Annotated in this window: 53 protein-coding genes; 25 read left to right on the forward strand and 28 right to left on the reverse strand. The window is 59.5% G+C overall.

Annotated elements, in window-relative coordinates:
* Nucleotides 1-607: 607 nt before the first annotated feature.
* From ACN0VH_RS17270 to ACN0VH_RS17285, 4 genes are all read right to left on the reverse strand, one after another.
* Entirely contained in the window at nucleotides 608-1357 is a 750-nt protein-coding gene (locus ACN0VH_RS17270) for a DeoR/GlpR family DNA-binding transcription regulator (RefSeq protein ID WP_417701533.1), read from the reverse strand.
* Nucleotides 1357-3042: an ABC transporter permease subunit gene (locus ACN0VH_RS17275; protein ID WP_278923977.1), complete on the reverse strand. Its 1686-nt coding sequence runs from the start codon at nucleotides 3040-3042 to the stop codon at nucleotides 1357-1359. Before ACN0VH_RS17275 ends, ACN0VH_RS17270 begins: the two co-directional genes overlap by 1 nt.
* Nucleotides 3039-4073: an ABC transporter ATP-binding protein gene (locus ACN0VH_RS17280; RefSeq protein ID WP_417701536.1), complete on the reverse strand. Its 1035-nt coding sequence runs from the start codon at nucleotides 4071-4073 to the stop codon at nucleotides 3039-3041. The genes ACN0VH_RS17275 and ACN0VH_RS17280 overlap by 4 nt, the downstream gene beginning before the upstream one ends.
* An 85-nt stretch (nucleotides 4074-4158) precedes the next feature.
* Nucleotides 4159-5166 (reverse strand): ABC transporter substrate-binding protein, encoded by a 1008-nt coding sequence (locus tag ACN0VH_RS17285; RefSeq protein WP_417701538.1) that lies wholly within the window; start codon nucleotides 5164-5166, stop codon nucleotides 4159-4161.
* Between the two features lie 206 nt (nucleotides 5167-5372).
* Between ACN0VH_RS17285 and hisN the strand changes: the two genes are divergently transcribed.
* Entirely contained in the window at nucleotides 5373-6185 is an 813-nt protein-coding gene (gene hisN / locus ACN0VH_RS17290) for a histidinol-phosphatase (RefSeq protein ID WP_417701540.1), read from the forward strand.
* Nucleotides 6186-6412: 227 nt separating this feature from the next.
* Here the strand turns inward: hisN and ACN0VH_RS17295 are convergent, their stop codons facing one another.
* Together ACN0VH_RS17295 and ACN0VH_RS17300 are read right to left on the reverse strand one after the other, a co-directional pair.
* Nucleotides 6413-7048 (reverse strand): class I SAM-dependent methyltransferase, encoded by a 636-nt coding sequence (locus tag ACN0VH_RS17295; RefSeq protein WP_417701542.1) that lies wholly within the window; start codon nucleotides 7046-7048, stop codon nucleotides 6413-6415.
* 513 nt (nucleotides 7049-7561) lie between these two features.
* Nucleotides 7562-8599, reverse strand: coding sequence for a zinc-dependent alcohol dehydrogenase family protein (locus tag ACN0VH_RS17300; protein ID WP_278923982.1), 1038 nt, complete (start codon nucleotides 8597-8599; stop codon nucleotides 7562-7564).
* Between the two features lie 140 nt (nucleotides 8600-8739).
* Between ACN0VH_RS17300 and ACN0VH_RS17305 the strand changes: the two genes are divergently transcribed.
* Nucleotides 8740-9219 carry an Lrp/AsnC family transcriptional regulator gene (locus ACN0VH_RS17305; RefSeq protein WP_278923983.1) on the forward strand — a complete coding sequence of 160 codons (480 nt, stop codon included), beginning with the start codon at nucleotides 8740-8742 and terminating at the stop codon, nucleotides 9217-9219.
* A 10-nt stretch (nucleotides 9220-9229) separates the two neighbouring features.
* Here ACN0VH_RS17305 and ACN0VH_RS17310 read toward each other — a convergent pair whose 3' ends face one another.
* Both ACN0VH_RS17310 and ACN0VH_RS17315 read right to left on the reverse strand, forming a co-directional pair.
* On the reverse strand, nucleotides 9230-9409 hold the full coding sequence (locus ACN0VH_RS17310) for a hypothetical protein (RefSeq protein WP_417701544.1): 180 nt from the start codon (nucleotides 9407-9409) through the stop codon (nucleotides 9230-9232).
* A complete protein-coding gene (locus ACN0VH_RS17315) occupies nucleotides 9406-11010 on the reverse strand; it encodes an FAD-dependent monooxygenase (protein WP_417701546.1) in 1605 nt (534 codons plus the stop codon). Before ACN0VH_RS17315 ends, ACN0VH_RS17310 begins: the two co-directional genes overlap by 4 nt.
* A gap of 90 nt (nucleotides 11011-11100) precedes the next feature.
* On the opposite strand from ACN0VH_RS17315, the gene ACN0VH_RS17320 reads away from it, so the two are divergent.
* Entirely contained in the window at nucleotides 11101-11790 is a 690-nt protein-coding gene (locus ACN0VH_RS17320) for a helix-turn-helix transcriptional regulator (RefSeq protein ID WP_278923986.1), read from the forward strand.
* A 189-nt stretch (nucleotides 11791-11979) separates the two neighbouring features.
* Here the strand turns inward: ACN0VH_RS17320 and ACN0VH_RS17325 are convergent, their stop codons facing one another.
* From ACN0VH_RS17325 to ACN0VH_RS17335, 3 genes are read right to left on the reverse strand one after another with little or no spacing between them, the layout of a single operon-like run.
* A complete protein-coding gene (locus ACN0VH_RS17325) occupies nucleotides 11980-12741 on the reverse strand; it encodes an ABC transporter ATP-binding protein (protein ID WP_417701548.1) in 762 nt (253 codons plus the stop codon).
* Nucleotides 12735-13802: a FecCD family ABC transporter permease gene (locus ACN0VH_RS17330; protein ID WP_417701550.1), complete on the reverse strand. Its 1068-nt coding sequence runs from the start codon at nucleotides 13800-13802 to the stop codon at nucleotides 12735-12737. Before ACN0VH_RS17330 ends, ACN0VH_RS17325 begins: the two co-directional genes overlap by 7 nt.
* Nucleotides 13803-13862: 60 nt before the next feature.
* On the reverse strand, nucleotides 13863-14999 hold the full coding sequence (locus ACN0VH_RS17335; protein ID WP_417701552.1) for an ABC transporter substrate-binding protein: 1137 nt from the start codon (nucleotides 14997-14999) through the stop codon (nucleotides 13863-13865).
* A 123-nt stretch (nucleotides 15000-15122) separates the two neighbouring features.
* On the opposite strand from ACN0VH_RS17335, the gene ACN0VH_RS17340 reads away from it, so the two are divergent.
* Nucleotides 15123-15887 carry a class I SAM-dependent methyltransferase gene (locus ACN0VH_RS17340; RefSeq protein ID WP_417701554.1) on the forward strand — a complete coding sequence of 255 codons (765 nt, stop codon included), beginning with the start codon at nucleotides 15123-15125 and terminating at the stop codon, nucleotides 15885-15887.
* Nucleotides 15888-15977: 90 nt separating this feature from the next.
* Here the strand turns inward: ACN0VH_RS17340 and ACN0VH_RS17345 are convergent, their stop codons facing one another.
* The 3 genes from ACN0VH_RS17345 to ACN0VH_RS17355 are packed head-to-tail and all read right to left on the reverse strand — an operon-like array spanning nucleotide 15978 to nucleotide 18415.
* A complete protein-coding gene (locus tag ACN0VH_RS17345) occupies nucleotides 15978-17201 on the reverse strand; it encodes a CaiB/BaiF CoA transferase family protein (RefSeq protein ID WP_278923991.1) in 1224 nt (407 codons plus the stop codon).
* Nucleotides 17198-17626: a PaaI family thioesterase gene (locus ACN0VH_RS17350; protein ID WP_278923992.1), complete on the reverse strand. Its 429-nt coding sequence runs from the start codon at nucleotides 17624-17626 to the stop codon at nucleotides 17198-17200. Before ACN0VH_RS17350 ends, ACN0VH_RS17345 begins: the two co-directional genes overlap by 4 nt.
* Before the next feature lie 3 nt (nucleotides 17627-17629).
* Complete coding sequence (locus tag ACN0VH_RS17355) at nucleotides 17630-18415, reverse strand: IclR family transcriptional regulator (RefSeq protein ID WP_278923993.1); 786 nt, start codon at nucleotides 18413-18415, stop codon at nucleotides 17630-17632.
* A 145-nt stretch (nucleotides 18416-18560) separates the two neighbouring features.
* Here ACN0VH_RS17355 and ACN0VH_RS17360 point away from each other — a divergent pair, with 145 nt between their 5' ends.
* The 9 genes from ACN0VH_RS17360 to ACN0VH_RS17400 all read left to right on the forward strand — a co-directional run bounded on the left by ACN0VH_RS17360 (nucleotide 18561) and on the right by ACN0VH_RS17400 (nucleotide 29575).
* Nucleotides 18561-20120: an acetate--CoA ligase gene (locus ACN0VH_RS17360; protein WP_278923994.1), complete on the forward strand. Its 1560-nt coding sequence runs from the start codon at nucleotides 18561-18563 to the stop codon at nucleotides 20118-20120.
* Nucleotides 20121-20156: 36 nt separating this feature from the next.
* Nucleotides 20157-21293: an FAS1-like dehydratase domain-containing protein gene (locus ACN0VH_RS17365; RefSeq protein WP_278923995.1), complete on the forward strand. Its 1137-nt coding sequence runs from the start codon at nucleotides 20157-20159 to the stop codon at nucleotides 21291-21293.
* 34 nt (nucleotides 21294-21327) lie between these two features.
* Nucleotides 21328-21843 (forward strand): TRAP transporter small permease, encoded by a 516-nt coding sequence (locus ACN0VH_RS17370; RefSeq protein ID WP_278923996.1) that lies wholly within the window; start codon nucleotides 21328-21330, stop codon nucleotides 21841-21843.
* A gap of 1 nt (nucleotide 21844) precedes the next feature.
* Nucleotides 21845-22846 carry a TRAP transporter substrate-binding protein gene (locus ACN0VH_RS17375; RefSeq protein WP_417701558.1) on the forward strand — a complete coding sequence of 334 codons (1002 nt, stop codon included), beginning with the start codon at nucleotides 21845-21847 and terminating at the stop codon, nucleotides 22844-22846.
* A 75-nt stretch (nucleotides 22847-22921) separates the two neighbouring features.
* Complete coding sequence (locus tag ACN0VH_RS17380; RefSeq protein WP_278923998.1) at nucleotides 22922-24211, forward strand: TRAP transporter large permease; 1290 nt, start codon at nucleotides 22922-22924, stop codon at nucleotides 24209-24211.
* 76 nt (nucleotides 24212-24287) lie between these two features.
* Nucleotides 24288-25895 carry a carboxyl transferase domain-containing protein gene (locus ACN0VH_RS17385; protein WP_417701561.1) on the forward strand — a complete coding sequence of 536 codons (1608 nt, stop codon included), beginning with the start codon at nucleotides 24288-24290 and terminating at the stop codon, nucleotides 25893-25895.
* 2 nt (nucleotides 25896-25897) lie between these two features.
* A complete protein-coding gene (locus tag ACN0VH_RS17390; RefSeq protein ID WP_278924000.1) occupies nucleotides 25898-27892 on the forward strand; it encodes an acetyl-CoA carboxylase biotin carboxylase subunit in 1995 nt (664 codons plus the stop codon).
* A 10-nt stretch (nucleotides 27893-27902) separates the two neighbouring features.
* On the forward strand, nucleotides 27903-28778 hold the full coding sequence (locus ACN0VH_RS17395; RefSeq protein WP_278924001.1) for a hydroxymethylglutaryl-CoA lyase: 876 nt from the start codon (nucleotides 27903-27905) through the stop codon (nucleotides 28776-28778).
* On the forward strand, nucleotides 28775-29575 hold the full coding sequence (locus ACN0VH_RS17400) for a crotonase/enoyl-CoA hydratase family protein (protein WP_278924002.1): 801 nt from the start codon (nucleotides 28775-28777) through the stop codon (nucleotides 29573-29575). The genes ACN0VH_RS17395 and ACN0VH_RS17400 overlap by 4 nt, the downstream gene beginning before the upstream one ends.
* 85 nt (nucleotides 29576-29660) lie before the next feature.
* Here the strand turns inward: ACN0VH_RS17400 and zapE are convergent, their stop codons facing one another.
* Entirely contained in the window at nucleotides 29661-30749 is a 1089-nt protein-coding gene (gene zapE, locus ACN0VH_RS17405; RefSeq protein WP_278924003.1) for a cell division protein ZapE, read from the reverse strand.
* Between the two features lie 288 nt (nucleotides 30750-31037).
* On the opposite strand from zapE, the gene ACN0VH_RS17410 reads away from it, so the two are divergent.
* Nucleotides 31038-32279 carry an MFS transporter gene (locus tag ACN0VH_RS17410; protein WP_278924004.1) on the forward strand — a complete coding sequence of 414 codons (1242 nt, stop codon included), beginning with the start codon at nucleotides 31038-31040 and terminating at the stop codon, nucleotides 32277-32279.
* A gap of 76 nt (nucleotides 32280-32355) precedes the next feature.
* On the opposite strand, the gene ACN0VH_RS17415 is transcribed toward ACN0VH_RS17410, so the two are convergent.
* The 7 genes from ACN0VH_RS17415 to ACN0VH_RS17445 all read right to left on the reverse strand — a co-directional run bounded on the left by ACN0VH_RS17415 (nucleotide 32356) and on the right by ACN0VH_RS17445 (nucleotide 39073).
* Nucleotides 32356-33273, reverse strand: coding sequence for an ornithine cyclodeaminase family protein (locus ACN0VH_RS17415; protein WP_417701565.1), 918 nt, complete (start codon nucleotides 33271-33273; stop codon nucleotides 32356-32358).
* Complete coding sequence (locus tag ACN0VH_RS17420) at nucleotides 33270-33890, reverse strand: HAD family hydrolase (RefSeq protein ID WP_278924006.1); 621 nt, start codon at nucleotides 33888-33890, stop codon at nucleotides 33270-33272. Before ACN0VH_RS17420 ends, ACN0VH_RS17415 begins: the two co-directional genes overlap by 4 nt.
* A 13-nt stretch (nucleotides 33891-33903) precedes the next feature.
* The gene (locus ACN0VH_RS17425) at nucleotides 33904-34866 is read right to left on the reverse strand and encodes a DMT family transporter (protein ID WP_278924007.1); all 963 of its coding nucleotides are present in this window, start codon (nucleotides 34864-34866) and stop codon (nucleotides 33904-33906) included.
* 278 nt (nucleotides 34867-35144) lie between these two features.
* Nucleotides 35145-35603: a YaiI/YqxD family protein gene (locus tag ACN0VH_RS17430; protein WP_278924008.1), complete on the reverse strand. Its 459-nt coding sequence runs from the start codon at nucleotides 35601-35603 to the stop codon at nucleotides 35145-35147.
* A complete protein-coding gene (gene sthA, locus ACN0VH_RS17435; protein ID WP_278924009.1) occupies nucleotides 35600-37138 on the reverse strand; it encodes a Si-specific NAD(P)(+) transhydrogenase in 1539 nt (512 codons plus the stop codon). The genes ACN0VH_RS17430 and sthA overlap by 4 nt, the downstream gene beginning before the upstream one ends.
* A 3-nt stretch (nucleotides 37139-37141) precedes the next feature.
* Nucleotides 37142-37975: an S-formylglutathione hydrolase gene (fghA, locus tag ACN0VH_RS17440; RefSeq protein ID WP_278924010.1), complete on the reverse strand. Its 834-nt coding sequence runs from the start codon at nucleotides 37973-37975 to the stop codon at nucleotides 37142-37144.
* Nucleotides 37976-38107: 132 nt separating this feature from the next.
* Nucleotides 38108-39073, reverse strand: a complete 966-nt coding sequence (locus ACN0VH_RS17445; RefSeq protein ID WP_278924011.1) for an AEC family transporter — start codon at nucleotides 39071-39073, stop codon at nucleotides 38108-38110.
* A gap of 155 nt (nucleotides 39074-39228) precedes the next feature.
* Between ACN0VH_RS17445 and ACN0VH_RS17450 the strand changes: the two genes are divergently transcribed.
* Entirely contained in the window at nucleotides 39229-39855 is a 627-nt protein-coding gene (locus tag ACN0VH_RS17450) for a TetR/AcrR family transcriptional regulator (RefSeq protein WP_278924012.1), read from the forward strand.
* A 96-nt stretch (nucleotides 39856-39951) separates the two neighbouring features.
* Here ACN0VH_RS17450 and ACN0VH_RS17455 read toward each other — a convergent pair whose 3' ends face one another.
* On the reverse strand, nucleotides 39952-40467 hold the full coding sequence (locus tag ACN0VH_RS17455; RefSeq protein WP_417701570.1) for a c-type cytochrome: 516 nt from the start codon (nucleotides 40465-40467) through the stop codon (nucleotides 39952-39954).
* 224 nt (nucleotides 40468-40691) lie between these two features.
* Here ACN0VH_RS17455 and ACN0VH_RS17460 point away from each other — a divergent pair, with 224 nt between their 5' ends.
* Nucleotides 40692-41036, forward strand: coding sequence for a DUF2794 domain-containing protein (locus tag ACN0VH_RS17460; protein ID WP_278924014.1), 345 nt, complete (start codon nucleotides 40692-40694; stop codon nucleotides 41034-41036).
* Between the two features lie 38 nt (nucleotides 41037-41074).
* Here the strand turns inward: ACN0VH_RS17460 and ACN0VH_RS17465 are convergent, their stop codons facing one another.
* From ACN0VH_RS17465 to ACN0VH_RS17475, 3 genes are all read right to left on the reverse strand, one after another.
* On the reverse strand, nucleotides 41075-41830 hold the full coding sequence (locus ACN0VH_RS17465; protein ID WP_417701572.1) for a C40 family peptidase: 756 nt from the start codon (nucleotides 41828-41830) through the stop codon (nucleotides 41075-41077).
* A 5-nt stretch (nucleotides 41831-41835) separates the two neighbouring features.
* Nucleotides 41836-43260, reverse strand: coding sequence for a leucyl aminopeptidase family protein (locus tag ACN0VH_RS17470; protein ID WP_278924016.1), 1425 nt, complete (start codon nucleotides 43258-43260; stop codon nucleotides 41836-41838).
* Between the two features lie 199 nt (nucleotides 43261-43459).
* On the reverse strand, nucleotides 43460-43819 hold the full coding sequence (locus ACN0VH_RS17475; protein WP_278924087.1) for a hypothetical protein: 360 nt from the start codon (nucleotides 43817-43819) through the stop codon (nucleotides 43460-43462).
* Between the two features lie 177 nt (nucleotides 43820-43996).
* Between ACN0VH_RS17475 and ACN0VH_RS17480 the strand changes: the two genes are divergently transcribed.
* Nucleotides 43997-44647: a carbonic anhydrase gene (locus tag ACN0VH_RS17480; protein WP_278924017.1), complete on the forward strand. Its 651-nt coding sequence runs from the start codon at nucleotides 43997-43999 to the stop codon at nucleotides 44645-44647.
* Between the two features lie 48 nt (nucleotides 44648-44695).
* On the opposite strand, the gene ACN0VH_RS17485 is transcribed toward ACN0VH_RS17480, so the two are convergent.
* Nucleotides 44696-45847, reverse strand: coding sequence for a DUF3095 domain-containing protein (locus ACN0VH_RS17485; RefSeq protein WP_417701574.1), 1152 nt, complete (start codon nucleotides 45845-45847; stop codon nucleotides 44696-44698).
* Nucleotides 45848-46040: 193 nt separating this feature from the next.
* Between ACN0VH_RS17485 and ACN0VH_RS17490 the strand changes: the two genes are divergently transcribed.
* The 3 genes from ACN0VH_RS17490 to ACN0VH_RS17500 all read left to right on the forward strand — a co-directional run bounded on the left by ACN0VH_RS17490 (nucleotide 46041) and on the right by ACN0VH_RS17500 (nucleotide 48822).
* Nucleotides 46041-47216 carry an MFS transporter gene (locus ACN0VH_RS17490; RefSeq protein WP_417701576.1) on the forward strand — a complete coding sequence of 392 codons (1176 nt, stop codon included), beginning with the start codon at nucleotides 46041-46043 and terminating at the stop codon, nucleotides 47214-47216.
* A gap of 78 nt (nucleotides 47217-47294) precedes the next feature.
* Complete coding sequence (locus ACN0VH_RS17495; protein ID WP_278924020.1) at nucleotides 47295-48317, forward strand: aspartate-semialdehyde dehydrogenase; 1023 nt, start codon at nucleotides 47295-47297, stop codon at nucleotides 48315-48317.
* A gap of 127 nt (nucleotides 48318-48444) precedes the next feature.
* Nucleotides 48445-48822 carry an aspartate-semialdehyde dehydrogenase gene (locus ACN0VH_RS17500; protein ID WP_417701578.1) on the forward strand — a complete coding sequence of 126 codons (378 nt, stop codon included), beginning with the start codon at nucleotides 48445-48447 and terminating at the stop codon, nucleotides 48820-48822.
* Nucleotides 48823-49002: 180 nt separating this feature from the next.
* Here the strand turns inward: ACN0VH_RS17500 and ACN0VH_RS17505 are convergent, their stop codons facing one another.
* A complete protein-coding gene (locus tag ACN0VH_RS17505; protein WP_278924022.1) occupies nucleotides 49003-49887 on the reverse strand; it encodes a LysR family transcriptional regulator in 885 nt (294 codons plus the stop codon).
* Between the two features lie 132 nt (nucleotides 49888-50019).
* Between ACN0VH_RS17505 and ACN0VH_RS17510 the strand changes: the two genes are divergently transcribed.
* The 5 genes from ACN0VH_RS17510 (at nucleotide 50020) to ACN0VH_RS17530 (ending at nucleotide 55652) form a co-directional block, all read left to right on the forward strand.
* A complete protein-coding gene (locus ACN0VH_RS17510) occupies nucleotides 50020-50967 on the forward strand; it encodes a Bug family tripartite tricarboxylate transporter substrate binding protein (protein WP_417701580.1) in 948 nt (315 codons plus the stop codon).
* Nucleotides 50964-51479, forward strand: a complete 516-nt coding sequence (locus ACN0VH_RS17515) for a tripartite tricarboxylate transporter TctB family protein (RefSeq protein WP_417701582.1) — start codon at nucleotides 50964-50966, stop codon at nucleotides 51477-51479. Before ACN0VH_RS17510 ends, ACN0VH_RS17515 begins: the two co-directional genes overlap by 4 nt.
* Before the next feature lies 1 nt (nucleotide 51480).
* On the forward strand, nucleotides 51481-52998 hold the full coding sequence (locus ACN0VH_RS17520; protein ID WP_417701584.1) for a tripartite tricarboxylate transporter permease: 1518 nt from the start codon (nucleotides 51481-51483) through the stop codon (nucleotides 52996-52998).
* Nucleotides 52982-54571 carry a gamma-glutamyltransferase family protein gene (locus tag ACN0VH_RS17525; RefSeq protein ID WP_417701586.1) on the forward strand — a complete coding sequence of 530 codons (1590 nt, stop codon included), beginning with the start codon at nucleotides 52982-52984 and terminating at the stop codon, nucleotides 54569-54571. Before ACN0VH_RS17520 ends, ACN0VH_RS17525 begins: the two co-directional genes overlap by 17 nt.
* A gap of 112 nt (nucleotides 54572-54683) precedes the next feature.
* On the forward strand, nucleotides 54684-55652 hold the full coding sequence (locus ACN0VH_RS17530) for a bile acid:sodium symporter family protein (RefSeq protein WP_417701588.1): 969 nt from the start codon (nucleotides 54684-54686) through the stop codon (nucleotides 55650-55652).
* Nucleotides 55653-55680: the final 28 nt, after the last annotated feature.

Consider the following 55680-nt stretch of genomic DNA (forward strand, 5'->3'; position numbering starts at 1 on the left):
CACAAAATCAACCGAAAAATCCTCTTCGTCGAGAAATCAAGCGAGTTTCCACACGCCCTCGGCTGGCTGCAGCCATTGTTGCTAAGGGCTAATGAGGTCAGTTCACACTTCTCGTTTGCACGTGAACTAAACCGCAGCCGAAAGGGTGGGTAGGTTGCGACGGTTGTCTGCTCCCGCAACCAATAAATCATAACAAAATAAGACACTTAACGCCTCCCTTGGGAGGCTTTCTGCGTTGCTGCTATATGCGCAGTGCTACAACGGTGCTACGCGCCACAGCAAACAACAGCAGCAAAGGCGCACTATATTCCAAACCCGTGGAAGCACTCTGGAAGCAGTTCGCGCGCGAAACACAGCGACAAGCTCCCTTCCAATACAATCCCCAAATGTGAAAACTAACAGGACATACTGTCGGTGCTGTCGGTGCTGTCGGTGCCGTCAGCCGCATGGGACAGGTCCAGACGAAAAGCGCCCGACCGTCGCCTTGGTTTGAGAACAGGCTAACCTTGAATGCCGGACATTTCAGGAGCGCAGGGCATTTCGAATGAAAATGGGACTCGCGTCAATCAAAACAGGACTGGCAAAGCTGACAGCCAGACCCAAAGGGCTAGACGACTTCAATGTTGGTGTTTCGGAACTGATCCAGCAGGGCTTCGGGTGCGGCGCGGTTGGTGATCAGTGTTCCGATCTCTGCCACGTCCCAGGCACGAACACGATTGGTGGTACCCAGTTTCGTGTGATCAGCCAATGCGACGGTCCGCAGGGCTTGCGCGGCCATCGCGATGGAGATTTCGGCCTCTTGCAAGTCATAGAAAAAGGACCCTTTTTCCGGGTGCAGGGCAACGGGCGCAGAGAAGCAGAGTTCGACCTCAAAGCGACGGATCTCCGATAGGGTGAGTTCGCCCACTGTGGCAGGCACATCGGTAGCGATCCGGCCGCCCAGCAGCAGTACGTCCATTCGACCTGCCTGCAGTGTTGTGGCAATGTCCAGTGAATTGGTGATAACAGAAACGCCTGGGACTTTGATCAATTCGCGGGCGAAGACAGCGGTGGTTGATCCGGCATCCACCATGATTGTCTGGCCGGGCTGGATCAGGCCGACCGCTTTCCTGGCCATTTCGGATTTAGCCCGGATCTGCGTCGACATGCGTTGGTGGAAAGGATCCTCTGAACGGGCTTCGGGCAGGACGGCACCGCCGTGTACCCGCGTCACTTTGCCAATCTCCTCAAGGTCGAGCAGGTCCCGCCGCACGGTTTCGCGCGACACGCCCAGCATTCCGGCAAGGTCATTGGCGCTGACCTGCCGGTTCGCGGTGAGCATCGACAAAATCCGCTGGTGACGCTCCTTTGCCCACATCAAGCCATTCCCTTGTTCCGACTGCGACGTCCGATAAGCGCCAGAGTTATCCTCATGGACAGGATCGCTACACAGACCACGGCCATCACGCAAGTGGAGAAGGCCGCCGCCTGTGAGGTCAGCCCGGCATCGTCGAGGCGCATGATCGTCACGGCGGCGACACTCAGGTTTGGGGTGGTCAGGAAGACCACGGCTGAAAGCGTCACCATGGAGCGCATGAAGAGGAAGAAAAAGACGGAGACCAGCATTGGCGCGACAAAGGGCACAACGATATCCCGGGCGGTGCGGCCAAGTCCGGCGCCAAGACTACCTGATGCTTCCTCCAGTGCAGGCGGCAATTGGCGAAAGCCTGTTATCACGGTCAGGAACCCCTGTGTGTGGTAATGGTAGAAGTTGATGATGGCGATCAGCGCGGCGGTACCATAAAGCAGGTAAAGCGGTGTCGCAGTGGAGTTGAAGGTCAGGATATAGGCCAGACCGAGGACCATTCCAGGAACGGCGGCAGGCATCGCCGCGAGGATCTGTATCGGCTGGGCGAGCGCTTGCGGCAGGCGGCGCAGGCCAAGCCCCAACATGAACACAGCAATGGTTCCGCCGACCGATGCCCCCAAGGATACGACGATGGTCATCCAGAGGGACGAATACCCGCCTGCCAGGGTAATGTTGTAGTGTTTGAACGAAAACGACATGTTGTAGGGCCACAGTTTTACAAAACTGGCATAGATCACGATCCCGATGACGGCGACAATCCCCGCACAGATCAGCAGTGAAACCGTTGCGATGCTCAGGTCGCGCAGCGGTGAAAAGCTGGGTTGGTAGGCGACCTGTCCGGTGGTCTGCCCTGCCTGCTGCCGCTTCATGGCCTGCCGTTCGATGCTGTAGGAAATCACCGTTGGCAGCAGCAGCATGATGCCAACGACGGCGCCCATGTTGAAGTTTCTCTGCCCAACAACCTGACTGTAGATCTCGGTTGCCAGCACGGAATAATCGCCACCGATCACGGCGGCATTGCCAAAATCGGTGATGGTGATGGTAAAGCAGACAAAGGCTGCGTTCAGGATACCGAACCGCGCGGCAGGAAGCGTCAGGTCGCGGAACTGTCGCCATGGGGACGCGCCCATGACCTCGGCTGCCTCGTAGGTGCGCGCGTCCAACAGGACCAGTGCCGCACCGATGATCATAACCGCCTGTGGCAGCGCGTAGAGCGTGTTGGCGATCAGCAACCCCCAGAAGCCGTAGATCTCGATCTCGATCCCAAGCGCCCGACTGATGACGCCATTGCGCCCCAGCAGAAAGATAAGCCCAAGTGCCTGCACCAGCGAAGGCGCCAGCAGTGGCAGGACGATGATACCTCGGATCAGCCATTTGCCCCTGAAGGCACAGCGATAGAGGCCCTGCGCAAGGATGAAGCCCAGAAAGACACTGAGCGCTGTGGTCGCGCCGCCCATCGTCAGTGAATGCCGCGTCGCCCGCCAGAAACCGGCAGAGCCAAGCACCTCGGTGTAATTGCCGATTCCGTAGCCGTCTGCGACGGTGATGGAACGCAAAAACACGATGACCATTGGATAAGCAAAGAACAGGATCAGCCCGATCAGTGGCAAGCCAACGCAGGCCAGCGTCAAGAGCCGGTCGGCGTCAAGGGACTGGCGCGAGCGAGGGCGGGAAGTCTGGTCAATGCTGCTCATGCTGGAATGGCCTTGGGCTGATCGGCGTCATCAAGAACCCAAGTGCAGTCCTGTGATGCGATGCTCAGGTGGACTTTGTCGCCTGTGCAGCAGCAGGGTCTGCCGTGGGTCTCGACCAGTAAAGGTCCGGTGGGACTGTCCACTTCCAGTCGCTGAAGATTGCCTAGAAAGCTCATGCTGCGCACTGTAGCGGTGCCATCCTCGGCGGGTATCAGCTCGATCTGTTCGGGGCGGATGCAGGCCAGATATGTCTCTGTGCTTGCGGGGCGTGTTGCCAGCAGATCCGGGTAGAATTTTGCCACGTCTTCGGCGGACAGCAAATTGCTGCTTCCCATGAACTCCGCCACGAACCGTGTGGCAGGACGGTGGTACAGATCCTCGGGCGTGCCCGCCTGAACGACGATGCCATGGTTCATGCAGATAATCTTGTCGGCAAGTGCCAGGGCTTCTTCCTGGTCATGGGTCACCATGAGCGTCGGGATTTCAAGCGAGCGCTGCACCTGCCGGATCTCATCGCGCAATGTCGCACGAACCTTTGCATCCAATGCCGACAGGGGTTCATCCAGCAAGAGGACCCGTGGATCGACCGCAATTGCCCGCGCCAGGGCGATCCGCTGTTGCTGTCCGCCGGACAGCTGGCCGGGGAGCTTATTGGCCACCTGCGGGAGCTTCACCAGCTCCAAAAGCTCTGTCACCCGCGCTGCGATTTCGGATGAGGGAACATTGCGGATTTTGAGTCCGTAGCCGATGTTTTCGGCTACGCTCATGTTGGGAAACAGTGAATAGGACTGGAAAACAATGCCAAAGCCGCGTTTGCGGGCGGGCAGGTCCGATAGGGCCATCTCTTCGAGCGTGATTTCTCCTCCGTCCAGCTCGGTCAGCCCTGCGATAAGCCGCAGCAGGGTGGTCTTGCCGCATCCCGAAGGGCCAAGCAGGCAGACAAATTCTCCCTTCTCGATCTCGATGGATACGCGGTCGAGCGCGGTAAAGGTGCCGTAGGTTTTTGTGGCGTCACGGACGGTCAGATACATCGGGGTGCTTTCCTTGGCGTTCGGGTGGTCCACGACCAGGCCCGAAATTGTACCGGGGCGGCTCTTGGCCGCCCCGGTGTTTGGCTCAGCGGCCGAACTTCTCTTTCCATTGTGCTTTCACAGCGCTTTGCTGGGTCGACGCCTCAACAAAATCTACATCGGCAAGGATCGTCGAAATATCAGCGGGCAGGCCAGCGGCCTCGGCTGCTTTGGATGCGTCAACACCTGGTATGGTGATCAATGCCTTATAGCTTTGATACAATCCGATGGCTTCGTCTGACATGGTCCAATCAAGGAATGCCTGAGCGGCCTCCTTGTTGTCCGAACTTGCCATCAGGCCGGAGGCCTCTAGCTCGTAACCAACGCCACCTTCGGGAAAGACCATCGCCAATGGGTAGCCTTCTTCGATCGATTGCATCGCGGTAAAGGCCAGCGAGATGCCGACGGTATATTCCCCCACACGCGCCGCTTTGCAGGGCTTTGACCCAGAAGAGGTATACTGCGCCATATTGGGGTCGATGGCTGCGAGTTTGGCCCAGCCGGCCTCTGTACCCATGCCCTGCAAGACCGCGTTGACGTGCAGATACCCGGTGCCGGAAGAATTCGGGTCAGGCATCACCACCTCGCCCTTGAAGGCAGGATTCTCAAGATCTGCCCAGCTGGTTGGCATCGGCAGGCCTTTTTCTTCCAGTCGGGCTGTGTTCACGCAGAAGGCGCCCATATAGCCGATCGGGGCGAACCACTTCCCGTTTTCGCCACGGAATCTGTCAGGGAGCACCTCGACCCCAGTCGCCTCGTAGGGCTCCATCATATCAAGGATCTGCGGGTCCATCATGGCGCTGACCGCCCAACCCCAGATCACATCGGCCTGCGGGTTCCCGGCCTCGGCCAGAAGCCGCGCACCCAGCTTACCGGTGGAGAGGCGCAAGACGTTGATCTTGGTGTCGGGCATCGCCGCCTGCGCTGCTGCAACATATGCGGCGATCTCTTCTTCTTCCAAGGCGGTGTATACAGTCAGGTCATCGGCAATGGCGGGCGCGGCAAAGCCGAGCGCCGCCATTGTAAGAGCGGTGGTCTGCATCCAGGTTTTCATATTGATCTCCTTGTTGGTCCATACTGTTGGCCCGGACCTGTATCCGGAAGACTGCGGGCCCTTGCGAAGACCCGTTCTGATTGCCCCGTTCAGTTCTTTGAGATTGGGGTTATTTGTGTAGTCTTGCGTTTTTGTGGCATTTGTCTACAATTAATTTGCAACGCAGGTAGTCACAGCCTGCCAGAACCCGCATTCGAGGAATTTTTATGCAGATGATCCCCCCCCATCCTGAAACGGACTTGAAGGCTCAATTTGCAGCGAGTCTGGCCGATGCGACCGACGCCATGGCCATGACCTTTTTCCGAAAGCCACTGGATGTTGAGGCCAAGGCTGACGATTCTCCGGTCACCCAGGCGGACCGGGCCATTGAGAAAGAGATGCGGCGTCAAATCTCTGAAAGGTTCCCCGCAGATGGCATCCTTGGCGAAGAGCAGGAAGCCACGCGGCTGGATGCGGCCAATCTGTGGGTCATTGATCCGATCGACGGAACCAAGAGCTTTCTCTCTGGCATGCCAACCTTTGGCACGCTGATCGCATGTCTGATCGATGGGAACCCCGATCTTGGGCTGATTTCCATTCCGCCCACCGCCGAGCGTTGGATTGGTCAGCGTGGCAAACCTACTCTGCTGAACGGCACCCCTTGTCGGACGAGCGGCAAGACTCTGCTCCGCGATGCTATTCTATATACAACCAGTCCGGACAGCTTTGATGTCGCGGGTCTGGCGCAGTTTGAAGCGCTTTCAAAGCGGACCGCGCTGCGGCGTTTTGGCGGCGACTGCTATGGCTATGGCTTGCTGGCGTCAGGTCATGTCGATCTATTGTTCGAGATGAACCTGCAGCCCTATGACTACATGGCACTTGTTCCGGTGATCGAAGGCGCGGGCGGTGTGGTCACCGATTGGGATGGCCAGCCGTTGACGTTGCGCTCCGAGGGGAAAGTCGTGGCAGCTGCCAGTGCCGCGCTGCACGCGGAAGCGCTGGCGGCACTGCGCCGGGATGAAAGTGATCGGCAATCCTGAACTTGCCCAGGGGGAAGCTTTCTCTGGGCGTCGCGGTCAAACCTGGGGGAACGATCATGCTGAATATTCCGAAACGAGGCGTTGCGGTGGACGTCCGAAGATCTGAGGTGTTCAACTTCTCGACTAGCTTTGCTCTCGCAAATTGGCTGCTTTAACCGGCACATCAGGGTGGCTGTTCGCTTGGTGCAATCTGTCCCGTGCTACAGCGGCGCCGGGGCTGGATCACGCTACTTGGCTGACCCCTCTGCTCTGCGTCTGAACATGCTGAACTGGAAGGATTGGCTCGCACCGCCTGGTGTCGTGTGCAGGTGATGACACTGTTTCACGGGGATGAACTCTCGCCCCAGGCATTCTGCCAGTGTCTCTGGACTGTAGCGCACCACTGGCAGGCCGCTGCATTTTTCGGGGCCGTTGAGGTCAAATGTCGCTAGTATCGCCCACCCTCCGGGCGCGATCGCAGTTCTTAGGGCCGTGAGATAGGACGCACGATCCTGGGGGGCGGTCAGGAAGTGAAACGTCGCCCTGTCGTGCCAAAGGCTATAATGCCGCTCCGGTTGCCATTCGGTGATGTCGGCAGCGACCCATTGAACCTGCTCTGCAACATCGCCGAGCCGCTGCCGAGACATTTCCAGCGCGGTCTTGGAGAGATCGAGGACGGTCAGGTCGGTAAAGCCGCGATCGAGCAGAGCATCCACCAGGTTCGAGGTGCCGCCGCCGATATCGATCAGTGCCGCATCGCGGCTGACATGAGTCCTTTCGATCATCTCAAGAGAGATGGTAGGGGCGTCCTGATACCAGCTGACCTTGGCCTGGTCTTTTGTCGTGTAGATGCGCTCCCAATGATCGTTAGGCTTGCTGGTCATTTCTTTCTCCAGAAACTCTACCGGATTATATCAGATTGCGCGCCCGATGCACCTGTGACGGTGAGATGGCGATCAGGTCGCCCTCATGCAGTGCCCCATCGTCGCGCCGATCGGCCACCGGAAAACCGGACATTCGGTGTAGGACGCCAGCCCAGTATTATGTTGCTTCGGCTGGCTTTTGAGGCACTTGGTATCGGCCGTCACAACCGGTATTCGGGATAGTGTTGGCTGGCTCTGCATCATTACTTCCCGCACTGCACGGATGCGCCAGCCGATATCCTCGGGGCCGAGGCGCGCCGGGTTGACCCGACCGCCCTTGACGACATGAACGCCGAAATCACGGGTTCACGCTGCTTCTAGGCAGTCTGAGAGCGGCAGCAAAGTAATCCATCCCAATCATGATGGGATCGACGGGGGGCTCCTCGACTTTTTCAAACATGAGCTCCCCCTTTACAATTTCAGCTTCGCGCGTCCGGCATGCTGTCTGCATCTTGCGCATCTGTCGCCGCATTTTCAGAACCGGGTGATGACGGTGGCGCCGACGGACTGGAACTTGTCCATGTTCATCAGGGCCTCGGGCGCATCCGCAAGGTCGATCTGATTGCCCACCAGCCGCGCCGGATCGAGTTTGCCGCTGGCCACCATGTCGAGCATCGCGCCGTAGCGGTGCGCCTGCATCCCGTGCGAGCCGAGCAGCTCAATCTCCTGCGCCACGATCTTGGGCATGGGCACGGCGGGGGCGGCGTGCTCGCCCAGCATCAGCCCGACCTGAATGTGTTTTCCCCGCGGCCGCAGGCAAAGGATAGAGTTTGTCATGGTAACAGGATGGCCGAGCGCGTCGAGCGAGACATGCGCGCCGCCCCGCGTGATCTCCTTGATTGCTTCGGCCACATCGGCCTCGCCACCGTTGATGACGGCCACAGCACCGAGGTCTTTCGCGAGGTGCAGCTTTGCCGGATCGAGATCCACGCCGATGACATTGGCCCCGGCAGCGGCCGCAATCATGACGGCCGACAGGCCAACGCCGCCGCAGCCATGCACGGCGACCCACTGGCCCGCGCTTACCTTACCTTGATCAATCACCGCGCGGAAGGATGTCGCGAAGCGGCACCCGAGGCTGGCCGCGGTGGCAAAATCCATGCTCTCGGGCAGTGCCACAAGGTTCAGGTCTGCCTGGTGAATGCCGACATATTCGGCAAAGGATCCCCAGTGCGTAAAGCCAGGCTGTTCCTGGTGCAAGCATACCTGCTGGTGCCCCGCGTGGCATTCGGAGCAGCTGCCGCAACCGCAGATAAATGGTACGGTGACCTTGTCCCCCACCTTCCAGTTGGTGACATCCTTCCCCACCGCCTCGACCACGCCCGCCAGTTCATGTCCTGGAATATGCGGCAGCTCGATGTCGCTGTCATGTCCCATCCAGCCATGCCAGTCGCTGCGGCAGACACCTGTTGCTGCGACCTTCAATACGACTCCATGCGCCTCGGGGCTCGGGTCATCCACCATGGCCAGCTTGGGGGCCTCTTGGAACTTTTCAAACAGGACAGCTTTCATGGTGGTGTCTTTCCGTTGCGGTTTTCAGGTGCGCAGATCATAGCGTTCAGCCTGGAAACAACTTTGCCAATCTTGCATGATTTCCGGTAATCTGGGGCGGGAACCCCTCCCAATCTGCCAATTTCGAAAGGTTTCTGCCCTTGCCTGACATTGATGTTGTAAATTCCCACATCCTGTCCCTGCTACAAGACGATGGCCGCATGACCAATGCAAAGCTGTCCGAAAGGCTGGGCATGAGCGAAACACCCTGTTGGCGCCGCCTGAAACGGCTGGAGGAGAGCGGCGTCATAGAGGGCTACCAGGCCAACCTCAACCGGCGCAAGCTGGGGCTGGGTGTCATGGCCTTCGTGCAGCTTCGCTGTTCGGAACACGATCAGGCCGCAACGGCAGAGTTTCAGCGGATCGTCGAGACGACCCCGAACATACTGTCCTGTCACAATACCACGGGCGCAGACGATTTCCTGTTGATCGTCGTTGCCCGAGATCTTGACGATTACAGCAGCTTCGTCGACAGCACCCTGCGCCGCCTGCCGGGAGTGACCAGCATTCGCTCAAACCTTTCGCTGAAAGAGATGAAGGCATCTAACAAATTGCCAGTACTGCCACCTGCCGCATCGTGATTTTGTAACATCAGTCGGGGCTGGTGCGGGCTGCCTCGGCGATGAGGTCACATATACGATCAGCGTCGCCGAGTTCATGCGCCAGCAAGAGGGCGATTTTGGCCAGGAACAGATCCCGCTTGTCGGCTGTGAAGGAATCCAGTGTGGTGGCCAGAGCGTCATAGACGCGCTCAATGTCGATTTCTGTCATGTAAAATCTCCATGATTGCGGGCAAGGGCCGCCATGACTTGTGCTGCCGTTGCCTTGGTCCAGCGGGATGCGACATGCATGTCGGGGCGAATGAGGTATGCGCCATCTGCACCAAGTTGCAGGGCCATATCGACCGCCGATCCTGTCGGGATCACAACAGTCGTCAATTCATCGTGCGACACGGCCTCGGAAATGGCCGTGCTGCAGGTGACGAGCGTGAAGCCGCTGCCAAGCAGATCGGTCAAATATCCGCTATGGACGCGCACTTCCGGTAATACCGCACCGGGTAATGGGCCACCGTTAAACCCCACATCATCCATTTCGGTGATCGGGCTGTCGGAATAGGTGTAAGGCGTCATCTGCCGCGGGTTGGCAAGCTGCCCGGCAAAGGGATGGCTCAGCGCGAGGCTTAGCGCAGCGTCTCTCATAAGCTGCCAGCCGGGCGTCGGCGGCGTCATGAAACGCGCCGATTTCGAGGCATTGGCAAAGACATCCAGCGTCGCACCGCGGCGCTCTGGTGAATAGCTTTCGAGCAACGCGTCTTGCGCGCGGCCATCCAGCACCCGCGCGAGTTTCCATGCGATGTTCTGCGCATCTGCCAAACCGTTGTTCAGCCCGCGCACCCCGAAGATCGGCACGATATGCGCGCTGTCCCCGATGAAAAACACCCGGCCATCGCGGTAGTCGTCCAGCGCCAGGGTGTTGGCGGAATAGATGCTCCACCATTCAAGATCCCATGTTCCGTCATAGCCCAGATCGTCGAGAACCGCCTGCACCGAAGCGCGTACGGTGGTCTCGGCGATGGCTGCGTCTGCATCTTCGTCGTCGCGCAGCTGATAATCGATCCGCCAGATGTCGTCGGGCTGCTTGTGAACCAGCACCGTCCCGCCCCGTCGGCAATCCGGATCGAAAAGCGCCCGGCGGATCGTCGGGTAATCATGCGCCATCTGCACATCGGCGATGACATAGCGGCCTTCATAATTTTCCCCCTTCAGCCGCAGCCTGCGCATCTTGCGGATTGCGCTGCGCGCGCCATCAGCGGCCAGAACCCAGTCGGCGGTCATCTTGTAGACACTCTGTGGATCGCGCACCGTCAGGCATAGGCCACCGTCCTGATCTTCGATGCCCTCGACGGTGCTTTGCCAGCGCGTTTCGATCAGCGGTTCCCGTGCGATGGCGTCCCAGAGGAATTGTTCGATGTACTGCTGCTGGATGTTGTACATCGGGCGGTATTTCTCGTCCGGGCCATCTGGCATATCGAATTCGAGGATCTGTTGCCCCCGGTAGAAGCTGCGCCCCGTCGTCCAGCCAAGCGCCTTGTCGAGAAAAGGCGCCACAACGCCGAGTCGTTGGAGAATGTATAAGCTCGACCGTGAGACACAGATCGCGCGGCTGCCGTCGTTGAATGTTGATTTCGCATCGAGGAGCACTGATGCGATCCCCTCTCGTGCCAGCGCCAACGCCGCCGTCATGCCCACCGGTCCCGCGCCAACGATGGCCACGCGCGCGCGCCCCTCAAGATGTTTGCGGTCTTCCGGGGCTTTGAATTGCGGATAGTCGAAATAAAGCGATTGCGTTTCTGCGCGGCCCTGCGGTCTCATGTGGTGTTCTCCCTCGAATAAGGCGGAAGATAGCAGGCCGGGCGCGACGCCGTCTGTCCCCTGCCTGGGGGGACATGCTACTGTCTGCGCATGTTACCGGATGCACTTAAGATCGATGCCTGCCTTGCTGCCCTGGGATCAGAGAGTTTTCCTCTGGTCTATGTCGATTTTGTCGAGACCCTGGGCGTTGACCAGATCATGATTTTTGCCATCGAAGACGCGCGGGCGCGGTGTCTGCTGTCGTGCCATTACGCCAATGCAGCCCTCGCCGAGCAACTGGCCTCGGCATATCTCGACGGGTGTTTTCTGCGCGATCCGCTGCTGCCTGATCTGCGAGAGGCGCGGCCGAACTGCATCGAGCTGCGCACCCTGGAAGAGATCACCGAAGCGATGGACCAAGACTACCGCGAGAGGTTCTTTGATGCGCCGGGGTTGACAGCAAAGTCCACGGTGCTGGCGGTGGGCGAACGGCTTCGGCTGTTCGTCAGCCTCTATTGCGCCGATACAGGCAATCCCGATCCGGGGCTGTCACGCCTTGCCGGGCGGTTGGCGCTGATGCATTTCGAACGCGCGGAGGACACAGGTATCCCCGCCGCCCTCGCCATTCTAAGCCAGCGCGAACAGGCCGTCTGCGTTGGTATCCTTTCGGGGCAAAAAGCCGAAGTGATCGCCGCCGACCTTGGTGTTGCGCCCTCCAGCGTGGTGACCTACCGCAAAAGGGCCTACGCCAAGCTTGGTATCACATCGCGCGCGGGTCTCTTCGCGGTCTGTTCTGGATAGCTGTTCCAGGGCCCCTCAACTGATGAGCGAAGCATGGCAGCATAGGGGCAGGATAGCGTTGCAAAGATCGCTGCGCAGTCCGGTCTTCTGACGCGGTCAATTTCTAGGGTGAGCTTCAGCTGAGCCATGGCCCCCCCACCGCGTTCAGAAACACCGGCGAAGTGATGCATACCCCAGAGGGTAAATCCATCACAGTGCAAGCTGTGCGGTTGGTCCGTCCACGATCATCATGGGGCAGCCCTGCGAGCAGCGTTCTACCCGGCTGTTGATGCCATAGAGGCGACGGATCAGGTCTGGGGTCAACACGTCAAGCGTTGCACCAGAAGCAAGGATCCGGCCTTCCGCCAGCGCCACGGTTGCGGTGCAGCAGCGCATCACCTGATTGAGGTCATGCAATGCCAGGACCATCACGGCACCGGTTTGTTCCGCATAAAGCCGAAGTGCCTCCAGAATCTCGTACTGGCGGTTGAGGTCAAGCGCCGAGGTCGGCTCGTCCATCAGCACCACTTTGGGGCGGCTCACCAGCGTCTGGGCGATGGAAACCGCCTGCCGCTGCCCGCCAGAGAGTTCCGACAGCTGCTGATCTGCCAAGTGAGAGAGGTTGAAGTGGCGCAGCGTCTCGTCCACCGCGCCCAGTTCTGTGGCCGATAGTCGCCAGCCGCCACCGCCCTGTTTCAGTGCCAGAATAATCGATTCATAGACCGTCAGCGCGGCGGTCATGCCCGTGTCCTGCGGCATGTATCGCAAGTCATGGGCTACCGCCCCCTGCAGCCGGATGTGACCGGTGCCCCGCAAATGTCCGGCGATACGGCGAAACAGGGTGGATTTCCCGGCCGCATTTGCCCCAACCAAAGCGGTGAGTGTGCCGCCCTGTATCTCTGCCGTTGCATCGGACAGGATTTTGCGTCGGCCATAGTTTGCGCCGATGTGTTCCAGAGACAGGGTTACCATGATTTGCGTCCTTTCGTCAGGATCAGTGCCGCAAAGAAGGGAACGCCCACCAAGGCAGTAATGATGCCGATGGGCAGGACGGCACCGGGCAGGATGGCTTTGGACAGTACCGAGGTGGCCGAGAGGATCACGGAGCCTGACAGCATCGCGCCGGGGAGAAAGAAGCGTTGATCCTCTCCCAGCAGCAACCGTGCCACATGCGGCCCGACAATGCCGATAAATCCGATGGTGCCGACAAAGCTGACGGGTACAGCCGCAAGCACCGAGACCAGGACCAGCGCCTCAAGCCGCAACCGTTTGACCGGAACCCCCATCGCAGCGGCCCGGACCTCGCCGAGCCGGATTGCTGTTAGCGCCCAGGCGCGACGGGCAAACAGCGGCGTACAGACCACGAGAATCGCGGCGGTAACAGCGACCTTGCCCCAGGTTGCCTTGGTCAGGCTGCCCATGGTCCAGAACACCACCGCTGACAAGGCCTGTTCAGAGGCAAAATACTGCAGCAACGCCAGCGCCGCGTTGAAGGAAAACACCAGCGCGATGCCAAGCAGGACGATGGTTTCCACCGTCACCCCCCGCAGCGTCGAGAGCCCGAAGATCAGCAGTGACGCAGCCATCGCCATGGCAAAGGCGTTGATTGGCACCATCAGCGCGACCGCGCCGGGAACCAGTGCGACCCCCAGCACCATTGCCAAGGCTGCTCCGAAACTCGCCGCAGCCGACAGGCCGAGCGTAAAGGGGCTGGCCAGCGGATTCGCCAGGATCGTCTGCATCTGCGCCCCGGCAAGAGACAGGCTTGCCCCGACAGTCACCGCCAAAAGCGCCATGGGCATCCGGATGTCCCAGACGACAACCCGCATCTGCAATTCGGCGCCCCCCGGCGCAAAAATTGTCTGCAGCACATCCCACACGGGATAGCGCGCAGGTCCAAGCGAGACGTCTACCGCCACCGACAGCACCAGCGCGAGTGTCAATCCGACAAGGATTGCGATGCGCCGCGCCACCAACCTTCGGTAGCTGTGCGTGCTCGCGGCTTCCGGGGTTTGTATTTCCATGGTGGTCATTGTGTCTCCAATGGTGAAGGGCGGCCCGGTCACAGGCCGCCTTGCTTGAATACGGATGGTTTAGTTGGTTGCAGCGTCGCCCAACGAGACCCAGTAGCCGGGCTTGTAGTCCACCGGCAGAAAGCGCCTGTGCAGTTCTTTCAGCGTCGCTTCGGGATCAAGATCGGGGAAAAGGTCCGGGTGCAGCCAGCCTGCCAGTCTCTGCACGGCGATGAAGCTGTAGGGGGAATTGTAGAACTGGTGCCATATGCCATGGACCTGATTATTTTGCACGGCGGTCACGCCGGTAAAGGCAGGCCGTTCTGTCAGGGCGGCAAGCTTGCGCGTCGCTTCGGCAAGATCAGAACCCGGCCCCATGCCGACCCATGCACCACCGGGCACATAGGCGTCCCAATTGCCGCCAGTGACCACGATCTGGTCCGGGTCAGAGGCGATGACTTGCTCTGCGTTTACCGTGCCAAAGGTGCCGGGAATGAACTCGGACCCCATATTGGTGCCCCCCGCAAGCTCTACGAAACGGCCAAAGTTGCCATTGCCGAAGGACATGCAGCAATCCTCGGAATAGCCGCCGGCGCGCTCGACAAAGACCAGCGGGCGCTTCAGGTCGTCCTGTGCGTTGATGACATCCGTAACGCGGGCGAGCTGTTCTTGATAGAAGGTGTTGAATTCTTCGGCTTTGCTTTCTTCGCCAAAGAGTTGCCCGATGATGTGCATCGACTGCGACGTATGTTCAAAGGGTTTCTCACGAAAATCGACATATACGATGGGGATGCCGACCTTGGCCAATTTCTCTTCGTACCCCGCCTCGTCGGTGGCCGCCTTGGCCTCAAGGTTCATGATCAAGACATCGGGGTTCAGGGAAACCGCCTGTTCGATATCGAATGAGCCATCCTTGAAACCGCCGAAGGTCGCGATATCCGACAGCTGCGGGAATTTCTCGGCGTAGATCTCGTAACTTTCCGGAGAGGCCTGGCGGAAGTCGTCACGCCAGCCAACCACCCGTTCGAACGGGTTTTCGCGGTCCAGCACAGCGGCAAAGAAGATCTGGCGTCCCTCACCAAGGATGACACGCTCAACCGGGGCGTCGACCGTGACATCGCGCCCTGCAATGTCGGTCACGGTGATCGGGTCGGCAAGCGCAATGCTTGCAGCAAAGAGGCTTAGGGCGCTGGCGCCGAGAATGGAATGAAGGGTCATGTGGTGCTCCTGAAGAGGGGTCTTGGATGCTCGCCTATTCTTTCTGAGTTTTTCAGTCAACTATAAAGTTGACAGTTTTACTATGTTAAGAGTAGTTGGAGAAAACGACACTGGAGCGGCACGTTGACATCAAGCAACCGAGATTTGCGCGACGAAATTCGCGACTATTGGTCTGATCGAGCTGCTACCTTTGACGATGAACCGGGCCACCGCATCGCCGATGGCAGCGAAATGGCCGCCTGGGAGGCCTTGTTTCGCCGTCATCTGGGGGATGGGGAAGGGCGTGCGCTGCTGGATCTTGCCTCTGGCACTGGCGAGATCGCGCGCCTGTGCCAAAGGTTGGGCTTTGTGGTGACTGGTCTTGACTGGTCGGAACCGATGTTGGAGCGGGCACGCAGCAAGCTGCCAGAGGTGACCTTTCTACAGGCAGATGCAGAGCGTACGATGCTGCCATCAGCCAGTATGGATGTGATCGTCACCCGCCACCTGGTCTGGACCTTGGTGGATCCGGCGGCGGCCTTTGCAGAATGGTTTAGCGTGCTGCGCCCCGGCGGGATCCTGCTGGTTGTGGATGGTGATTTCGTGTCACGCGGCTGGCTGGCGCGGATGCTCTTGCAGCTGGGATCAGCCGGGCGGCGTCGGTCCAGTGTTTCGGCCGCTGCCACCCGACACGAAGATATTCTTGCGCGGGTACATTTCAGCGCAGGGGCGCGTGCCGATGCGGTGGCCACGATGCTGCAGGCTGCCGGATATGGCGAGGTCAGCATCGACACGCGACTTGCATCAATCCACCGCGCACAAGGGGCGCAGTTTGGCTGGCGCAAATCCATGCTGCGCCGCTCTGAACATCGCTATGCCATTCGTGCCTGCAAGCCGGGGCAGCCCTGAATGCGGGCACCGGATTGCAGAACAGGCCCAGAGGAAAGCGGGCGGGTCACAAGCGGGTCTGATCGGACAGAGTACACCTGATGGCCTGCCTTATGGCAGACCTTTCACCACCCCTTTCGCAACCAGTTTCTGGATATCCGACGCCTGAAGCCCCAACTGGTCGGACAGAACGTCAAAAGTGTTTTCCCCCAGCATTGATGGCGCTTTGGCTTTGGCCGGACCAAGGCCGTCGAACCGGATCGGACCGCGAACCAATTTCATGTCGCCGATTTGCGGATGTGTGATCTCTTCGACCAGCCCCTGTTTGGCAACATGCTCTTGTTCAAGCGCCTCGCCGATGGACAGGATCGGCGCGCTTGGCACGTCGAATTCTTCCAGTCTTTGCAGCCAGTAGGCGGTGGTGTCTTGGGTCATGCGCGCGTGGATGATAGGTTGTAGCGCATCGCGATTGGCAAGCCGCGCGTCATACAGCGCAAAGCGAGGGTCTTTTATCAGGTCTGCGCGGTCGAGGCAGCGGGCAAAGTTATGCCAGAACCGTTCGGTCAAGCAGGCCACGATGACGTGCCCGTCCGAGGTTGGGAACGACCCGTAGGGAACGATGCTGGGATGCTGGGTGCCAACCGGTTGCGGGCTTTGACCGGAAACATAGTAAATCTGCGAGAGATACCCCTGCAGCGCGATCAGGCTGTCGAGCATTGCAACCTCGATATGCTTGCCGCGCCCTGTGGCGTTGCGTTCATGCAGGGCCGCGAGCAAACCAAACAACGAAAAGATACTGCCGGCCATATCGCCCAGGGGAATGCCCAGCTTGTTCGGAGCCTGCCCCGGTTCACAATTGACGCTCATGACGCCCGACAGCGCCTGCGCCACGATGTCAAAAGCGGGCTTGTCGCCGTGCGGGCTGTTGGCGCCAAAGCCAGTGATCGAACAATAGAGCAACCCTTCATTTTCGGCGCGCAGCGTGTCATATCCGAGGCCCAGCCGATCCATTACACCGGGGCGGAAATTTTCCAGCACAATGTCGCTTTGCTGTGCCAGGTCTTTGGCAATCTGCATGCCTTCGGGTGATTTCAGATCAAGTGAGATGCTTTTCTTGCTGCGATTGAGTGCGATGTAATAATGGCTCATGCCGTTTTGAAACGGGGGGAAGTTGCGGGTCTCGTCGCCGGATGTGATCGGTTCGACCTTGATAACTTCGGCGCCAAGGTCCGCCAGAACCATGCTGGCATATGGGCCGGACAGAATGCGTGAAAAGTCGAGAACTTTGATGCCTGCCAGCGGGCCAGCAGCGGTTTGTTGTTGCGTATCGCTCATGATTTTTCTCCCGAAGTCTTTGAAATTTTCATCACTGCCGAGGCACTTGCGATCAGCCTGTCGTCACAGGTGATGTTGGCATCGACGAACACCAAAGACCGCGTTGCTTGCCGAATTGAAGGCTGGATTGTCAGGAAGTCTCCAGCATGGGCGACGCCCAGGAAGCGCGTTTCCATTTGCACGGTCACTGTGGGCTGGCGATCTGCCGCGTTCCACGCGGTAATCGCAATCACCTGATCCAAAAGACTGGTAAGGACACCGCCGTGAATAATCCCCAGATGGTTCTTGTGGCTTTCATTGGTTTGCAGCGCATACCTGTGCTTGTGCTCCGCACTCTTGGCGCGCAAAAGCGGACCGATCAGCGCCATGAAGCCGTCAATCTTCATTTCTCGCCACTCTTCCGACGCGATGTCATGTGTCGTCACGATCTAACTCCCAGTGTCTATTTGTATTTTTTCGATGTCTTCCCGGATGGCCATCATTGCCTTGACCAATTTGGGGATTTGCTTGTCCTGCAGGCGTTCGGAAATACCGATGGCCACGATCGAGCGGGTCATCTTGCGGCTGGCGCCAAAGACCGGAACGGCAACAACCGTCACGCCGGAAATATAGCTTCCCTGATCCACCGCGTAGCCAAGCTCGCGCGCCTTTGCGACTTCTTCGCGCCATTGTTCAAGCGAGGGGGGATGATCCCAGGTCAGCTTGTGGAAGCGCTCTGTCAGCTCTGCATCGTCCTGCACGTTGAAGGCGGCGAACAAGCGGCCCGTGGCGCTGATCAGGGCTGGAAAGCGGCTGCCCAGATCCACCTGAAGCCGGAATGGAATGTTGGATTGCGACAGGGCAATGACCACCATCTGCCCCGGTTCAGACAGTTGGGTGGCAATACCGGTCACCCCGAATTTGTCGGATAGTTCTGACAGTTTTGGCTGAATCAAAACCGAGAATGTATTGCGCTGAAGGGCGGCACGCGCGAGGGGCAAAATGCCAATTCCGATCGTGTAGCGCTTCAGATTCGAATCGAATTCAACCAGGCCTTCATCTTCGAGAACGCGCAAAATGTGCAGACAGGTGCTGGGGATCAGCCCAAGCTCTCTCGCGATCGGATTTACGCCCACCGGCTCATTCGAGCGGGCCAAAAACCTCAATATTGCAAGGGCGCGCGTGACTGCAGGCACCTGCCGTTTGGTTGTGGGTTTCTTGTCGTCGCTTGTCATTTCAGGCCTCTTTCCAATGTCATTTCATTGTATATGTACAACAAGATAACCATATTGACAATAGATGATCGTTATCCCTACCCTTGTCAACGAGCCAGGGCACACCTTCTGGGGGCCTGCTGAAAATTTTGGGGAGGAGATGGGAATGACCCGCTTGACGGAATTCACGTCCTATGCGGACGCTCAAAAGCATTACTCGAAAGAGAAGCTTTGGGAGCTGTTCGACGGCGATAGAGCGCAGTTCAACATTGCGCATGAATGCCTTGATCGGCACGTCGACGGGGACAACGTGGCGCTTCGGATCGCGCATTCTGACGGCGCTGATGAAGTTCTGACCTTTGAAGAGGTGTCACGCCGATCTTCGCAGATCGCGCATTATCTGGACGCCAAGGGCATCAAGAAAGGCGACCGCGTTGCCGTGATGATCGAACCCTCTCTGGCCTTCTATTCGGCGATGTTTGGCGTGATCAAAAGCGGCGCGGTCGCGGTGCCGATGTTTTCGCTGTTCGGGCCAGATGGAATTCGTTTGCGTGTCGGTGATTGCAAGCCTGCAGTGTTCTTCACCAATTCCGAAAAGGCCCCCGATGCCCTTGCAGGGGGCGCCGAGAATGTCACCGTGGTCGATCAGGATTTCCTGGACGGGTTGAACGATTTTCCTGCATCCTATGATTGCGCCACGGCAGGCCGCGATCTGGCGGTTCTGCAATATACCTCGGGCACCACGCGTGCGCTGCCCGCAGCTGTCAAACACAGTCACCAGTCGATTGTAACGCTGATGGTTGCCGCGCTCTATGCTACGGGCATTCGCCCCGGAGATCGTTTCTTCTGCCCGTCTTCGCCCGCTTGGGGCCATGGTCTGTGGCACGGTACACTTGCGCCGATGGCGATGGGCGTATCGACGGGCACATTCAGTGGAAAATTCGATGCCGTTCGCCTGCTGCGGGCCCTGCATGATTTTCGCATCACCAACCTGACGGCTGCGGCAACGCATTACCGTATGATGCGCAATTCTGGCGAAGCCGAGAACTTCACCTATTCCTTTGACAAGCTGTCCTTCACCGGCGAGCCGATCGACTCGGAAACCGCGAGCTACGTTGAGCAGGTTTTTGGCACCAAGGTGCGTTCGATGTACGGCACCACCGAAATTGGCGTCATCATCGCCAACTATCCCGGCGCCGATGATCTGGAAGTGCGCGATGGCGCAATGGGCAAGGCTGTGCCCGGCGTCGAAGTGGAGGTGCAGCGGCCAGACGGATCGGCTGCAGATCCCGACGAAACCGGCGAGCTGATGGTCAAGAAACGCGGTCAGTGGTTCCAGACCAAGGATCTGGGCCGGGTCGATGCCGATGGCTATTTCTACCACGGCGGCCGGGCAGATGACGTGATCATTTCCGCAGGTTGGACAATCGGCGCGGTCGAGGTTGAAGACGCAGTGCTGAGCCATCCGACAGTTTCCGAATGCGCGGTGATCGGCGCCCCCGACGCGCTGCGCGGGCTGGTGGTCAAGGCCTATATCATCCTCAAGGGAGATGAGACGCCTGACCTGGTCCAAAGCATTCAGGATCATGTGCGCTCCAGGCTCGCCCGCCACGAATACCCCCGCCAAATCGAATTTGTCACCGACCTGCCAAAGACACCGGCCGGGAAAGTGAACCGAAAAGTCCTGAGAGATCAGGAAGCTGAAAAACTGGCGGCAGCGGAATAATCCGACCCGCCACCCCCATATACCAAGGAGAAGAAGATGAACGACATGACACGGAAGTTTCCGAAAATCACCGATGAAGGTCTGGAAGATCTGCGCAAACGCGTTGGCGTAAAGATCGAAAGAACGGTTGAGCCTTGGTGCTATGAAGCCACCCGCGACAATATTCGCCACTATGCCCACGGCATTGGCGACGACAATCCGCTGTGGTGTGATCCCGAATATGCCAAGACCACCAAATACGGTGATGTTCTGGCGCTGCCCAGCTTTCTGTTTTCGACCAGCCGGATCATTTCTGGCTATGTTGGTGGCCTGCCGGGCGTGCATGCCATGTGGTCGGGTGCAAACTGGACATGGCACAAGCCGATCCTGCGCAACACCGAGTTCCGCACCGAGGCCTATCTGAAAGACTTGATCGAGCATGATACCCGTTTTGCTGGCAAGGCGATCCAGCAGATCTATCACGTGGATTTCTATGATGCGAAAACCGGTGAAATGTTGGCCGAGGCCGACAGCTGGTGTTTCCGTACCGATCGCGACCAGGCGCGCGAAAACGGCACCAAGTACACCGAGGCCAAAAAGAACGGTCGCAAGGTTTGGACCGATGCAGAGCTTCAGGAATACTACAAGTATTACGAACAGGAAACCATCCGCGGTGCCGAGACCCGCTATTGGGATGACGTCAACGAAGGCGACGAACTGCCAACAATGGTCAAGGGCCCGATGACAGCCACCGGCTTTATTGCCTATGCGCAGGGGTGGGGCGGTCTCTATATCCGTGCCAACAAACTGGCCTGGCAGTTGCAGCAGAAACACCCCAGCGCCGGACCAAAGAACAAATTCGGTATCCCCGATTGCCCCGAGCGGGTGCACTGGGAAGAAGAATTTGCCCTGGAAGTCGGCGCACCGGGTGCCTATGACTACGGCCCCGAGCGCACATCATGGCTAACACATCAGGTCACAAACTGGATGGGTGATGATGGTTTCTTGGCAAAATCCACCTGCGAAGTGCGCCGCCACAATCCAGAGGGTGACATCATCCTGATCCACGGTAGCGTCGTTCGCAAGTTTGAGGAAGATGGGCGTTACCTGCTGGAAATCAAGCAGCGTGCAGAACAACAAGATGGCGAAATGTCGGCTGTCGGTACGGCAATCGTCGAACTGCCAAAACGCTGAGGTCCACCACGATTCAACTGCTGGGGAGGCAACGTTGAAACCACTGGAAAAACTTCTGATAAAAATCGAGGACACCCTTCATCTCGGAGGGTGCCTCGGCCTCGTCGCCGTCGCGGCGCTGATCAATGCGGATATTCTGCTCCGGCTTTTCTTCAACAAGCCGGTGCAAATCCAGTTCGAACTGACCGAGCTCTACCTGATGCCGGCTCTTGCCACCCTGTCCCTGTCGCGGGTCTTTCGCGACGGTGGGCATCTGGCGCTGGATTTCATGCCGCGCCACCTACCTGGCGTTCTCGATACGGTAGTCGCCAAATTGCGCCTGCTTTTGCCTGCGGCATTCTTTGCTGCAGTCACGTGGATGTCCGGCAAGTTTGCTTTCAAAGCAATCCTGCATGGTGATGTCGAATACGGGGCAATCGATTGGCCGCTTGGCTGGGCCTACGCCGTTATCCCTTTGGGATGCAGCGTGTTGCTTCTGCGGCTGCTCTACGATGCGTTCAACCCGGAACCCCTGCTTGAGCGCACAACAAATTCAATGGGAGGAGAATGAGATGAAACATACGAACAAGTTGTTTGCAGTCGTCGCAGGTGCATTTGCATTTGCTGGTCTGACAGCCCAGGCGGAAACGCTACGGTTGGGTGACTTTCAGTCGACCAGCCATATCGTTTCAATCGAGGGAACGGCAAAATGGATGGAATCCGTGACCGAGGCCACGGACGGCGCAATTACATTTGAACATTTCCCCTCGCAACAGGCGGCGAAATCCAAAGCGCAGCTGGATGCAGTGAACAATGGTATTCTGGATGCCGCCTTGCTTGGCGCATCCTATCACGCCGATGCCTTGCCGCTGAATTCGGTGGTGGGTCTGCCGGGCTACTACAGCTCTGCGGAACAGGGCACCGCGACCCTGCAAAAGATGCTTGCAGACGGCCCCCTGCGCGATGAGATTCTGGCCGCTGGCGTGACCCCCATTTTTGGCTTTGTTCTGCCACCCTATCAGGTGCTGGCCAAATCGCGGCTGGGGATGCCCGCCAATTGGGCCGGTCTTGACGTGCGCACCTCGGGATCGACCCAGGCGATGACGGCACGCGCGCTTGGCGGGGTTGGCATCTCTATTCCCGGCCCAGAGGTCTACACTGCGGTTGAACGCGGTCGCCTGGATTCCGTCTTGTTCCCGCTCGCTTCTGTTCCGGGATACAAGCTGAACGAGGTTGTCAGCCATATTTCGACCAATGGGTCCTTTGGCGGCTACAGCTTTATCATGGTCGTGCGCTCTGAACTGTTCGATGGCCTGTCGGATGAAGTAAGGGCCACGATGCTTGAGCTTGGCAATGAAAGCGCGATCCGCGTGGCGCAGGCGCAGGATGCTTCGGTTGAGGGCTTGATCGAAGAGTGGAAAGCAGAAGGCATCGACACCTATGCGTTCAGCGAAGAAGAGCTGGCGTCGATTTCAGACGCTTTGCAGGCTGTCAGCGTTGATTGGGCCGAACGTCTTCAGGATGACAAAGCCTCTGCTGTGCTCGCGACCTATCGCGCACTGACCAGCGAATAAATCCACGTTCCAAAACACATAACCGGGCGGTCGTTTCGGCGACCGCCTGCCACTTACGGAGCGCAGGTTACCTAGATGCTTACCTTTATTGTCATCCTTATTCTTCTGGCCGTTCTTATGGCAGCACGGGTGCCGATCGCCTTTGCCATGGGCATTGCCGGCACACTTGGCCTCGCGGCTCAGCTTGGGGTTCGCCCTGCACTGGCGGTGTTGGAACGGACGTTCTTTGACTCGTCTGCCTCGTTCATCTTGGTTGCGATCCCGTTGTTTATCCTGATGGCGGAACTTCTGACCGCAGGGGACGTCACGCGCCGCGCGATCATTGCCTGCCAATCTTGGGTCGGCCATTTCAAGGGTGGTTTGGCCATCGCGACGGTTGGCGCCTCTGTGCTACTTGCAGCGCTGGTTGGCAGCTCCACTGCCTCGACGGCTGCGATGTCTGCCTCGGCCTTTCCAGAGATGCGTCGCCATAACTATTCCGACCGGCTTGCCGCTGCTGTTGTAAGTGTTGGTGGCACCTTGGCGGTGGTTGTTCCGCCCTCGATCGTGCTGGTGGTCTATGGCGTGCTGACCGAAACCTCGATCGGCAAACTGTTCATCGCCGGGATCATTCCGGGCCTGCTGACCGCATGTGGCCTGGGCGTGGTGATCAAAATCATCGCGCATACCACAGATCAGGCCCCTAAAGGCGAACCCTTTGTCTTAGGTAAAGCCGTCAAGCAAAGCCGACACGTTCTGCCGATGGTGTTGCTGATGTTTGCTGTCATTGGCGCAATTTACGGCGGCATTGCATCGCCGTCGGAGGCAGCAGCCCTCGGGGTGATGGGATCGCTTGTGATCGTGCTGGCGCAACGCACATTGAGCTTTGTGCAATTCAACCGGTCCGTCAGCAGCGCAATCCGCGCGACAGTGATGATTGTCACAATCATCGCCTGTTCGGCGATTTTCTCCAACTACCTTGCCTTTACCCGCATCACGCACAGCCTGCTTGAATTTGTGGCAACCACCGACATGCCACGTGAAGTCATCATTGGCATCATCATTCTGGCCCTGCTGATCATGGGTATGTTCATGGACCAGCTTGCCATTTTGTCCCTGGCCATGCCGCTGGCCTTTCCGACGGCAATGGCGCTGGATTGCAATCCGGTCTGGTTCGGCATTGTGGTGACCAAGACGGTCGAAATTGGCCTTTTGACACCGCCGTTGGGGCTGAATGCCTATGTGGCCTCGGCACAGACAAAAGTACCGCTGAAAACGATCTTCAAGGGGGTTTTGCCCTTCCTCGGGATGGAAATTGTCGTGCTGATCCTGCTGTTGGCCTTCCCGTCGATCACGTTGTTCCTGCCCGAACTCATGAGCAACTGACGCTCAACCCTGACGTTCCGATTTTATCATCGCAGGGCGCCAATCCGACCTGCGAAAACGAGAAGAAAGAAGCGAAATGACGATATTGCAAAGCAGTCAGGTGCCATCCTCTGCAGAGTTTCTAGAAAATGCAGCAGCCATGGAGGAGCAATACGCAAAGATTGCAACTGAAGCGGCGCGTATTGTCACCGGCGGTTCAGAATCTTCGCGGTCGCGCCATGTTGGGCGGGGCAAGCTGTTGCCGCGTGATAGAATTGCCGGGTTGCTGGATCCTGGGTCACCGTTTCTTGAGGTGGGCCTGTTCGCGGCCTCGGGTCTCTATAATGACGAAGTGCCCTCGGCGGGGGCAATCGCGGGGATCGGTCGCGTCGAAGGGCGCGACTGCATGATCCTGTGCAATGACGCGACGGTCAAAGGCGGAACATACTTTCCGATGACGGTGAAGAAGCACCTGCGCGCACAGGAAATCGCCGAGGAAAATCATCTCCCCTGTATCTACCTTGTCGATTCCGGCGGGGCGAACCTGAACAATCAGGACGAGGTCTTCCCAGATCGTGACCACTTTGGCCGGATCTTTTTCAATCAGTCCCGGATGAGCGCAAAGGGCATAGCGCAGATCTCTGTGGTGATGGGCTCCTGTACCGCTGGCGGCGCCTATGTGCCCGCGATGAGCGATCAAACCATTATCGTGCGTGAACAGGGTACGATTTTTCTGGCCGGTCCACCGTTGGTCAAGGTGGCCACGGGAGAAATAATTGATGCCGAAACCCTGGGCGGTGGCGATACCCACACGCGGCTGTCTGGTGTGGCGGATTATCTTGCCGATGATGATCGCCATGCGCTGGCCCTGGCGCGCGAAATCATCAGCCACCTGGGGCCGGTTGCCCGCCCGACAGTCGATTTCAAGGCCCCCAAGGCACCGCTGTACCCGCCCGAGGATGTGATGGGGGTGGTCCCCGCCAATGACAAGACGCCCTATGATGTGCGCGAGATCATTGCCCGTCTGGTCGACGGGTCGGATTTCGCTGAATTCAAACCGCGCTATGGCACAACTTTGGTCACTGGCTTCGCGCATATTGATGGGGTGCCGGTTGGCATCATCGCCAACAATGGTGTTCTGTTCTCAGAAAGTTCGACCAAGGGCGCACATTTTATCGAACTGTGCTGTCAGCGGAAAATCCCGCTGCTGTTCTTGCAGAACATCACCGGTTTCATGGTCGGCTCGAAATACGAAGCGGGCGGCATTGCAAAAGACGGTGCCAAACTGGTGACGGCGGTGTCGACGGCTTCGGTTCCCAAGGTCACCGTGATCATTGGCGGGTCTTACGGGGCTGGCAACTACGGCATGTGCGGACGGGCATTCGGGCCACGCTTTGTCTGGAGCTGGCCGAATGCACGGATTTCCGTGATGGGGGGCGCGCAGGCTTCGGGCGTTCTGGCGGACGTACGCCGCGCCGCAATCGAGGCCAAGGGCGGCACATGGTCGGCGGAAGAAGAAGCCGCATTCAAGCAACCGACAATCGACATGTTCGAGCGCCAGTCGCAGCCGCTCTATGCTTCGGCACGGCTGTGGGATGATGGGATCATTGATCCACGAAACACCCGCGAAGTTGTCTCGCTCTCGCTTCGGGCCGCACTGAATGCGCCTGTCGAAGATACCAAATTTGGCCTGTTCAGGATGTGATGATGAAAAAGCCCTTCTCTAAAATACTGATCGCGAACCGTGGCGAAATCGCCTGTCGCATCATCCGTACCGCCCGTCGAATGGGGGTCGCAACAGTTGCGGTCTATTCTGATGCAGATGCGACCGCCATGCATGTTGCCATGGCTGACGAGGCCGTTCACATCGGGCCATCGCCCGTTTCCGAAAGCTATCTGCTGGGCAGCCGTATTATTGAGGCTGCCCTGGCGACCGGGGCGCAGGCGATCCACCCCGGTTACGGGTTTCTGTCAGAAAACCCCGATTTCGTTGATGCCGTCGATGCCGCTGGCTTGATCTTTGTCGGACCCTCTGCCGCTGCGATCCGCGCGATGGGCCTGAAAGACGCAGCCAAGGATTTGATGACCAAGGCTGGTGTGCCAGTGGTGCCTGGATACCAGGGGGTAAATCAGGATGCAGGCTTCCTAGCCGCCGAGGCCGAAAAAATCGGCTATCCTGTCTTGATCAAGGCGCGCGCCGGCGGCGGTGGCAAAGGCATGCGCAAGGTGGATAACCCGGCCGATTTTGCCGAGGCCCTGGCCTCGGCACAGCGCGAAGGGCAGGCCTCGTTTGGTGACCCGCATGTGCTGATCGAAAAGTTCATCACCTCGCCGCGCCATATCGAGGTTCAGGTGTTCGGGGATAACCACGGCGATGCCGTGCATTTATTCGAACGCGACTGTTCGCTGCAGCGCCGCCATCAGAAAGTCATCGAGGAAGCACCGGCCCCCGGCATGACGCCAGAGGTACGCGAAACCATGACGCAGGCGGCGGTGACGGCCGCAAAGGCGATCGGCTATAGCGGCGCAGGTACCATTGAATTCATCGTCGACGGGTCCGGTCCGCTGCGAGAAGATGGCTTTTGGTTCATGGAAATGAACACCCGCCTACAGGTGGAACACCCCGTCACCGAGGCGATCACTGGCGTGGATTTGGTTGAATGGCAGTTGCATGTCGCTGCTGGTGCGCCACTGCCACTGGCCCAGGACGCGTTGCAGATCAACGGTCACGCCTTTGAGGCGCGGCTCTATGCAGAAGATCCGTCAAAGGGGTTCCTGCCTGCCACCGGCAAGTTGGAACATCTGGCGTTCAGCGATCATGCCCGCAACGATTCAGGCGTGCGCAGTGGCGACAGCATCAGCCCTTTCTATGATCCGATGATTGCCAAAGTCATCACCCACGCCGCCACGCGCGCCGATGCGCTGGACGGGTTACTGCGCGCCCTGGGCGAAACGCATGTTGCGGGCACTGCCACCAATGCCGAATTCCTGTCGGCCCTGGCGCAGCATGACGGGTTCGTTAACGGCAGCTTCGACACTGGTGTGATCGAGCGCGACCTGACAGCGCTGACAGCAAGCGCGCCGTTGAGCGAAGCACATATTGCCTTTGCGGCCATCGCGGCGCTGAAGCTGGACCCCAAGGCGCGTGATTTCGGTTTCCGGCTTTGGGGAGAGGCACAACACGCGCTGCGCTTTGTCTATGAAGGTGAAGTGATCGAGCGTCGTATTACCCTGGGTGGCGATGGCTCTTTGTCATTTGCGGGCGAGGATAGCGCCCCGTTGAAACTGTCACGGCTGACAATTGATGGGGCGGTGATGACGGCCCGTATCGGCGATGTGAACACAAAGATCACGGCGCAGGTGCAAACGGCCGTACGCAACGCAGAGCTACTGATCTCGGTACTGAGCGACGGCGTTGTGCGCGATCTGGAATTGCCGGACCCACGGTCTGGTCTCGCAATGACGGCAGATCTTAGCGATGTTGTCGTCGCCCCCATGACCGGGACGATTGTCGCGTTGGGCGTTGCCGTCGGCGATCATGTGGAAGAGGGCACAAAGCTGGGGGTGATGGAAGCGATGAAGATGGAAACGTCGCTGTTGGCCCCACGTGCAGGCACCGTAGCAGCCGTGCTTTGTGCGGTTGGTGATCCGGTTGAGGGTGGCTCGGTTCTGGTCAACTTCGAAGAACTGGCCGCGGAATGAGGGGCCGAAAATGACCGAACATGTCCGCGTATACGAAGTGGGGCCCCGTGATGGCTTGCAGAATGAAACGGGTTTCATTCCGACCGCCAGCAAGATCGCTTTGATTGACCTGCTGTCGCGGGCGGGGTTCGAAAAGATTGAAGCCACCAGCTTTGTGTCGCCCAAATGGGTGCCGCAGCTGGCCGACGCCGCCGAGGTCATGGCGCAAATTACCCGCTCAGACGGCACCGACTATGCCGTTCTGACCCCCAACCAAAGAGGCTTCGAGGCAGCCAAAGCGGCGGGTGTGGATGAGGTTGCGATATTTGGCTCCGCGTCGGAAGCCTTCAGCCAGAAAAACATCAATTGTTCCATTGCAGAAAGTTTAGAGCGTTTCGCCCCCGTGGCCGTCGCAGCGCAAGAGGCAGGCATTCGGCTGCGTGGCTACGTGTCATGTGTGGTGGAATGTCCCTACTCTGGCATGGTTGATCCGGTGGCCGTGCGCGACACCGCTTTTGCGATGCGGGAAATGGGATGTTACGAAATTTCACTGGGCGACACCATTGGACGGGCCAGACCCGATGCCACGCTGCGTATGCTAGAGGCCGTTGTCGATTATGTACCAGCCCAAGCGCTTGCCGGTCATTTCCATGACACGGCCGGGCGCGCGCTCGACAATGTTTCCGTCGCGCTCGACATGGGGCTTCGTACCTTTGATAGCGCGGTGGGTGGTTTGGGCGGATGCCCCTATGCACCCGGAGCCAAGGGCAATCTGTCGACAACCTCTCTTGTCTCTTTTCTGGAAGAGCGCGGTTTTCATACCGGAATTGACATCACCCTGCTGGCGGAGGCAGAGGCCTTGGTTGCCTCTCTTGCGACGGGCGGCCACGGAAAGGTAGCACCATGAGCTTTGAAACAATTCGAGTGACGACAGACGCGCGCGGCATCGCCGAGGTCACGCTGAATCGCCCCGACAAACACAACGCAATGAATGCGCAGATGATTGCAGAACTGAGTGATGCCGCGCGTAGCCTGTCCGCAGATTCCACTGTACGCGCGGTGGTCCTGCGCGCAGAGGGGGCCAGTTTTTGCGCGGGCGGTGATTTAGGCTGGATGCGTGCTCAGGCGGAAAAAGATCGCGCAGGAAAGATGAAAGAGGCCGGTGCCCTGGCCACGATGCTGGGTCTTTGGAACGTCCTGCCCAAGCCGCTGATTGGTCGCGTTCATGGTGCTGCCTATGGCGGTGGCATTGGCTTGGTTGCGGTCTGTGACGTGGTGGTCGCTGAAGACGTTGCTCGGTTTGCTTTGACAGAAACGCGGTTGGGCCTGATCCCCGCGACCATCGGTCCGTTTGTTGTCGGGCGCATGGGCGAAGCTTTTGCGCGGCAGGTGTTTTTCACGGGCAAGCCGTTCGACACCGCTTTTCTGATGCGGGCGGGCATGGTTGCGCGTTCCTGCAGTGCCAAGCATCTGGATGCAGCAGTCGAAGACGAAATCAGGGCGATTTTGACCTGCGCGCCAGGGGCTGTCGCGCGGGCCAAGGAACTGTCCCGCAGGCTGGCGGGCATTGATGATCCTGCCAGTGCGGCGGACTATTCTGCCAATGCGCTTGCAGATTGCTGGGAGACCGAGGAAACCCAGGAAGGTATCGCTGCCTTTTTTGCAAAAGAAACGCCTTCATGGCGTCAGTCGAACGGAAGATAAGCGCATTCAAACAGCATAAAATACAGAAGACGGGTCAAAATGGTGGCGGCGTTTTACGGGATGTGAACGCCGCCAAAGACCAGTTTCACTGATCTGCCTGGGGATCGTCCTGGCCCCAGTTCTGATCCTGCATCTCCCGCAACCGGCTTGCCGTGCGCTCGAACTCGAAGGCGCCATCGCCTTCAATATACAGAAACTCCGGCTCTGCCGCAGCGGAACAGATCAGCCGTACGCGGGCTTCGTAAAGCGCATCAATCAGGGTGACAAAGCGTTTGGCTTCGTTGAAATTGCTGCGGCTGAGCCGGGGAATGTTCTCCAGCACCAGTACTTTGACCTTTTCCGCGATGGCCAGATAATCGCCCGGCCCCAGCATGGCGCCGCAGAGATCAAAAAACGTTGCCCGTGCAATCCCGTTGCGAAAGGCCGGCAGCACAACATCGCGGCCTTTGACCTCTAGGTGCAGCGGCGCGGCTTCACCGCCGGACAGATCCTGCCAGATCGCTTGCAGGCTGGTGCGGGCAGCGGCATCGGCAGGGGTGAAATAGACCGCGCTGCCGGTCAGGCGATCCTGCCGGTAATCCACCGGGCTGACCATTTCCCAGACCTGCATCTTGTCTTTGATGAGGTCGATAAAGGGGAGAAACAGCTGCCGGTTCAGCCCGTCTTTATACAGCTCATCCGGCAATCGGTTAGAGGTGGTCACCACACAGACATCAGCGGCAAACAGCGCCTCGAACAGGCGGCCAACGATCATCGCATCGGTGATGTCAGAGATCTGCATCTCGTCAAAGGCGAGCAGACGCACGGATGCAGCCACCTCTTGCGCCACCGGGGCCAGCGTATCCTGCACGCCATCCTGACGGGCGGCGTGCATCTTGCTGTGAATTTCCTGCATGAAGGCATGGAAATGTACCCGCCGCGACGGAATATCACCCAGGCTGTCGACAAAGAGATCCATCAGCATGGATTTCCCCCGGCCAACCCCGCCCCAAAGATACAGCCCCTTGGGGGCCGGCGCTGGGCTGGCACGACGAAACAACCCGCGTTTCACCGGTTCGGCCTGCAGCCCGGCCGATATGCGGTCAAACTGCGGCAGGACGGCTTCCTGGGCGGGGTCGGGGCGCAGATCGCCAGAGGCAATCTTTTGGGCGTAAAGCGTGCTGAGATCAGTCATGCCAGAGCCATAGCGCGCGGCGTCACAGATGGAAAGTCAGAGCAGCGCAAAGCTGTGTTGGCGCAACAGATGAAACACCCCAGCGCTGTTCTCGGCTTGACGCGCCTTGCAACCCAAAGATTTGGGCTGTTTCTTCATTGGTGGCGCCGCCCGAATGGATGGAGTGTACCAGATGGCGCCGGCATCAAGTCTTATACATCAATTTTCCTTAACTATAGGGACAGAATTCTTGATTTGACGCAGGTGGCAATTCCCATACTGTCGCGCCTCTGATCAGGAGAAATATCCATGTCCCGCAGCGCTGCGCCCCTGTTTACGCCGGTTTTGATTGTCGGTTGCGTTATCATAATGGCCAGCTTTGCGGTGCGGGCGTCATTTGGGGTGTTTCAGATCCCCATCGCCGAGGAATTTGGCTGGCTCAGGGCGGAATTTTCCCTGGCGATTGCCATTCAGAACCTGGCCTGGGGCATTGGACAGCCGCTGTTTGGGGCGTTGGCGGAAAAGATGGGGGATCGCCGGGCCATCATCCTGGGCGCTATCATCTATGCCGCCGGTCTGGTGCTGAGCGCCGGCGCCACAACCCCCTTTGAGATGCAGACCTATGAATGGCTGGTGGGCTTTGGCATTGCGGGCACCGGCTTTGGTGTGGTGCTGGCGGTTGTCGGCCGGGCGAGCTCGGACGCAAACCGGTCGATGTCACTGGCGATTGTCACCGCAGCCGGATCGGCGGGGCAGATCGTCGGTGCCCCAACGGCAGAGTTTTTGCTGTCTCTGATGAGCTGGCAATCGGTGTTTCTGGTCTTTGCCGGCGCGGTTCTGGCACTGATCCTGACGCTGCCCTTGATGCGCGCGCCACAGGTTGCCAGCAAGGCGCAGCTAGAGGCCAGCATGGGGACGGTCCTGAAACAGGCATTCAAGGATCCCTCTTTTACGCTGATCTTTCTGGGTTTTTTCTCTTGTGGCTATCAACTGGCCTTTATCACCGCGCATTTCCCGGCCTTTGTAACCGAGATGTGCGGGCCGATCCTGCCGGGCGGCGCGCTGCATAGTATCGGGATCACCACCACCTCGGCGCTGGGGGCGGTGTCGATTGCCCTGATCGGGGCGGCCAATGTCGGGGGGACGCTGTTTGCCGGCTGGCTGGGCAACCGCTACAGCAAGAAATACCTGTTGGCGGGGATCTATACGGCACGGACGGTTGTCGCCGCCACCTTCATCCTGCTGCCCATTACCCCGCTTAGCGTGATTGTCTTTTCCATCGTGATGGGGTCGCTTTGGCTGGCGACCGTGCCGCTTACCTCGGGGTTGATCGCCCATCTCTATGGGCTGCGCTATATGGGAACGCTGTATGGGATCGTCTTTTTCAGCCATCAGCTGGGCGGCTTCCTTGGCGTCTGGCTGGGCGGGCGGATGTATGACGTCTATGGCGATTACACCTTTGTATGGTGGATCGGCGTTGCCGTGGGCGCCTTTAGCGCAGTGGTGCACCTGCCAGTGCGAGAGACCGCGCCCAAGGGGCTGGCGGTCTGAAGCACTGACAATTGAAACGGCAACTCAAACGGTTGAGCAGGCAGGCGCTACGGCGACCTGATCTGGCCGCCTGTGCTCAGCCCTGGGCTTTCCATTTCTGCAAGATATGGTGGCTGGTCATCAGGTCCAGATGCGCGCCTCCACCATTTTTGAACAGGGTGATCGCGGCGGGGTCAAAGGCCGGAAACTGGTCAATGGCGTAGAAATCCGCCAGTACGTCGCTGCGCTGAATGATACCTTCGGCGAGTGGGATCTTGAATTCACCGATGTGATCCAGCGTGGTGTCAAAGCTGTCGCAATAGATCTGCGCCCGTGTCAGGGCAGTGTCATCCGCTTCGCGCATGTCGGGGCGATAGGCACCGATCATGTTCAGGTGCTGGCCGGGGCGCAGCCAGTCGCCCTTGATCACAGGAGAGGAAGACATGGTCGAGGTCACGATGATGTCAGCTGCCTTCACGGCCTGTTCCAGATCGCTTTCTACCTGGGTGCCGGGGTAGCGCGCGGCCAGCTCTTGTGCCTTGGCTTCTGTCCGGTTGCAGAGCCGGATCTGCGCCTGCGGATAGGCGGCGCCAAAGGCTTCGATCAAGGATCCTGCCACGGTGCCGGCACCAACGATTAGCACCTCGCGGCTGTCGGGGTTGGCCAGACGCAATGCCCCCAGCAGGCTGTCGCCTGCGGTCTTCCACTTGGTCACCAGATGGAAATCCACCAGCGCCTCTAGCGTGCCGTCCAGGTCAGAGTAGAGACAGACCGAACCATTGATCATCGGCTTGCCCGTATCTGGGTTGCGCGGGAAAATATTTGCGGTTTTCACCGCCAACCCCATGCCATCAATCCAGGCCGAGCGGCTGAGCAATGTGTCAGGGCCGCGGTAGAGAAAGGTATCGCCGATCTCGGCCTTGGGCAGGTCGTGGCCACGGGCCAGGGCCTGGGTGAATTCGACCCAGTCCAGCAAGGCTTCGCCGGCGTCAAAGGTGATGAAGGGAATGCTCATTGGGCGTCCTCTTGGCTGAGTAATCCTGCCGAGACCAGACGCGTGGCCCAGCCGTCGGGAGAGGTGAAAAGATGGGTCTGCCAGCCGCGCGCTGCGGCGGCCTCGATGTTTTCGGGCCGGTCATCGGCAAAAAGCAGGCGCTCGGGCAGCACTCCGGCCCCCTGTTCCAGATGTTGATAGATTTCATGGTCCGGCTTGATGCAGCCCAGATGGCCCGAGATATAGGATTGATCGAATTCATTCAGAAACGGGTAGGCCTGTCGCGCCAGATCAAAGGTGCCAATGCCAAAGTTGCTGAGGGCCAGAACCGGAACGCCGCTGGCACGCAGGGCGCGCATCAGGCGCACCGACCGGGCGATTTCGCGCGGGGCAAAGTCCAGCCAGCTGTCGTGCCAATGGCGGATTTCCTCTCGCCATTCAGGGTGTTGGGCTGCCAGGGCATAGACTGACTCGCGAAAGGGGTCGCCGCGATCCAGCCCCAAATTCATCTCATGCAGGGGGACTTCGGCAAACAGGCGTTGCCGGGTCTCTGGCCCGAGGCGGGCATCATAGAACCGCTCTGGGTCCCATTCGATCAGCACTTTGCCAATATCAAAAACGACGGCATCTATGGTCATATCGGTTGCTTTCCTACCCGGCGGCGCGTGGGCGCGGGCGGGTGACAGGGCGGTTGTTGCGGGTCTCGCGCCATACAGAAACAAGACCGGCTCCAATGATCAAGGCGCTTCCGATCCAGACCGGCAGATCGGGCCATTCTTGAAACACCAAAATCCCCCAGATCACCGCCATTGGCATGGTGATGTATTCAAAGGGCGCGACCAGACCGGCCTCGCACTGGCGATAGGCAAAACTGATTAGATAACCGCCGATTGATGCGGTCAGCCCGAGACAGACAAAGGCCCACCAATCGCCCGGCGCAGGCCAGATCCAGGCCCGCAGGATAAAATCCACTGCCGCATTGTCGCCGCTTGCAAAACGGCCATCGCCGGTGGCAAAGCCAACAAGACCGCTGATCAGCAGAAAGGCCAGCGAAGGATAAAAGGTCAGCGCCGCCGCAGTATCCGCGCCGCCTGCGCGCCGGGTCAGCACGTGCAGTGTGGCATAGCCGCAGGCGCCGAAGAGTGGCAACAGCGCTGCCGCCTGAAAACTGTCGGGACCAGGCCGCATGATCACCAGAACGCCGACAAAGCCTACGGCAACCGCGCCCCAGCGCCAGGGGCCGGGGCGTTCGCCCAGCAGGACAACGGACAAGACGGTGACAATCAGCGGGGTGGCAAATGCAATCGCCACAGCGTCGGCCATCGGCATGGTGGCCAGGCCAGTATAAAAACAGAGATTGGCAAAAATTACTGCAGTGCAGCGCATCAGATGCAATCGGGGCTGGCGGCTGCGCAAGACGTGATAACCGCCCTCTAGCGGCACGATGATCAAGAGTAGGATCGGCATTGCCACCACGGATCGCAGCAGAACCACTTGATAAAGCGGATATTCCCCCGAGAGAAACTTGACCAGCACGTCAATGATGGAAAAACAAATCGCAGAGCCCGCCGCGGCCAAGAGCCCCAGGATGCTGACCTTCAGGCTGTCGTTCATCTCTGCCTCCTGTTGTGCCCTGCCTTGATGCATCGCGCAAAACCTGCGCCGGGGCAATGGGGCGGTGGCGGAAAAGAGGGCAAAAGCGGCGACAGGGAACGGGGCGGCAAAACGGTGGATTTGCTGAGAAGCGGTTTGAGGGGCAGAACTGCCCTCAAACGCGCCATATCGAGCCTATGTCTGGCCGATCCCGCCTCAAGGACAAGCCGCTGACGCTGGGGCCTTGCGGCCCTCCTTGACCCGCGATCTGCCAGGGTAGGGGAAGGCGGGGCAGCAGGTTATCCGGCGGCTTTGGCAGCGCGGATTTCGCGTTCCAGCGCATCAAGAAAACGCGAGCGATCCGCCTTGGTGAACCCCTTGCCAGAGCCGCCGGCGCCAAGTGGGTTGGCGGCGCGCAGGTCTGCCATCAGGTCGCGCATCGCCAGTTGTTGGCCGATATTGGCCGGGGTAAAGCGTTCGCCATTGTGGCGCAGGACCTGGGCGCCAGCCTCGATGCATTTGGCGGCCAGCGGAATATCCCCGGTGACCACCACATCGCCCGCGCCGCAGCGTTCGGCGATCCACATGTCGGCCACATCCGGCCCGTCAGAGACGATGATATTTTCCACCAGCGGATTGCGCGAGGGGCGCAGGCCGCCATTGGAGACCACATACATCTTGATCTTGTGGCGGCTGGCGACCCGCTCGGCTTCTTCTTTGACCGGGCAGGCGTCCGCGTCGATATAAAGCGCGCTCACGTGTTGGCCTGCGTGCCGCCCTCGACACCATGGGATTTCTCCTTGGTCTTGGCGGTGGTCTTGGCCGGTGATTTTTCTGACGTTTTGGCGGGGGTTTCTATGGGACGCCGCACCTTGAATTCTTTGGGGATGGGCATCCGGTTAAAGGCATCCAGACCGGCGATCTTATAGGCCTCGGCCAGGGTGGGATAGTTGAAGGTGTTCTGGACAAAATAGTCCACCGTGCCTTTCAGGTTCATCACCGCCTGGCCGATATGGATCAGCTCGGTTGCGCCTTCGCCAACGATCTGCACCCCGAGCAGGCGGCGGGTTTTCAGGCTGATCAGCATCTTCAGCATGCCATGTTCCAGCCCCATGATATGCCCGCGTGAGGTTTCGCGGAACCGCGCGATGCCCACCTCATAGGGGACGCCGCGTTCATTCAGCTCTTCCTCGGACATGCCGCAGGTGGACATTTCCGGTACCGAATAGATGCCATAGGGGTACCAGGGGCTTTCGGGCACCGTCGGCACCTCCATCGCATGGCAGGCGGCAACGCGGCCCTGCTGCAGCGAAGTCGAGGCCAGCGAGGGGTGGCCAATCACATCACCGCTGGCATAGATATGCGGCACCGCTGTCTGATAGCTTTTGCGGTCCACCTCAAGTCGGCCGCGGTGGTCGGTTTCAAGCCCGACAGCGGCAAGGTTCAGCCGGTCGGTGTTGCCCATGCGCCCCGCAGCAAACAGCAGCATTTCGCCGCGGACATGGCGGCCGTTTTCCAGTGTGACCTCGACGTGGCCGCCCGCGTCTTCGATGTGTTCGATGGCAGAGCCAAGCCGCAGATCCACGCCGTTTTCGCGGATCTGGTGGGTAAAGTCCTGGATCAGGGTGCTGTCGATGAAATCGAGAAATGTATCGCGCGGTTCGATCAGGGTGACGCGCACATCCAGCGCCGAAAACATGGTGGCATATTCAACACCGATCACCCCGGCGCCCACCACCACCAGCGAGCGTGGGATCTGCCCCATTTCGAGGAATTCGTCGCCATCCACCACCGTGGTGCCGTTAAAGGGGACGGTGTCGGGGCGATAGGTGCGGCTGCCGGTGGCAATCAGGAATTTACGCGCGGTAACGCGGGTGCTGTCGCCTGCTTCTGTTGCCACTTCGATTTCATGCGGGGCGATAAACTTGGCCATCCCGTAAAGGGTTTCGATGTGGTTGCGGTTGAACTGGTGCTCCAGCACATCGACTTCGTGGTCGAGGGTCATATGCAGCCGCGCCTTCAGGTCGTCGGCCTGGATTTCGTCCTTCACCCGGTAGGAGCGCCCGTAGAAGCTGCGCTCACGCCAGCCCGACAGATTCAGTACGGTTTCGCGCAGAGTTTTGGAGGGGATGGTACCGGTATGCACCGAGACACCGCCCAGCCGATCTTTGCGATCCACCACCAACACCCGGCGTTTCAGTTTGCCGGCCTGAATGGCTGCAGTGCGCCCCGCAGGTCCAGAGCCGATGATCACCAGGTCGTAGTCGAATTCAGTCTTGGGCATATCTGTCATAGGTCAATCCCGATACAGGGCTTCGGCGTGGAAGGTGACATGGTCTTCCATGAAGCTGGAAACAAAGAAATAGCTGTGGTCATAGCCAGGTTGCAGGCGCAGGGTGGCCTCTTGCCGCTGTTCGGCCAGCGCGGCTGCCAGGGCTTCGGGGCGCAGCAGGTCGATGAATTGATCATTGGTGCCGGTATCCACCAGTACCGGCCCGTCAAAGCCGGTGTCGCGCATCATCAGCGTGGCGTCATGTTTGGCCCAGGTGGTTTCATCGCTGCCCAGATAGGCGCCAAGCTGCTTGCGTCCCCAATCGGCCCCGGTTGGGTTGCAGATCGGCGCAAAGGCGGAAACCGAGCGGAAGCGCCCCGGCAGGCCCATCGCCAGGGTCAGCGCGCCATGGCCGCCCATGGAATGGCCGGTAATGGCCTGGCGGTTCAGATCAATGGCGAAGTTTTCCGCCAGAACGGCGGGCAGCTCTTCGGCGATATAGTCCCACATCTGGTAATGCGCGGCCCAGGGGGCCTGGGTGGCATTGACATAGAAGCCCGCGCCCTGGCCCAGATCATAGGCCTCGTCATCGGCGACGCCTTCGCCACGCGGGCTGGTGTCGGGAAAGACGATGGCGATGCCCTGTTCGGCGCACCAGGCCTGCGCCCCGGCTTTGGTCATGGCGTTTTCATGGGTGCAGGTCAGCCCGGAAAGATACCACAAGATCGGCACCGGTCCATCGCGGGCCTCTTCGGGCAGAAACAGGCCAAATGTCATATCGCAGTTGGTAACGCTGCTATTGTGGCGATAGACGCCCTGCTGGCCCCCAAAGGCCTTGTTTTGCGAAAGGGTTTCCATGGCGGGCTCCTGTGTTTTGGTTGACTTATCGCTACCTGTCGCAGGCGCGCGGGTCCAGTGCAGCCGCGGCGGCTGCGCCTGTTTTTGCGCCATTTGCGTTACAAAACCTTGAAGTCTGACCGCAAAACTGCGCTAGGGCAGCGAAACCCAGGCAATGACCATGGGAACGGTCACAATAGAGGCAATGGTTGAAATCAAGATCGCCGCCGAGGCCCGATGCGGCGCAACCCCATAGTGCTGGGCCAGCATATAGACATTGCCTGCCACCGGCAGGGAGGCCGCGGCAATGGCAACCGTGGCGGCAAAGCTGGCAACCGGAAAGAGGTAAAGCATGCAGATCGCAACACAAAGAGGGTGCAGCACCAGCTTGGCAAAGCTGATCCAGCCAGCAATCTGCATCCGTTCCGCCGATTTCGACGCCAGCGAAGCGCCTATCGCAAACAGTGCTCCGGGGGTGGCCGCACCGCCAAGGATCGACAGAAAATCATTCATCGGCGCTGGAATCGGGATTTCAGCGGCAGACCATGCCAGCCCGGCACAGATCGCCAGGATCATCGGATTGCGCAGCAGCCCTAGCAGGACCAGTTTCACCGTTGCCAGCCCAAGACCGCTGGCCGAACCGTCCATCTGGCTCGCGCTTTGCGCCTTGCGTTGACCGATGTTGATCAAAATCACGATCAGCGAGGAAAACACGACAAGATCAATACTGAGAACCACCATCATCGGCCCGACCGAGGCCTCTCCGAACAGCATCGACATCATCGGCAACCCCAGAAAGCCGACATTGCCAATCGCGGCGCATTGCGCTTCGACGGCGGTGGTTGGCATATCCAGTCGCCGCAGCATCGCGACAAGGGTGACAATCAAATAGACCGCCATGGTGCCCGCCAAATAGGCCAGTACCAGATCCAGGTCAAAAATCTCGCCGAAGGAGAGATTGGCGGAAAAGCGGAAAATCATCGCCGACAGGGGGAAGAAAAAGACGAATTTGGTCAGATAGGCGGTGGCTTCTTCACTAAAAAATCGCGTGCGTCCAGCCCAGTAACCCAGGCCAATTATTGCAAAGAAGGGGAGTGTTCTAAAGAAAATATCGACCATTTTCGAAGTGGTAGCGGATCTGGTTGCAAAGGCAAAGCGGAAAGCGCGTCATATGGCGTCAGCTTGCTTTGTGGGGTCTTGCTATAGAAGAGTTGTTGACCCGCACCGCTGTCGTCTAGAATGGGGGCATTCCTGCCAGCGCCTTGAGGTCAGCCATGAACGAACACGCCAGTATCCTGCGAACGGGACGCAAATTTGATCAGGTGCTGCGCGGCGCGCGTGAGGTGTTTCTGGCCGATGGATTTGAAGGCGCCAGCGTCGACGATATCGCCCGCGTGGCGGGGGTGTCCAAGGCGACGCTGTACAACTATTTTCCCGACAAGCGATTGCTGTTCATGGAGGTGGCGCGCAGTGAGTGCGCCCGCCAGGCGGATGCGCCAATGGATCTGGCAACCTGCAGCCGCCCTGCGCGCGAAATTCTGTGCCTCGCTGCGCGGCATATCCTGTCGGTTAGCCTGTCAGATTTTGGCCTCGGGATGTTTCGCATCTGCGTGGCCGAAGCCGACCGCTTTCCCGATCTGGGGCGCCAGTTCTACGAAAGTGGTCCGATGCTCGTACGGGGGAAAATCCGCGATTACCTGTGCAGCGCCACTGCCAAAGGTGAGCTGGAGATTGAGGATTTTGACCTGGCAGCGGATCAATTCGCCGAGCTGTGCCGCGCCGATCTGGTGCCACGGTTGCTGTTCAAGATCGACAGCAGCTTTTCCGAGGCAGAGCGCAGCCGGGTGATCGAGGGGGCCGTTGATACCTTTCTGGCCCGCTATGGGGCGCGCAACACCTGATTGACGTCTGTGGCTTGCGACATCATTCATCAGCTAACAGGTTGAAATTTTTTATTTCAGGCCGTGTTGGGTGATTTGGGTTCAACGCGAAACGCTTTAGTGTGTCACCGCCTGATTTGGGGTCCGACGATAGGATTGGTGGCAGCTATGGCAGGCCTGCATCATTGCCGGAATACTGCGGCGCAGCCCGTTCAATGAACCGGCGTTCAGTTCTTTTGCCGCTATCTGGGCGGTCTCGGCGCGCTGCGTGAAATCCTGCCAGCGGCTCCAGATCTCGGGGCGTGCGTGCGAATTCGGCTCCATCCGCTGTTTCTTGAACCGTTTGGTGATCTTGCGGGTACTGCCGATCAGGGATCGTCGGGCTGCTCTGGCTTGGGTGGCGTTAAAGATGCGGCGCCCGGCGACCATATCGCCCAGGGTGGTCAGGGCGGCTTTCTGGCCCTGCATCAGGGTCAGGCGATCGCGGACATGCTTGTCGGTGATGATCGCGCTGCCTGCGTTCAGATCGGCCCCAAGCATGAGCAGGCAAAGCGCCAGACCAGAGACGAGACCTGCTAATGGCCGGAGCGCCAGCCTGCTTGCGCCTAACGGGCGCGGTGAAGGAGCAGTCATTGTGGTCTCTCCCTATTGGGTGCGCGGCCAAAGACGGGGTTCTGACCAGAGTAGGTGGTCGGCGCGGGCCTGCTGGCATAGTTTCCGACAGCCGGGTTATTTCCGCGTTAAATATTGTAGCCCAAAGGGCAAACCGCAGCAAAAAACGCGCGGTTTGGTGCTGGAGGGATCAAGCCAGGTGCGAAAGATCTTGATTTATGCAGCTGTTGCGGTGAATCTTGGGTATGAGCATAGAGAAAACTCCGCCCTCTCAGGGGGCTGTGATACCGCAACAGGTGGCCTTTGATCGGCGCGAGATGTCGGTGATCCTGTCGCTCTATGGCCGTATGGTTGCTGCCGGAGAATGGCGCGACTACGGCATTTCCTGCCTGCGCGACCTGGCCGTTTTTTCGATCTTTCGCCGCACCGCCGAACATCCGCTGTACCGGATTGAGAAACAGCCCAAGCTGCGCAATCGGCAGGGGCAATATGCTGTGGTGGGCATGGACGGCCAGATCTTGAAACGCGGCAGCGATTTGAAATCAGTGCTGCGGGTGCTGGAACGCAAGCTGATCCGCGCCGTCAAATAGGCTCTGCCCCCCCCCGGCAGTAAGTCTTGGACCAGAGTTTACGCTGCGGGGGTCAGTCGTTTATGTGCGGTGACGGGGCCGTCGCCCTGGTCGGCAATGCGCTGGATCGCCACCTGGAGCGGTTCCATCGCCACGGCCATGGCATGCACATTGGCATGCAGCAGCGTGTCGGGGTCATGAACCCAGGCCACATGCCCCTTCCAGAACAACAGATCGCCGCGCTGATAGGCGCTCCCCTCCGGCAAGATGTGGCCGAGAGCATGCTCTTGTGGGGTGCTGTCGCCAGGGCAGGGGATGGCACAGGCCAGGCAGGCAATTTGCACCAGCCCCGAACAGTCAATGCCGAAGCGGCTGTTACCGCCCCATAGATAGGGGGTGCCAAGGAAGCTCTTGGCCACCGCTACCGGATCGTCCAGATACTGGCCAAGCGGCGTCAGATGCACCTTTGGCACAAAGCCCTGATCGGTGATGGCAAACCGTCCTGTGAACCCCGAAACCCGAAGCTGGCTGGCAAAACTCAGTATCGCCGTGTCACGGGATTTGAAATCGGCCTGGGAATAGACGTGGCTGGCCGGGGTGCTGATCCAGTGGCTGGCCTGTTGCGCGGGGGCCAGGGCCGAGCATGGCAGAAAACCAGTGTAGCCATCTTTGGCCGCGCGCACCTGGGCCCAGTTGGTGTCTTGCTGCAAAACCGTGACAGTCTCGCCGTACAATAACTGGCGCTCTCGCGGGCCTGCGGGGGCCCGCAGGAGATCGACAACCGGCAGGGCAATACGGGCGGTGTTGGCGGTCATTGCGATTACAGCTCCAGCAGGGCGGGCAGGGCGGCAAACAGCGCCCGCCCGCCCTGGCCAATACCGCCCTTGGGGCAACCGGGGGCGGCGCTGGGCATCCAGCCGTAGATGTCAAAATGCATATAGCGGCTGTCAGCGGCAAAGCGGCGCAGGAATAGGGCGGCGGTGATTGAGCCGGCGAATCCACCCGCGGGCGCATTGTCGAGATCGGCAATGGCGGGTTCGATCATGCTCTCGTAGGGGGTATGAAAGGGCATCCGCCAGACCGGATCCGCCTGCGGCACCGCAGCGGCGGCCAGGGCCCCGGCATCATCGTCTTGATCGGTGTAAAACGGTGCCAGATCCGGCCCCACGGCAACCCGCGCCGCGCCGGTCAGCGTCGCCATGGATATGATCAGATCGGGGGCGCCTTCCTCGGCCAGAGTCAATGCGTCGGCCAGCACCAGGCGGCCCTCGGCGTCGGTATTGTTGATTTCAACGGTCAGCCCACTGCGCGAGGTCAGCACATCTCCGGGGCGAAAGGCGTTGCCCGCAACGGAATTCTCGACTGCGGGAATCAGGACCCGCAGTTGCAGTTCTATCCCGGCAGACATGATCATCCGAGCCAGCCCCAACACATTGGCCGCGCCGCCCATGTCTTTTTTCATCAGCCCCATGCTGGCGCCGGGTTTGAGGTTCAGCCCGCCAGTATCAAAGCAGACCCCCTTGCCCACCAGCGTCAGGCTTGGGCCGCTGCTGCCCCAGCGCAGGTCAATCAGGCGTGGAGCCTGTTCGGCGGCGCGCCCGACGCTGTGGATCAGCGGCAGATTGGCCTCTAGCAGGTCATCGCCCACGATCACCCCGACCGAGGCGTCAAATTCGGCGGCCAGGGCCTCAACGGCCTGTTCCAGTTGGGCAGGCCCCATGTCGGCGGCAGGGGTGTTGATCAGGTCGCGGGTCAGGAACTCTGCCGCTGCCAGGTTTTCGACGGCGCGGGCATCCAGACCTTCGGGCGCGACCAGCTTGGCCCCCATTGCGGCGGCTTTTTTGTAGCGGGTGAAACGATACTGGGCCAGCAACCAGCCAAGGCATTCAGCGGCCAGCTGATCCGGCGACAGAAGCGCAGTTTTCCCGCTACTATGGATCAGCTGATAGCTGCCAGCGGGTAGTTTTTCCGCAGCGGCGGCCAGGGTGAATCGCTTGCGGGCGCGCAGTATCTCTGTGCCGTAGCCCGCTAGCGCCACAGTCGCAGCGGGATCTGCGCCCTCTGGTCCCCGTGCCAGCAGGCCGGGCACCAAGAGCGCCTGGCCATATGCGCCGGTAAAGCCATTTTGCGTGACCCATGTTTGCATCGTCTCTGGCTGATCCGCCAGCCAGTCTTGCAGCTGGTCCTGCGCAATCAAATAAAGCGGAACGTCAGTTGCAGTGGCTGGGGCAAAGCGAGGGGCCATGGGGATACTCCGGTTGGGCGTCAAGAGCCATCAGAGTATCTGTCCCCCAGCTGCCTGCAAGCCCTGGCAGTTGTTTGTCGAAATAGATTTCCCAACTGGCGCCCCAGAGCTGCGGCCAGGCAGCGCAACAAGTCAAAGCCGCCCGGAACCGATCTGGTCACCGTGGCGGCTTGGCTGCTGCACAGTTGTGCAGAGCTATCTAGACCGAGAGGTCCTGCTGATCCCAGACAGCGGTCAAAGAGCGTTCTCCGACTCGCAGCAGGCGGAACAGAATCGCCGCCACCGCTGGTGGATCTTTGCTATCAATCGCAAGTGTGACATCGCGCGCAATCGACGCCATTGCGCTCATGCCGATCTGATCTGCGATTGCAATCAGGGACCGTGCATTTTTGCGCAGATCAACCATGTCGTCTTGCCGCCACAGGCGTTCGCAATGCGTCAGGCGCACTGCGAGTTCCTCGATGGCGCGGCAGACGACGTCTTCCGCTCCTGCTTCGCCCAATTGTGCATAAAGCGTACCAAGTTTGTCTGGATCCAGCTTTACGTTTTCTGCCTGCATGACAGTGAGTATATTAGCCACCACATTCACCCTAAATTTAATGTACCCCCACGGCACGCAGCCAATTTGACGCTGAGTGGTTGTCAAAAGGTTTCCGCCCGCCTGTTCAAATCGCTCGAATTTGCTAACAATGCAGGATAATAACCCGGCTAACACTCATACCAGGGGATGCTTCTTATGGAATTTGCCAAACCTCTACCCAGTTATCTGGTCAAGCGTTATCATGGCTGGAAGGCCACATCGTACAAGGAAAACCAGGGCTGGTATCGCCGTCTGGCTACGGAAGGCCAGCGGCCGCGCGCCATGGTGATTTCCTGTTGTGATAGCCGGGTTCACGTGACCTCTATCTTCGGGGCCGACCAGGGAGAGTTCTTTATTCACCGCAATATTGCCAATCTGGTGCCGCCCTATGCGCCCGATGGCGATCACCACGGCACCAGTGCGACGGTGGAATATGCTGTAACTGTGTTGAAAGTGTCGCATCTTATTGTCTTGGGTCATTCGCAGTGTGGCGGTGTGCAGGGCTGTATCGACATGTGCAAAGGCCATGCGCCGATGTTGGAAGCCAAGGAGAGCTTTGTCGGGCGCTGGATGGATATCCTCAAACCCAAGTTCGAGCTGGTGGCGGAAATCGAAGATGAAGACCACCAGGCCCGGCAATTTGAACGCCAGGCGGTTGTGGCCTCGCTGGAAAACCTGATGAGCTTTCCTTTTGTTGACGACGCGGTCAAAGGCGGCGGTCTTAGCCTGCATGGGCTATGGACTGACATCGGCGAAGGCGGGCTGGAATGTTATGACCCTGCGACGGGTCACTTCAAAAAAGTCTGATCTCTGCTGCCTTGCCCCCCGGTCCTGCCGGGCGGGCAGGAATCGCGCTTATTTGCCTATAGTTTTACCCATATTTTTGGCAGCGCGGGTATATCCACCGGCGCTGCCATCGACAAAATGCACATGATCGTCGCGGCTTGCCGAGGGCACGATGCAGGTCAGGCGGGCTTCCTGTTGGCTATGCAGGCCAAAGCGCACCTCTTGCGCGGCCTGCGCGCGGTACAGAATGGCGGTGATCTGATCGCGGATCTCGGGGGTGCAGTCGAGGGTCATCTTCAGCCCATCGTCGAATTTGCGATAATCGGCATTGGCGCTCATCGTTGCTTTGTAGCGGGTGGGGTTGAACTGTCCGGTGGGCTTGTTGCGGCGAAACAACAGGCTTGCCAGCAGCGCCGAGCCCAACAGCGCCAGCTGGCTTTTCCAGAGCGACCGGCTGCCATGGGTTAGCTTGGTTTCAAGCATGAGATCGGGGGGCAGCAGGTTCATGCCGGGGCCTTCCACCGGGACGGGATGCCCCCCACGCGCCAGCTTGGCCGTAAGGGCGAGGATCTCGGCGGTTATCTCGGCAAAACGCGCTGCGCTGGCCAGTGGACCGGGTAGCATCACCAGCGACAGTATCAAACCGTTGCGGGCTGGAATCGTGTTCCAGCGGCAGGACAATCCTGTCAGGTCTGGCGGGGTGTGATCGTCGCTTTCGGCCAGCATGAAGCGGCCCTGTTTCATCTCGGCCTCGGCCCAGGCGAGGCCACCGCCGGAAAACATGGCGTAATCCGCATGATCTGACACCGCGTGGCGGGCGACGGTGACATCCAGCCCCTGGGCACGGACCTTGGCCAGCGGAATGGCGGCCACCCGCAAGGCGATGCCAAACTCTTGCTGGACCCAGTTGCGCAGGCGCACGAGGATGCGCCGGGAGGTATCCGCCTGCGCGGCAGGGACCGCAAACGAGGTGCCATCACCGCCAAAGACAAAGGGAAACGCGGCCCCTTCAACGGCATTTTGCAGGGCAGCAATCACTGCGGCAGCAATCATATTGACGGTCTTGTACCGGCCGGCCGCAATAAGACCGGTGGAATCGACGATATCGCTGCAACAGATCACCCAATCATCCGGCAGCGGCGTAAAGGCGGTGGGCTGGGCCAGATTGGCAAAGCGTGGCTGCCGGGGGAGCGCGTCATAAAAACCGTCGGGTTTTGTCATGGGGCCACTCTCTCTTTATCGCGGCCCCTGTCGGAAGGTCAGGCCGGGCTGCTTGTCAGCAACATAGGCTGAACCATTTGATCTATAAACAATTGTGTCGGTGCACCAAACATGCAAGCTCCTCTTTCTGTCCCCCTTACAAGATCCCGTGATGGGGCGCAGTGCTTTGACCGCAAGAAAGGGAGCGCCGCAAATGCAGGCTGGATTGATCATGTTGTGCCTGGCCTATGTGCTGAGCCAGTTTTTTCGCGCCTTTCTTGGTGTTCTGACCACGGTGCTGGGGCAGGACATTGGCGCCACGCCTGCTGATTTGGCGGATGCCTCGGGCATGTGGTTCCTGTCCTTTGCCGCCATGCAGCTGCCGGTGGGCTGGGCGCTGGACAAGATTGGCCCCAGGCGTACGGCCTCTTGGTTGTTGTTTCTGGGCGGCGCGGGCGGTGCGGCGGTCTTTGCGCTGGCAAGCAACCCCTTTCATGTCAGCATGGCGATGTTCTTTATCGGGATTGGCTGCTCGCCCGTGTTGATGGCGTCATATTACATCTTTGCCCGCCAGTACCCAGTGGCCCGCTTTGCCACCTTGGCGGCCTTGATGCTGGGCATGGGATCGGTCGGCAACCTGGTGGCTTCTTATCCGACGGCCTTTGCGGTAGAGCACCTTGGCTGGCGGGCGACGCTTTGGGGGCTGGCGCTGGCCTCCTGGCTGGTAGCTGCAGGTATTTTCCTGACGGTTCAGGATCCGGCCGCACCTGAAGGCGACCACAAGGGTTCGGTGCTGGATCTGCTGAAAATGCCGGTTCTCTGGGCGATCTTCCCGCTGATGTTTGTCTGTTACGCGCCCTCGGGGGCGCTGCGGGGGCTGTGGATTGGCCCCTACCTTAGCGATGTCTACGGTCTGGATACCGGAGAGATCGGGCTGGCGGCACTGGTCATGGGCATCGCCATGGTGGCGGGCACCTTTGTCTATGGGCCGTTGGATCGGATGTTTGGCAGCCGTAAATGGGTGATTTTTGGCGGCAATGCGCTGGCGGTTCTGGCACTGGGGGCGCTGATTGCAGTGGATGGGGCTGCGGTCTGGATTCCCGTTGTGGTGCTGGCGCTGGTCGGGTTTCTGGGCGGTTCTTTCCCGGTGATCATCGCCCATGGCCGCGCCTTCGTGCCGCCGCATCTGGTGGGGCGCGGGGTTACGCTTCTCAACTTTTTTGGCATTGGCGGCGTGGGAATCATGCAGTTTGTCTCGGGGCGGATACACGCCGATCTGTCCATGGGGGCAGACCCGGCAGCGCCCTATCTGGCGATTTTCGGCTTTTTTGCCCTCGCGCTGTTGCTGGGATGCGTAATTTATCTGTTCAGCCGCGACAGCATGGAGTGAGCGGCCCTTTATTTGCAAGGCGTTTGCCTATAAGAGACCCCAGCCGGCCATAAGGCCGGGTGATACTGGAGAAACGATATGGGTTATCGCGTCGTCGTCGTTGGAGCCACAGGCAATGTGGGCCGCGAAATGTTGAACATCCTGGCTGAGCGCCAGTTCCCTACGGATGAGGTTGCCGTTCTGGCCAGCCGTAAATCGCTGGGAACCGAGGTGACGTTCGGCGAGAAGACGTTGAAAACGCAGGATCTCGACACCTTTGATTTCACCGGCTGGGACATGGCGCTGTTTGCCGTTGGCTCGGACGCGACAAAGATTTACGCCCCCAAGGCCGCCAAGGCGGGCTGCGTGGTGATCGATAACTCGTCGCTGTATCGCTATGACGCGGATGTGCCGCTGATCGTGCCAGAGGTAAACCCCGAGGCGATCCATGGCTATGCCAAGAAGAACATCATCGCCAACCCAAACTGTTCAACCGCGCAGATGGTTGTGGCGCTGAAGCCCCTGCATGACCGGGCTAAGATCAAACGCGTCGTGGTCTCGACCTACCAGTCGGTATCCGGCTCTGGCAAAGAGGCGATCGACGAGCTCTGGGAGCAGACCAAGGCAATTTACAACCCGACCAAGGACGTGCCGCCAAAGGTTTACCCCAAGCAGATCGCCTTCAATGTGATTCCCCACATTGACGTCTTCCTGGATGATGGTTCCACCAAGGAAGAGTGGAAAATGGTTGCCGAAACCAAGAAGATTATCGACAAATCCATCAAGGTCACAGCCACCTGCGTGCGAGTCCCGGTCTTTGTCGGCCATTCGGAATCGATCAATATTGAAACAGAAGATTTCCTTGATGAAGACGAGGCCCGCGACATCCTGCGCGAGGCACCCGGCGTCATGGTGATCGACAAGCGCGAAGACGGTGGCTATGTGACGCCGGTTGAATGCGCTGGCGATTTTGCCACGTTTATCAGCCGCATACGTCAGGATTCCACCATCGATAACGGCTTGAATCTGTGGTGTGTCAGCGACAACCTGCGCAAGGGTGCTGCGCTGAATGCGGTACAGATCGCCGAGCTTTTGGGCCGTGAAGTGTTCAAAAAAGGCTAAAGCTTTTTGTACTTTCGGATAGGGGGCCGCTTCGCATGAGGTGGCCCCCATTCTTTTGCAGGGGTGCCCAAATCTGGCCACAAAACCTAATATCCTAAGGGTGGGATATGAAAAGGGGACGTAAGCCATGTACTCGAAAGATTTTGAACGCGAAACCCATACAACCGGTGATGCAGCCATGCAGCAGACCGCGTGGTCCAGCGCCAGTGACCAGGATCGCATGGATACCGAAATGGCAATCCAGCTGCGCATTCTGCTGACGCCGCACTTCCAAGACGCCACAACCTGGTCTGAACTGCGCAGCGGGCTACAGGCCAAGGGTTTTTATATGAAACGCACCAAGGGACATATGCATCTCTTTGATGCACAGAGCCATGTAGGGATCTGCACCTGCGCGTTTCTGGGCTTTCCCTACAAAGATCTGGAGCAGCGCTTCAAGCGGGTGCGCCCGGTGCGCAAGGCCCCGACACGCCCGATGGCTGCTGCACAGCCGTTTCAGCACTAAACCACATTCCCTCCTACTCTCTCTCGATTTTCCATTGGCCGTGCAGGGTCTAGACTGCAGTCAATGAGGTTCAAAACGGTGCCAGAACGGCGCCGTTTTTGCATGTTTAGCGCCAGCTTTGTCAGCTAGGGGGCGATGCGGCCAGTCGGGTTGCTGCCCTTGATACTGCGGGCGGATTTGTCAGTCACAATGGTCGCGCGGTTGCCCATGCTGGATCAGCGCGGCGATCAGTTCTGACAGCACTTCGTCCCGGCTGGTGGTGGGGCGTCTGACGACGCCCAGTCGACGATGGGTCGGTGGCGTGCCAAAGGGGAACCAGTCAAGCGCAGCAGTGATCGAATCCTGCAACACGACATAGGGGATGATGGCAAAGCCGATCCCGGCCCGTACGCAGCCCACTACCACCGTCATCGTGTTGACCGACACCACCTGTCGCGGCACGATGCCAAGCTGGGCGATTTCAGTGTCGATCTGGCGTGCCAGCGGCACCTGCGGGCGATAGCGGATGTAGGGCACGTCGCGAAGCAGCTCGTGGATCGTCATGCCGCCGACGCCTGGTGGGGTAATCACCACCAGCGGTTCATTGAGCACCTCGGTCCAGCGCAGGCCCGGCGGCACCGCCACATGTTCGGAGACCAGCGCAGCATCAAGCTGCCCCGAGACCACTTCTCTCATCAACTCTTCGGACATGCCAATACGCAGGCGGAAATTGAGCTCGGGGTATCGCCCCTGCAGGGTGGCCAGCGCATTGGGCACCAACGAGTTGGCCCCGGTGCGCAGGGTGCCAAATGCAAGCGTGCCGCTGACATGCCCTCCAGTAACCGAGGATTTGGTTTCGGTCACGATGCGCAGAATTTGCCGGGCGGCGCGCAACAGCTCTGCGCCCTTGGCGGTTAGCACCGGCGGTCTGCGTGATCGGTCGAACAATTCGGCACCCAGCTCGACCTCAAGCGCAGAAACCTGCTGGCTGACCGCCGAGGCGGTGATGTTGATCGCCTGCGCTGCCGCAGCAAAACCGCCATGCTGTTCGATGGCGAGAAGGGTTTCAAGTTGACGTGTGTCCATCCCTGTAAGTTAAGTAATGCTGAACATAATGGCAAGAATTACGCGCTTTGTGAGCGTCTGACTTGTGTTAACCCTGTCGGACAATACATCGTCGGCGGATGAACCGCTGGCCGAAACACAGGGAGCCTCCCCATGAAACTCCGCACGGGCCTTGCCGCCCTTCTTGCCGCCGCCACTTTGGTTGCTGCTCCGGCCAGCGCGCAGGACTACCCCGAGCGCCCGGTCGAATTCATCGTGCCCTGGTCGCCGGGTGGTGGTTCTGACACGCTGATGCGCTTGATTTCAGGCAATATCGCCGACCACCTAGGCGCTGAGATGCCGATCATCAACATGCCCGGCGTTGGTGGCACCGTTGGCCTGCGCGAGGCCTCGCGCCGTGCCGCAGATGGCTATACCGTCAGCCAGGTGCATGAGGGCCTTCTTGTTGCCACAGAGGCTGGCATCACCGACCTTTCCTGGGACGATTTTGAACCTATCGCGCTGATGACCGCCTCGCCGCAGTATCTGGTGGTGCACCCGACCGAAGACTATGCGGATTTTGCGGAATTCCTTGCCTATGCCAAGGCAAACCCCGGTGCGATCACCATGGGCGTGACTTTGGGCGGTCTGCCGCATTTGCACGCGGCGATGATTGAGCAGGCCTATGGGCTGCAATTCCAATATGTTGGCTATGAAGGCACCGGAGAACGCATCCGTGCCCTCGTCGGTGGCAACCTTGATGCGGCCATGGGCGATATCGCCTCGTCCAAGCAGTTTGTCGACAATGGCGACCTGCAGTTCCTTGCCGTCGGCACCCCCGAGCGCGTGCAAGAGGTGCCCGATGTGCCAACCTTTGTCGAACTTGGCTCTGATCTCAATCTGTTGGTGACCCGTGGCATCGTGATGCCAAAGGGTGCGCCGCAGCAGGCCCGCGACAAGATGGAAGCCGCACTCGAAGCGCTGTCGCAGGATGAGAATTATATCGCGCAGACCAACAATGCGGGCTCTTCGGTGATGTTCCGTGGCCAAGAGGACTATCGCATCTATCTGACAAAGCTGGACGAGACAGTGAAGTCGCTGGCCGAGGTTCTCGCGCCATGAGCGACGCCGACTATGACAAGCAGCAGGCAGGGGAGGCAGGCGAGATCGCCCGCCTCCTAAGCTATGTGCTGATCCTCCTCGCCTCGGCTGGGCTGTTTGTTTCGGCCACGGCGATTCCCACCTCGCGGTTTGAACAGCTTGGTGCTGGCGCCTTTCCCAAGATCGTTTTTGCCGGTATCGCGCTGGTGGCCGTCATCGCAATCGTCGAGGCGCTGCGGAAAATTCCCGCAGGTGCCTATGGGCGCTTTGCACGGCAGACGCAGGCCTGGGCCGGGCGTCGCTACCTTGTTTTCGCTACGCTGGGAGCGCTGGCTGTCTATCTGGTGCTGATCCCAGTGCTGGGTTTTTCACTCGCGAGTTTTCTCTTTATCCTCGGGCTAGAGCTGGTCCTGATGCCACGTCGCGCCGCGACGCTGCTGATTGCGGTGATCGTGGCGGCTGTCTTTTCCTTCGGGTTGAACTGGCTGTTCGCCGAGGTTTTCACCGTCTTCCTGCCGCGCGGGGTGTTTTGATATGGACAGCTTTCTTTCCGGCCTGGTGCAGATCTTCACGCTTGCCACGCTGATCTACATGTTTGCGGGCTCTATCGCGGGTATCATCGCTGCGGCTATTCCCGGCTTTACCGTCACCATGGCCATTGTGCTGACGCTGCCCCTGACTTTCACCATGGAGCCGCTGCAGGGGATCGCGGTGATGCTGTCGGTCTATGTTGGTGGCTACACTGGCGGGCTGATCTCGGCGGCGCTGTTGGGCATTCCCGGCACGCCATCTTCGGTCGCTACCACCTTTGATGCCTTTCCGATGGCCCGCAGGGGAGAGCCGGGCCGGGCTCTGTCGCTGGGGATTTGGGCCTCATTCTTTGGCACGGTGATCTCGACGCTGGTGCTGATCGTCGCGGCACCGCCACTGGCGATGTTCGCGGTGAAGCTTGGCCCTTGGGAATATTTCTCGCTGATCGTTTTTGCGCTGACCATTGTTGCCTCTCTGGTGGGCGACAGCGTGATCCGGGGGATGCTGGCCGGGCTTATCGGGCTTGGCATTTCGACTGTCGGCACCGACCCTATCATGGGCCGCCCGCGGTTTGACTTTGGCATAGAGATGCTGCAGGCGGGCCTGCCCTTTCTGGTGGTGCTGATTGGCATCTTCGCGATCTCGCAACTGACCTCCGAGGTGGAGGATCCAAAATCGGTCCGGTCCGGCAATGCGCTGGTGACCGGTGCAATCGACTTTCAGACCTGGCAGGTGATGAAAGAGGTGTTGATGCGCCCGGTGAATCTTGTCCGCTCTTCCGTCGTAGGCGTGCTGATCGGCGCGCTGCCGGGGGCAGGGGGCTCGATCGCCAATCTGGTTGCCTATGATCAGGCCAAGCGGAATTCGAAGGACCCTGAAAGCTTTGGCAAGGGTAACCCCGATGGCGTTGTCGCCTCGGAGGCCGGCAATTCCGCCACCGCTGGCGGCGGGCTGATCCCGCTGATCGGGCTGGGCATTCCAGGGTCTGCAGTGGATGCAATCCTGATGGCCGCGCTGATGGTGCATGGCATTTCCGTTGGCCCACGGCTGATCATGGATCACGCCGATCTCGTCTACGGTATGTTCATCGCCATGGCGGTTGCCTCGCTGATGATGCTGATTGTCTCGGTATTGTCGATGCGTCTGTTTCTGCGGGTTGCCGAGGTGCCAAAATGGCTGATCGTGCCGGTGGTGATGGTCTGCTGTGTTGTCGGCTCCTTTGCCTTGAACAACCGGGTGAGCGATCTCTACCTGCTGGGCTTTGTCGGGGTTGCTGGCTACACGCTGCGCGCGCTTGGCTATTCCTTGGCCCCCCTGGTGCTGGGGGTGATCCTTGGCCCCATCGCCGAGACCAATCTGCGCCGGGCGCTGATGACCGACGCGGATCCGACGCTGTTCCTGACGCGACCAATCAGCCTTATCTTTCTTATGCTTGCCGTGATCTCGATTGCCTGGGCAATCCGCGGCCATCTCAAACACCGTAAACCCTCTGGGAGGAGCAACGATGCATCTGCGTCATAATTCCATCTACCCGTCGCGCCGCTCGCCGGTGCTTGCCGACAATGTCGTGGCGACCTCGCAGCCGCTGGCCACCCAGGCCGGGCTGGCCATCCTGCAACAGGGCGGCAATGCGGTGGATGCCGCGATTGCCACTGCCGCCGCGCTGACCGTGGTTGAACCCACGGGCAACGGGCTTGGCTCGGATGCCTTTTGCATCCTGTGGGATGGCAAGCAGTTGCACGGGCTCAATGCCTCGGGTCGGGCGCCCGCAGCCTGGACGCCCGAGCGTTTTCCAGAGGGAATACCCGAGCATGGCTGGGATGCGGTGACAGTGCCCGGCGCGGTCAGCGCCTGGGTTGAGCTGTCAGAGCGCTTTGGCAAGCTGGGGCTGGCCACCGTTCTGGCCCCCGCGATCCGCTACGCCGAAGAAGGGTTCATTGTCTCGCCGGTGATTGCAGCGCTTTGGGCCAAAGGGGCTGAAACCCTGGGTGAACAGCCCGGCTTTGCGGCGACCTTCATGCCGGGCGGCCAGCCCCCGAAAGCGGGCGAGCGGTTCTGCAATCCCGGCGCGGCGCGCACCCTGCGGGCCATCGCTGACACCAAGGGGCGGGCCTTCTACCAAGGTGAAATCGCCGAGGAGATCATCGCCTTTTCGCAGGCCAATGGCGGTGCGATGACGATGCAGGACCTGGCCGACCATGCGACGGATTGGTGCGGTACGGTCAGCCAGGCCTTTGACGAGGTGGAACTGCACGAGATCCCGCCGAATGGTCAGGGCATTGCTGCGCTCATGGCGCTGGGCATGTTGCAGCACAGCTCTATCCGTGATCATGGCCCGGATGATCTGACGGCTGTGCATCTGCAGATCGAGGCGATCAAGCTGGCCTATGCCGACCTGCATGCCTTTGTCGCGGATCGTGATCACATGACTGACGTGGATGAGACGGCCTTGCTGGACCCCGAGTACCTGAAATCTCGCGCCGCGCTGATCTCGGAAGACAGGGCGCAGGATTTTGGCCCCGGCGCACCAAAACGCGGCGGCACCGTGCTGCTTAATACGGCTGATGAGTCGGGCATGATGGTCAGTTTCATTCAGTCCAACTATGCGGGGTTCGGATCAGGAGTGGTGGTGCCAGGCACCGGCGTCTCTATGCAAAACCGCGGCTTTGGCTTTACCACAGAAACGGGGCACCCCAACCGCGTTGCAGGCGGCAAGCGGCCGTTCCACACGATCATTCCAGGTTTTGTGATGAAGAATGGCGCGCCGCTGATGGCCTTTGGCATGATGGGCGGGCCGATCCAGGCACAGGGCCACATGCAGTTGCTGCTGCGCACCGAACTGTGGGGCCAGGACGTGCAGACCGCTGCCGACGCCCCGCGCTGGCGGATGATCGAAGGACTGGATGTGGCCTGCGAGCCAAGCATGGAGCCCGCACTTCTGGACGGGCTGAAGGCGCTTGGCCATCGGGTGCAGATCGAGGCACCCGACAATGCCTTTGGCTTTGGCGGTGCGCAGCTGGTGCACCGGCTACCACAGGGCGGTTTTGCCGCCGGCTCGGATCCGCGCAAGGATGGCCAGGCCGCAGGGTTCTGACCCCGCTGCTGACATCTTGCGCAAAATTCGGTAGGGCCGTGGCATCCGTGTCACGGCCCGGCAACATATGGATCTGGCCGACACGCCAAAGAGAACAAGAGCAGGAAACGAGATGAGCTTTCTCAAACGTATCGGCATCGACACCTATATGCTGCTGCTGATCACCACCGTCTGTCTGGGCCTGCTGTTGCCCGCGCAGGGCGTGGCGGCGCAGGGATTGAAGCAGGTGACCTTCTGGGCTGTGGCGCTGCTGTTCTTTCTCTACGGGGCAAAGCTTGACCCCGGAGCGGTGCGCGCAGGCTTGCTGAACTGGCGGCTGCAGGGGCTGACCTTTGGCGCAACCTACGTGATGTTCCCGCTGGTTGGACTGGCGCTGGCAACGATTTTTGCACCGCTGCTGGGCCCGACAATCACCCTGGGGTTGCTGTTCCTGGCGGTTCTGCCCTCGACGGTGCAGTCCTCGATTGCCTTTACCTCCATTGCGGGTGGCAATGTGCCAGCGGCGATCTGCGCTGCCTCGTTGTCCAATATTGTCGGGGTGCTGCTGACCCCGGCGCTGGTGGCACTGCTGCTGCATCAGGGCGACGGAGGGGTCAGTTTTGACGCGGTGATCAAGATCGGCACCCAAATTCTGCTGCCCTTTGTGGTTGGCCAACTGCTGCGTCCCTGGGTTGGCGGTTTTGTGCAAAAGCACAGGCTGCTGACCATGATCGTCGATCGCGGTTCGATCCTGCTGATTGTCTATTCGGCGTTCAGCGCCGGGACGACTTCGGGGCTGTGGCTACAGATCCCGGCGATGAGCCTGACCCTGCTGGTGCTGGTGGTACTGGTTTTCCTGGCGATTGTCATGGGTTTGATGGTCGGCGCAGGCAGGCTCTTTGGGTTGGATGACCCGGATGAGGCGGTCCTGTTTTACTGCGGCTCGACCAAGAGCCTTGCCTCGGGCTTGCCGATTGCCGCCGCGTTGTTTGCCGCTGACCAGGTGGGGGCGATTGTGCTGCCGCTGATGATCTACCACATGAGCCAGCTGTTGGTCTGCGCCTTTGTTTCGCAGAGGGCGGTGGCGGTGCAGGCAAGTTGAACCAGACGGCGATATTGTCTGGCCCGTT

Origin of the sequence: Pseudophaeobacter sp. (assembly GCF_048267565.1) — a bacterium.
Classification (GTDB): domain Bacteria; phylum Pseudomonadota; class Alphaproteobacteria; order Rhodobacterales; family Rhodobacteraceae; genus Pseudophaeobacter; species Pseudophaeobacter profundi.

Coding starts and splice junctions, on each gene's coding strand:
- ACN0VH_RS17485 (WP_417701574.1), bottom strand. CDS start 45,847: ATGACAAAACCCGACGGTTTTTATGACGCGCTCCCCCGGCAGCCACGC.
- ACN0VH_RS17530 (WP_417701588.1), top strand. CDS start 54,684: ATGAGCTTTCTCAAACGTATCGGCATCGACACCTATATGCTGCTGCTG.
- ACN0VH_RS17380 (WP_278923998.1), top strand. CDS start 22,922: ATGCTTACCTTTATTGTCATCCTTATTCTTCTGGCCGTTCTTATGGCA.
- ACN0VH_RS17425 (WP_278924007.1), bottom strand. CDS start 34,866: ATGAACGACAGCCTGAAGGTCAGCATCCTGGGGCTCTTGGCCGCGGCG.
- ACN0VH_RS17375 (WP_417701558.1), top strand. CDS start 21,845: ATGAAACATACGAACAAGTTGTTTGCAGTCGTCGCAGGTGCATTTGCA.
- ACN0VH_RS17505 (WP_278924022.1), bottom strand. CDS start 49,887: ATGGACACACGTCAACTTGAAACCCTTCTCGCCATCGAACAGCATGGC.
- ACN0VH_RS17325 (WP_417701548.1), bottom strand. CDS start 12,741: ATGGTAACCCTGTCTCTGGAACACATCGGCGCAAACTATGGCCGACGC.
- ACN0VH_RS17310 (WP_417701544.1), bottom strand. CDS start 9,409: ATGACAGAAATCGACATTGAGCGCGTCTATGACGCTCTGGCCACCACA.
- ACN0VH_RS17490 (WP_417701576.1), top strand. CDS start 46,041: ATGCAGGCTGGATTGATCATGTTGTGCCTGGCCTATGTGCTGAGCCAG.
- ACN0VH_RS17495 (WP_278924020.1), top strand. CDS start 47,295: ATGGGTTATCGCGTCGTCGTCGTTGGAGCCACAGGCAATGTGGGCCGC.
- fghA (WP_278924010.1), bottom strand. CDS start 37,975: ATGGAAACCCTTTCGCAAAACAAGGCCTTTGGGGGCCAGCAGGGCGTC.
- sthA (WP_278924009.1), bottom strand. CDS start 37,138: ATGACAGATATGCCCAAGACTGAATTCGACTACGACCTGGTGATCATC.
- ACN0VH_RS17525 (WP_417701586.1), top strand. CDS start 52,982: ATGCATCTGCGTCATAATTCCATCTACCCGTCGCGCCGCTCGCCGGTG.
- ACN0VH_RS17270 (WP_417701533.1), bottom strand. CDS start 1,357: ATGTGGGCAAAGGAGCGTCACCAGCGGATTTTGTCGATGCTCACCGCG.
- zapE (WP_278924003.1), bottom strand. CDS start 30,749: ATGACTGATCTCAGCACGCTTTACGCCCAAAAGATTGCCTCTGGCGAT.
- ACN0VH_RS17360 (WP_278923994.1), top strand. CDS start 18,561: ATGACCCGCTTGACGGAATTCACGTCCTATGCGGACGCTCAAAAGCAT.
- ACN0VH_RS17275 (WP_278923977.1), bottom strand. CDS start 3,042: ATGAGCAGCATTGACCAGACTTCCCGCCCTCGCTCGCGCCAGTCCCTT.
- ACN0VH_RS17470 (WP_278924016.1), bottom strand. CDS start 43,260: ATGGCCCCTCGCTTTGCCCCAGCCACTGCAACTGACGTTCCGCTTTAT.
- ACN0VH_RS17500 (WP_417701578.1), top strand. CDS start 48,445: ATGTACTCGAAAGATTTTGAACGCGAAACCCATACAACCGGTGATGCA.
- ACN0VH_RS17475 (WP_278924087.1), bottom strand. CDS start 43,819: ATGCAGGCAGAAAACGTAAAGCTGGATCCAGACAAACTTGGTACGCTT.
- ACN0VH_RS17355 (WP_278923993.1), bottom strand. CDS start 18,415: ATGACAAGCGACGACAAGAAACCCACAACCAAACGGCAGGTGCCTGCA.
- ACN0VH_RS17365 (WP_278923995.1), top strand. CDS start 20,157: ATGAACGACATGACACGGAAGTTTCCGAAAATCACCGATGAAGGTCTG.
- ACN0VH_RS17295 (WP_417701542.1), bottom strand. CDS start 7,048: ATGACCAGCAAGCCTAACGATCATTGGGAGCGCATCTACACGACAAAA.
- ACN0VH_RS17460 (WP_278924014.1), top strand. CDS start 40,692: ATGAGCATAGAGAAAACTCCGCCCTCTCAGGGGGCTGTGATACCGCAA.
- ACN0VH_RS17300 (WP_278923982.1), bottom strand. CDS start 8,599: ATGAAAGCTGTCCTGTTTGAAAAGTTCCAAGAGGCCCCCAAGCTGGCC.
- ACN0VH_RS17415 (WP_417701565.1), bottom strand. CDS start 33,273: ATGAGCATTCCCTTCATCACCTTTGACGCCGGCGAAGCCTTGCTGGAC.
- ACN0VH_RS17385 (WP_417701561.1), top strand. CDS start 24,288: ATGACGATATTGCAAAGCAGTCAGGTGCCATCCTCTGCAGAGTTTCTA.
- ACN0VH_RS17520 (WP_417701584.1), top strand. CDS start 51,481: ATGGACAGCTTTCTTTCCGGCCTGGTGCAGATCTTCACGCTTGCCACG.
- ACN0VH_RS17335 (WP_417701552.1), bottom strand. CDS start 14,999: ATGACCCTTCATTCCATTCTCGGCGCCAGCGCCCTAAGCCTCTTTGCT.
- ACN0VH_RS17445 (WP_278924011.1), bottom strand. CDS start 39,073: ATGGTCGATATTTTCTTTAGAACACTCCCCTTCTTTGCAATAATTGGC.
- ACN0VH_RS17450 (WP_278924012.1), top strand. CDS start 39,229: ATGAACGAACACGCCAGTATCCTGCGAACGGGACGCAAATTTGATCAG.
- ACN0VH_RS17515 (WP_417701582.1), top strand. CDS start 50,964: ATGAGCGACGCCGACTATGACAAGCAGCAGGCAGGGGAGGCAGGCGAG.
- ACN0VH_RS17455 (WP_417701570.1), bottom strand. CDS start 40,467: ATGACTGCTCCTTCACCGCGCCCGTTAGGCGCAAGCAGGCTGGCGCTC.
- ACN0VH_RS17390 (WP_278924000.1), top strand. CDS start 25,898: ATGAAAAAGCCCTTCTCTAAAATACTGATCGCGAACCGTGGCGAAATC.
- ACN0VH_RS17320 (WP_278923986.1), top strand. CDS start 11,101: ATGTTACCGGATGCACTTAAGATCGATGCCTGCCTTGCTGCCCTGGGA.
- ACN0VH_RS17410 (WP_278924004.1), top strand. CDS start 31,038: ATGTCCCGCAGCGCTGCGCCCCTGTTTACGCCGGTTTTGATTGTCGGT.
- ACN0VH_RS17465 (WP_417701572.1), bottom strand. CDS start 41,830: ATGACCGCCAACACCGCCCGTATTGCCCTGCCGGTTGTCGATCTCCTG.
- hisN (WP_417701540.1), top strand. CDS start 5,373: ATGCAGATGATCCCCCCCCATCCTGAAACGGACTTGAAGGCTCAATTT.
- ACN0VH_RS17510 (WP_417701580.1), top strand. CDS start 50,020: ATGAAACTCCGCACGGGCCTTGCCGCCCTTCTTGCCGCCGCCACTTTG.
- ACN0VH_RS17285 (WP_417701538.1), bottom strand. CDS start 5,166: ATGAAAACCTGGATGCAGACCACCGCTCTTACAATGGCGGCGCTCGGC.
- ACN0VH_RS17395 (WP_278924001.1), top strand. CDS start 27,903: ATGACCGAACATGTCCGCGTATACGAAGTGGGGCCCCGTGATGGCTTG.
- ACN0VH_RS17315 (WP_417701546.1), bottom strand. CDS start 11,010: ATGAGACCGCAGGGCCGCGCAGAAACGCAATCGCTTTATTTCGACTAT.
- ACN0VH_RS17480 (WP_278924017.1), top strand. CDS start 43,997: ATGGAATTTGCCAAACCTCTACCCAGTTATCTGGTCAAGCGTTATCAT.
- ACN0VH_RS17280 (WP_417701536.1), bottom strand. CDS start 4,073: ATGTATCTGACCGTCCGTGACGCCACAAAAACCTACGGCACCTTTACC.
- ACN0VH_RS17400 (WP_278924002.1), top strand. CDS start 28,775: ATGAGCTTTGAAACAATTCGAGTGACGACAGACGCGCGCGGCATCGCC.
- ACN0VH_RS17345 (WP_278923991.1), bottom strand. CDS start 17,201: ATGAGCGATACGCAACAACAAACCGCTGCTGGCCCGCTGGCAGGCATC.
- ACN0VH_RS17330 (WP_417701550.1), bottom strand. CDS start 13,802: ATGACCACCATGGAAATACAAACCCCGGAAGCCGCGAGCACGCACAGC.
- ACN0VH_RS17420 (WP_278924006.1), bottom strand. CDS start 33,890: ATGACCATAGATGCCGTCGTTTTTGATATTGGCAAAGTGCTGATCGAA.